We start from the raw sequence: 57,671 nt of genomic DNA, 5'->3' as shown, positions 1-57,671 counted from the left end.
GTCTTATTTTTTCTTAACTGAACGGTGACTTGCTCAGATATTTTTATATTTGGTGCGTGGCTCATATTTTTCTTTGAGTTTTATCAATAATTATTTTTATTTAATTTTATTGTTGTTTTTTATTGCATAATTCGTTTTCTTAGCGTGACGTGGTTTTTTATCGACACTCTCACCGTAGCGTAACCCATAGTGCGTTTTGCTTATATCTAGAGGAGATTTACACTGCCGCCTTTTGCCCAAAGAGACAGGCTCTAGGTTACTCGCCGGTAACACGGATCATCACCGCAAGGTCAAGGGGCCCTTGACTGACGGATTATCACTTCACTCATCAAGAAGCTCTTGGGATGTTCTTTGGGTTCAAAAATATCCGTTTCAAGCTAGTTTTAGCTGTTTTTACAACCTTGTGCGTTCAACGCGCCACCCTTCCTTTCAGTAAGGACTTCAAGAACTTCAAGGACTTTTATGCCGCGTTCAATCTTCTGCCCCTTTCCCTAAGAAAGACACGCCTCGTGTTTTTTGTTGGGCAAAAACCTACCTTTTGGCTATTATCTTCCTCACCAAAAAATATCCAACACCTAAACCCTTGAGCGTCTTTTTATTTCATATTAGTTACATAGTGTCTACTATATATTGTTCATTTTTGAAAACTTGTAGCATTTTTGAACTTTGTAAAGGATTTTTTCACCTTTATATATCCCCTAGGTGCATTTATGGGTACAAAATAATTCCAATTTTTTCCCAGTTCACTCTATAGAATAAAAAAAGTTTGCCCGTCCATAGGCAAACACTCGCATCACTCGCAAAACCACACCACTCAGTATCCACACTGAGAAAAACCTTTGCTGTCTACCCTTTTAGAGGCTTTAATGCATCGAGCACACAGAACACCTCTGCCTAGGCTAACGTCTAAGCAGCTCATGGGAGCGTCCCTCGTTCCTCTCCTTCTACTGACCGGATGTTCTGACGAACAGTCAGAGACAAAAAGCGCATCATCATCGCAACAGCAAGCTTCACCCGATAGCTCTGCTGCCGCTTCCGCATCTCAGGACCCTAAAAACACCCCCGCTCAGCACAACGAAGCGTCAGCAGATTCAACACAGAAACCTGCTAACACAGAGCAAAAACATAAGGAGCCTGAGCAAAAGCTAGAAGAAAACTATGCTGGAGCAGAGTCACTTCAACATTCCAAAGAAGTACAACCTTCAGAAGAACACGTTGCCGAAACAGAAAAGCTCTACACCTCTTACCAGCAGGTACTTTCTGATATTGGAACAGTCAAACCATCTGAACCAACAGAAGAAGACCCTGCACAAAGTGGAGAAGACAGTGCCCCAGCAACAACAGTAACTCTCGACCAAGCCACTGAAGAGAAAATTACCTCTGTTGCAACAGGAAGCGCCGCTGAAAGCTTCATCGCTGCTGCCGAAGAGTTCGCAAATAATCAATGGACTCAAGAGGGCACAGCAAAGGTCGTCGGCACTCCCAAAATAGCTGACGGTACATACAACGACCAGCCAGCAAAAATACTTCAGGTATGCCTTGACTCATCACAAGTTAAGGTCAAAAACGCTGTAGGAGACGTTATCAATAACACCTCAGCACCTGAACGTTCACTCAATATTTTTACTTTGATACAAGATAACGGTCAGTGGAAAATCGCATCTCACGATTTCCCGAACAACCCAGATTGCTAAAGGCTATGAAGAAGAAAACACTATCCCAAGCACTTTTAGCTTCTGCCGCAACCGCAGCTCTTGGGCTATCGTTCCTCACCACCACCTCGGCACAGGCGGAGAACACTAAAGATGGCTCATCCAGCGACAAAGCAGCAGCATCGTGCTACGAAATTAAACAAAATAACTCCCGTTCACGCTCCGGAACATACTGGCTTTATACCCCAGAGATGGACGCGCCAGAACAGTTCTACTGCGACCAAGAAACCAATGGTGGCGGATGGGTTCTCATCGGACGCGGACGTGAAGGCTGGACAGAACAATACGCTGGACAAGGAGACCCCCAAAAGCTAGCGACAAACCCTGACGGCACTGACGCCTTCTCCCCTATCCAACTTCCCTCACTAACTGTTGATGCGCTCCTTAACGGGCAGTCCCCCAGCGAACTATCAGATGGTGTACGATTCCGTCGTAGCACCAACGCTGAAGGAACCAAATGGCAGGAGCTTACTGCTCAACGAGCTCAAGCTAAAAACTGGACTTGGGCGCTCCAGGCAACTGCAAACTGGGAAAATATCAAGTTTGATAACCCTTCTTGGACCGATTGGAACCGGTTCTACCACCACTCTCTAGGACGCATCGGAACTTTTAACACCCGATACAATGTCCTTCGTTTCAGCACATCTAAAGAGTTCAACTGGAAACTTGGATTCCAGTTTGGTCCTCGCGTGTATGGAAACACCAGCCCTAACTCCTACCTATGGTCACCCAATGGGTCCTACGCAGTACCATTCACTCAGGTATATCTTCGCCCGAAACTTACTCAGGCTGACCTAAACCTCAACGCTATTGCTGATTCCGGTGCAGCGGCTTCCCAAAAAGTAGAACTACCTAATAGCTACTCATCTGCCATGAAATGGCGCACATCCGAAGCAACCGGAACTGGCACCAAATCAGAGATGAACACCTACGTTCAGGCCATCACACAGGTCGGTGACACAGTATTCACCGGTGGCGACTTTAAAAATGTTGTCAGTGCACGTGGAGAAACTGTCAACCAGTCCTTCATCGCTGGCTACAACGTTAAAACTGCTGAGCTCGTACGTTCTTTCACCCCCAAGCTCAACGGGCAGGTTAAAGCTGTAGAAGCTCTACCTAACGGAACTTTAGCTGTTGGTGGCGAGTTCACCGAAGTCAACGGTGAAAAGGTCGATGGCTTCGTCATCCTCAACCCCGTTACCGGAAAGATTGACCGCACCTACGATTGGCATATCCAAAACCGCCTTTCCTCCGGTGTAACCACGGTCAAGACCATCCACGCTAAAAACGGTTACCTCTACATCGGTGGTATCTTCACCCACGTTAAAGGCTCCGGATCTTCCGCATACGCATATTCCCGTAGCGCTGCACGCTTCGACCTCAACACCGGCTCCGTCGACTGGAAGTGGCGTCCAAACTTTAACGGCACTGTCAACGGCATCAGCGCAGCTGACGACAACTCTGCAGTCTATGCAGCAGGATACTTCTCAACCCTTGGTTCAGAACGTACCTGGAAACTCGCAGCCATCGATTACAACAACGGTACCCGTAAACAAGACTGGGATTGGCGCTTGTCATATAACAAAGGCAACCACAAGAACCAAGGTTTCCAGTTTGACGTCCAAGACGCTCATGACTCAGTATGGGCAGGCGGCGCAGAGCACCTCGTTGCGCAATACAACAAGAACGATCTTTCACGTCGTTCTGCAGCCATCACCAAATCTGGTGGCGATTTCCAAGACCTTCACAAGAGTGGCAACGTAGTGTACGCTGCATGCCACTGCGGTGACTGGATTTATGAAGGCGCACAGACACACGACCGCCCATGGGATGAATCTAGCAATATCCACATGGAACGCCTCGTCAACGCTTTTGACGCAAACACCGGAGCGGTTCTTCCAGAGTTCAACCCCATCATCAGCGGTGCTAGTGGATACGGTATCTGGGAGTCCTTCGTAGACTCCACCGGCGTTCTCTGGGTTGGTGGCGACATCAACCGAAGTGCTGGTGCTTCCGGCGTTCAACAAACTGTTGGTTTTGCTCGTTACGCACCCCGTGACGTCACTCCACCAGCAACACCTGCAAATCTTTCTGTAACGACTCGTAACGGTCAAGATATCCTCAACTGGGATAGCAAAACTAATGGCAAGACCACCTACCAAGTCCTTCGTGACGACCGCGTTATTGCAACCGTTGGTCTTGGCGTTACTACCTACGAGGTCGAGCACGCTGATAACGCTCGCTACTTTGTACGTTCTGTTGATGCAGCTGGAAACTACTCCGCATCAACCCCAGTGGCTATCGCAGGTCTCGGTAACGGTGTAGTTGACCCTGAGAAGCCAGAACCAGTTGGCCCTGAGAAACCAGAGCCAGTTGACCCTGAGAAGCCAGAGCCAGTTGACCCTGAGAAGCCAGAGCCAGTAGATCCTGAGAAGCCAGAACCAGTTGACCCTGAGAAGCCAGAGCCAGTTGACCCTGAGAAGCCAGAGCCAGTAGATCCTGAGAAGCCAGAACCAGTTGACCCTGAGAAACCAGAACCAGTTGACCCTGAGAAACCAGAGCCAGTTGACCCTGAGAAGCCAGAGCCAGTAGATCCTGAAAAACCAGAGCCTGTAGACCCTGTGGCACCTGTTACTGATAAGGTCCTTATCAACCGTGGCGAGCGCTGGAACGTTCTTCTAGACCCAGTCTGGGCGAATAATTCTTGGCGCGAGGTTGATACTGACGTTACCGGTTGGTACAACGCTACAGCTCCAATGGGTTGGAACAGTGCACAGCTAAGAACTGAGCTCAACTCAAATGTCTTCAAGCAGCCCACATCCATGTACACCCGCAAGGAAATCCAGATTGAGAATCCCTCGGATTACGTATCTTTGGAACTCAACATGCGTTTGGATGACGGCGCTATCGTGTACGTCAATGGTAAAGAGGTCAAACGCCACAATATGTCTTCTGGCTATGTTGATGCTTTGACTCGAGCTACTGCAGCTCCTGCTGACTGGTCTGCAATCAATAACCCAGTTATCATTCAGATTCCTGCCTCTGACCTCATTGAAGGCAAGAACGTTATTGCTGTAGAAACTCACGGATTCACCAACTGGTGGGCACGAGTCTCCTTCGACCTCTCCGCAACCTTGCGTGTTGGTTAGTCGAGACCATAAGTTGAGCTGAGGGTTCAACTCATGTGAGCTGGGGTGTGTTCTTTGAATGCTCAAAGAACACACCCCAGCTTTCTCAGCTTTAATACATCTCACAACAAGACCAAATATTTCGTGGCAACTCATCACCTAAACGATGTTTTCTCGGTACATATTGCCCCACAAACGTCGTTTTAGCTTGGTATCTCACAGTATTCTCAAGATTTTGAGGATACTATCTAGTGTCACCGAATACTTCTGCTCTAGCAGATGTAGCCGAAGTTTTTCTCCTCATACACCATGCATTCCACACCATGGTTTGCACTGACTTGATTGGTATGTTTTCGTTTTGAGTACTCAACACACAGCATCTTCTCCGCAAGGTTTCCGTGAGACTCTCGCGGCGTTAGAATCTGCCCAAAAACCTGGCCACGGAGTCCCTGCTTACACTCGTTGGGTGAATCGTCGCCTTGCACGGTATTTCGCGGCAGCAGCTGTCAAATATGGAATCAGCCCCAACCAAGTCACCGCAATTAGCGCTTTCTGGTCCTTCACAGGAATAATCCTCATAATTTTTGCTCCCCCCACCTTCGGAACAGCGTTGAGCATCAGTATCCTTTTCGCTCTCGGATACGCCCTCGATTCGGCAGACGGACAAGTCGCACGAGTCACCGGAGCATCCTCCCCCGCCGGAGAATGGCTAGATCACGTCGTTGATTCCATCCGAGTACCAGCTGTTCACCTTGCCGTACTGATTTCATTCATCCGTTGGCAAGATGACTGGCCAATACACGGATGGGCATTATGGTGGATTCCTATTGCGTTTACGTTACAAACTGTTGGGCACTTCATGAGCCAAATCCTTGCAGAACAGTTACGCAACAACCGTAAAACAGCAGCACCTCCTGCCGGCGGCGCACTCAGGTCTTTCATCAACTTACATATGGATGCTGGCACACTCTGCTGGATTTTCATTCTCTGGGGTTGGGCACCAGCATTTATCGCTGTTTATGCCCTCCTTTTCTGCGCAAACCTTGCCACTACCGCGCTTTCTATGAAACGTAAATTCCAGTCCCTGAACACACCAGCTGACGTATAAAAGAGGTCTGAGCATGTCATTTCCAACTATCTCCGCAGTTATCGCAACTATCGGTTCACGCCCTGAGCTTCTTCGCACAGCAGTGCGTTCTATTATGGAGCAAGATTATCCAGGAGATATCGAAGTCATTGTCGTCTTTGACCACGTAGAAATTGATACGCTCACCGATATTCATATTCCGCAAAATCGTTCCCTCAAAACTATTGTCAATGAGCGTCCACAAGGTTTAGCCGGCGGTCGTAATAGCGGTATATTAGCTGCTTCTGGAGAACTTATCGGGTTCTGCGATGATGACGATTACTGGTACAAAAACAAGATATCTCGCCAAGTTCAACTCTGGGAAGAGAATCCACAGGCTATCGCCATTTCTAGCGGTATTACAATCCGCACTGCCGGCGAAGATGTACAACGGCTAGCACCTGAGCGAGCAACCTTCACAGATTTTCTTCTCTCCCGTATTACCGAGATCCATCCCTCCGCCATGCTCTACCGTAGAGCAGACCTTGACGGCGGAAAAATTGGTCTTGTAGACGAACAACTTCCTAGTGCCTACGGCGAAGACTATGATTTGTTGCTAAGAGCTACCAAACATGCTGATGTGCTCAGCGTCCAAGACCCTCTCATTCTCGTCTTATGGGATAGGCCTTCATTCTTTGCCGGAAAATGGCAGTCTATGGTAGACGGTCTCACCTATCTTCTACAGAAGTTCCCTGAATTTGAACAGCAGCCTCGAGGACTTGCCCGTATCAGCGGTCAGGTAGCTTTTGCGTATGCTGCACTGGGGAACTCACAACAAGCACGACGCTGGGCACGAGCAACACTTTCACGTGACATCACTCAACTTCGAGCGTGGGCTGCGTATATTGTTTCCACCGGTCTAGTCAAAGCACATGTTCTATTAGACTTTGTACAAAAAACAGGTCGGGGGCTATAAAACATGGCGCTAGCACTTCTTAAATCTCGTGGTGGCACACGTTTCGAACATCAACCGGACCCCTACTCCACCCAAAGTTTTGCTCATCTTCCAGCCTGGCCTCTATATACACTCCTTTACGGTTTCCCTATCATCTGGGCGTTGGGCCTTTGGCAGTTCCTACCGACGGTTCTTGCCCTCATCATGGTTGCCTATATGATGATTCGCGGGAATATTCTTGTCTATAAGACACAATGGCTCTGGTTTGCACTCACAATTTGGTGTCTTGTATGTACTGTCTCTCTTCACGGCGGTAGCGATATCCTCGCGTGGGGGCTGAGATTCGTCAACATCTTTAACGTTGGTGTCTACGGCGTTTACTTTTTCAATGCCCGAGAAAAGATATCGGCTCAGGGAATGCTTGGTGGGCTTGTCACGGTATGGTACACCGTCGTCATTCTAGGGTGGTTTGCATTATTCTTCCCAGATTTTCGTCTTATCACACCCATGAGTTATCTCATGCCAGGCGGACTTTTGAATAATCCTCTCGTCCGTGATTATGTGCAACCACCATTGGCAGAAGTACAGCTTCCTTGGGGTGCCCCAGAACCTTATATTCGTCCGTCAGCGCCCTTCCCTTACGCAAATAGTTGGGGTCTAGCCTTTACCTTCTTAACCCCCGTTGTTTTGGCAGTGATTACTGCAGCAACCAAGAGGCGTACAAAAATTATTTTGAGCTTATCCGTTGCGGCAGGTCTTTTCCCTGCAATCGCTACCAGTAACCGTGGCATGTTCATTGGCTTAGCATTATGCGTCAGCTATGTTATTTTCCGCCATGTCCTTGAAGGAAACTTGAAAGTAGCTTTCTACGGGTTGGTTGCAGCCATCATCGCTCTTATTGCGTTAGTTGCTTCAGGAACATTAGCTCAGATTCTAGGACGTCAAGAGTACTCAGATTCAACCGGTGGGCGTGCAGCTCTTTATAAAGCAACGTGGGAAGCTGTTTTAGATTCACCACTCGTTGGCTATGGCACATCACGAATGAATGTCACCATTGGTGTTTCAATGGGCACTCAAGGCTACCTGTGGGCACTCATGTTCTGTTTCGGTTTGGTCGGGTTATTCCTCTTCATGGCCTTTATGCTCTATTCCATCGCAAGCACATGGGGTGTAAGTTCAGCTGCCGGTATTTGGATTCACTCTGTTCCGGTATGCGCTATCTGCGTTTTTATCTTCTACAGTTTTGACATCATGCAAATGACAGCAATGATGCTCTGCCTTGCTCTGATTATGCGTTCTATTGTGCATGAGGAGGGTCTATAGTTATGGCTTCTCTTGCTAAAAGTGGGGCAATTTCCTCTGTTTTTGTCATGTATGGTGCTGGCGCTGCGTTTGTTGCGACTCTCATCGTTTCTAATAGCTTAGGAACCTCTGGCGCTGGAGATTTTTTCCAGGTCATGGCACTTTTTGCTATTGGAACATCGTTATCGGTGTTTGGTTCTGATACTGGTTTAGTTCGTACGGTGTCAGCGCAGAAAGCAACGGGGCGTTATTCAGCAATCACGTCTCTTATTCGTTTTGCGGCTATTCCATCGGTAGCGATTTGTTTAGCTATCAGTTCTTTGACAATTGGCTATGCTTGGCTGATGCCTGAGCTCTCTGAATCTTACCGAATGATGCTCAGCGTGACCGCAGCTTTCCTACTTTGCGCAACTTTTATGACCATCTGTTTTGGTGTCTTACGAGGCCTAGGTCAGGTAGTTCTCTTTACCGGTTTGCAAAATGTTCTGCTTCCAACGCTACGTATTGTCGCGGTGTTCTTAGTAGTTACGGTAGCCGGTAATGCTCTTGCATTAGCGTTCTCTTGGGTGATCCCCGTAGTGGTTGTCGCTATCGTTGCATTTTTTGCTGTACGACGTTCACTTCCGACCGAAGAAGATTCGTTAGTTGAGAATCCTCTACCCGCAGAGACTTCTCGTTCTTTCTGGAGCTTTAGCTCGGCCCGTGGAGTTTCTGCTGTCGTTGAGTCTATTCTCGAATGGATTGACGTCCTTTGCGTAGCGGCTTTTGTCGGAGTTGGCGCTTCTGGTGTGTATGGTGCGGTTAACCGTATGGTGCGAGTTGGCGTCATGGTTGAACATACTGGTCGTATTGTGACGGGTCCTTCTATCAGCGCAGCTTTAGCCGTCAATGATTATCCGCGTGCACAAGAAATTTTCCTCGGCAATACTCGTGCACTGATCGCATTAAGCTGGCCGTTCTACCTCACGTTGGCGTTCTTTGGCCCTCTCTTATTGGAGATTTTTGGCCATGGTTTTTCTTCTGGCGCAGGTGTTCTCTGGGTGATTTGCCCGGCGATGATGGTCGCGATTGCCGCAGGAGGAGTTCAGTCCGTTCTTTTGATGAGCGGTAAGAGCCGCTGGCAACTTTATAACAAGCTTTCGTCCTTGGCCGTTTCACTTCTACTGAATTTCACCCTTGTTCCTGTATGGGGCTTATATGGTGCAGTCGTTGCGTGGTCGGCAGCTATTTTAGTTGATACTTTTCTTGCTTCGTATGAGGTCTTTTTCCTCGTTGGTATCCGTAGTTCCTTATCACAGCTTTTACCGGTGATGGGTATTGCTGGGGGTATACCCACAGCGGTAGCTCTATTAGTGGTCATTTGGCTGGGAGTTACGTGGTGGTCTCTGCTGGTGTATCTCAGTATAGCTATAGCACTATATTGCTCAGCTATTTTAGTTTTCAAAAAGTCTATGGGATTAGAAAAACTTTTCAATAAACGTCCACAACAAACTCGTGTTGGCAAACACTTTGCCCCTAAGAAAGAGGTCTAGAAACCTATGGCTAGAAATACTTCTCGTCGAGCAGTCGTCGATTCGCCCCGAGCTAATGCCCGTGCAATTCGTACAGTCTCATTATCAGCACAGCTGAAAAAGATGGTACGTCATCCTATGGTGATTGGTGTAACGGTTCTCGTCTGTGTCTTTATTGCAGGCGTATTCTCACTGATTGCAACACCAAAGTATGAGGCTTCAGCAACCGTTTTAGTCAATCCTCTATCAACAAACCCTAGCTCTTCAAGCCACGGTAATGTCTCTATCAATACTGAAGCTTCAGTTGCGAGCTCTCGTGAGGTAGCAGAGGCTGCAGCAAAGTCACTAAGCTCTTCACACGATGATTTAGTCTCTGAGCTACGTCAATCTATTGAAGTTTCTGCGCACTCTGGCACCGCTATTTTTGATGTCAAGGCAACAGCTTCTTCTGCACAAGACGCAGCAGAGTACGCAAATGCGGTAGCACAGGCCTACCTTGCGGTACGTTCTGATGCGTTGCAGGATTCTGTTAATACGGTTGCTGCCGGAATTGAAAAGCAGATTAACGCTCTTGGCAAAAATGGTAATGATGCTGCACGCACCGCATTAGAAGAACGTTTAGCTCAGGTACGCATTACCGACACTAATGCTGGACGTATTATTACTTCAGCAAAGGTTCCTCAAGACTCTACAAATCTAGGGTTCATTAAATGTATTTTTGTCGGCGCGGTATCGGGTCTTTTGTTAGGTGCCATCATTGCATGGGTATTAGATTCTCGTGCACGTACAGTGAACTATCGTGACCGCGCAGAAGATATTTTGGGAGAAGATGTCTTCGTCATTCGTGACACCCAAGATATCGAAGATACTCGCCGTGCTTTCCGCTCTATCGGCGTAATCAATGGTGATTTCCGCAAAGCCAATATTGCTGGTGCCGTATTGTATTCTTCGGTTCCACGTGCTTCTGACGATTTTGCGGCAACATTACGTCAAGCTTATGCGGATAAGGGCCTAACGTTTGTTGACTCCCCTGCTTCATTGCTTTCGCAGAAGAAACTGTCTCCCTCAGATACACCTAATGTACTAGTCACTGATCGTGGCACAGAACTTTCAGAAGTATTATCTGCAGCGGATGCTCTTGGCGCTTGCGTTGTAGTGCTTACTCCTGAAACTTCAGTCAATGATTTAGAAGAGTTCGTCAGTGTTGCTGAGCACATCACCGATGCACATTTCTTGTATGTCTTCTTGACCTCCTAAATTTTCCGTCCATTGTAAGGATTGACCATGAAAGTACTACTTGTAGCGAGCGCTGGAGGACATCTAGCACAGCTGATTGCTCTCGATAAGTTCTGGAAAGAGCATGAACGTACTTGGGCAACTTTTGAGTTGCCTGAGGTCAAGGCTGCTCTTGAAGGAGAGACGATTGATTGGGTGTATTTTCCGACAACCCGCAATATCCCCAATGCTATTCGTAATCTAAAAGTCGCATGGAAGACTTTGCGACGAGAAAAGCCGGATGTGGTGATTAGTACTGGTGCTGCGGTGTCGGTGTCATTTTTTGCAGTTGCAAAACTTTTAAAAATACGCACTGTTTTTATTGAAGCCTATGACCGTATTACGATGCCAACGATGAGTGCACGGTTATGTTATCCCATGAGCGATTTGTTTGTCGTTCAGTGGGAAGAACAGCAGAAAGCATTTCCAGAGTCAGTTAATATTGGGGCCATTATGTAATGATGCGCTGTTCCGTTAGCACAATGTTGTCACCATTTTTATTCGTTCCGTTTGTGAAAAGAGATGTACATGAGCGATTCTCAGAACATGAGTACCCCTTCACTTCAACAGCAAGGTTCTACTTCTGATGTGTCAGGTGAGTTGCAGAACCAGTCGGTCAGTTATGACCTTGTGGTGTCTTTAGGTACGGACTATCACAAGTTTGACCGGCTTGTTGAATGGGTTGAGTCGTATCTTCTCAATCATCCGACGGTTACTTGTTTGTTTCAGCATGGGTTTACTGAAGGTGCCGAACACGCAACAAAAAATATTGACAGAATGCCTCGTTCTGAACTGTTAAAGATTTATGAGGAGGCTAAGGTGGTTGTGGTTCAGGGTGGCCCAGGGTCTATCCTTGATGCGCGTGAAGTTGGTGTTATCCCTATTGCGGTGCCACGCCTTGCAGAATTTGATGAGGTTGTTGATAATCATCAGGTTCAGTTCTCACAGGTGATGGAAAATAATGGTGAAGCTTTTGTTGCTATAGATGCACGTGATCTTGCACAGAAGATTGATGAGGCGTTGAACAATCCGCAGAAGTATCTTGGCTCTCGCCGTGTTCCAGGAGCCGATCAGGCCTCAGAAAATCTCTCTGCGGGATTAGCTTCTTTGGCTCAGGTGCAGGCAGGTCATGATATGCGTAAGTTTATTCGCCGTTGGAGACAAGTTATTCGAGGTATTGTCCGTTCATAGGACGGGTAGAGTCATAGTCATTCTTTTATAGCGAAAACCTGTTAACGTAACCGTGCTGGGACGAGGTTTTCGGTTAGCTTTATAGTAAGAGTTTTTTATGATGCTACTGTCGTTATAGGAATATCTTTTTCAATTCGCTCTTTTAGGAAGGACAGTTCATGGCAATTCAAGAAACCACTACGGTTAATGCCCCTATCGACCGCGTGATTGAGGCATATGCTTCTGAAGACTTTGCGCGTTTTGTATGCGAAAAAATGGGTATTGGCTTTGAGGGTCTCGAAGTTTCGGGAGATACTGCAGGCGCGTTTTCTGCTGTGAGCAAGCGTTCTGTTGCAGCTGACCGTGTTCCTGATATTGCTCAGAAGTTTGTTTCTAAAGGCCTTCAGATGACCCAGTCTGACACCGTTTCTGCTCCAAGTGCTGATGGTAGCCGAACGATTAGCTCCGATATTAAGGTCTCGGGTATGCCCGTTTCAGCGCGAGCAACGCAGAAGCTTACTGCCTCAGGGGAAAAGACTGTTATTGAAGTATCTGGGCAGGTATCTTGTTCAATTCCTCTAGTAGGTAAGAAAATTGCTGCTGCCGCAGAACCTTATGTGGGTAAGGTTCTTTCAAAACTTGGTTCTCTTGTAGAACAGTGGGTTGCCCAAAACTAACACATTTGGTGTCCTTTTGAGGGCATGATTAAAAGAGTTGTGGGGCTAAGAACATCTGTTCTTAGCCCCACAAGTCTTTTTAAGTCTTAGAAGAAAACAGTTTAGCTTCGTGGTTCTGTTTCCATTAGTTTATCGAGGACTTGGCGTAGTTTTGTTGAGGAGGTATGAGCGGTATAGGGGAAGTACACAACCTCAACACCGACCTGAGCAAAACGTTGTTCTAAGTCAATACCGCGTGGTGTCCCTTTCCAGTCATCGCCTTTGAAGAAGGTGTTGTATCGGACCTCTTTCCAGGTCTCTAGCTTGTCTTCAAGGACTTCTGCATGAACACGGTCTACAAAATCAATGTGGGAGACAATTTCCATACGTTCAGCTAAAGGTATGACAGGCTTCCTACCTTTAGTAATTTCTAGAATTTCGTCTGAGACGACTCCTGCAATTAAGTAATCGCAGTGTTTCTTAGCTTCTCGTAAGATGTTCAAATGTCCTACGTGGAAAAGGTCAAATGCTCCAGCAGCATACCCGATGTTCATAGGTCCCCTAAATACTCTTGTCATAGATGTTTTGACTTTTCAAGAGTACGTCAGGCGCGCAAAGAAACGCCTATTATTCTTAGGCATAGTTTTAGGGACAACAGCCCACAAAAACTACTTTTTTAGGCTCTGACCAGTAAAAACTATATGATTAGGGTAGCTTTCTCATAACAGTTGTTAGAACTGTCATCTTATGAGTTCTGCAACTGAGCTTCTTTTGCCGCCTCTTCGGCAGCAACCCACGAAAGCATCGCACATTTAACACGTGCAACAAATCGAGAAACACCTGCAAAAGCTGCCGCATCCCCTAGGAGTTCTTCATCTGGTTCAATCGTCCCACGAGAACGTAATAGCTGACGGAATTGTTCCACCATCTCGTTGAACTCTTCAATGCTTAAGCCTTGAGCCATCTCAGATAGCACTGATGCTGAAGCCATAGAAATAGAGCAGCCGTCACCTTCCCAAGAAATATTCTCAATGTGTTGCTTGTTCTCGCTGAGACGGACTCTCAAGTTAATTTCGTCTCCGCAAGTGGGGTTATATTGGTGGTTATCTGCACTAGGGTGTCCCTGATTGTCGTTAAGCCCCTCCCCCAAACGTTGTTTAGAATGGTCAAGAATTATTTGCTGGTATAAAGAATCTAGTGAACTCATAAGGCTATCTTTCTTAGCGAAGGTTTAGTATCCAAAGTAGCTGCGTACTTGTGCAAGCTCTTCAAGGAAAATATCAATATCTTCAGTTGTATTGTAAATATAGCTTGACGCGCGGGTAGAAGCAGTAAGGCCCAAAGCACGGTGCAATGGTTGAGCACAATGATGTCCAACACGCACCGCGATACCTTGCATATCAAGTAGCTGTCCAACATCGTGAGGGTGCACTCCCTCTACATCAAAAGCAACTAGTCCAGCTCGTGTCTGCCCTGCTTCAGGACCTAAAGAACGAACTCCGTCAAGGTTGTTGATTCCGCGCACTAAACGCTGCCCTAACTCATGCTCCCAAGCATAGACCTGATCCATCCCAATATTTTGAAGGTAACGCACCGCCTCAGCTAGAGCAATAGCTTGAGAGATCTTTTGAGTGCCTGCTTCAAATTTTGTGGGAGCTTCCATAAATTTAGCTTCTGTCATGGTGACTTTTGTAATCATCGAACCACCCGTCAAAAAAGGAGGCATATTGGCAAGAAGCTCTGCTTTTGCATAAAGCACCCCAATACCGGTAGGGGCAAGCATTTTGTGCCCAGAGAACGCTGCAAAATCAACATCCAGTTCATGAAAATTCACCGGCATATGTGGAACCGACTGGCAGGCGTCAAGAACAACGAATGCGCCTACCTGACGTGCTAATGACACCAAAGTATCTACCGGATTAATACACCCAAGAACGTTCGAAACATGAGTAAAAGACAGAACCTTCGTTCTCTCCGTGATAAGGCGTTCAGCCTCCTCTAAATTGAGAGTCCCATCTGCATTAAGCGGTATCCAACGCAACGTTGCACCAGTTTTTTGAGCAAGTATCTGCCACGGAATCAAGTTTGCGTGATGTTCTTGTTCAGTAAGAACAATCTCGTCTCCCTCAGACAACGCGAAAGGTTGTGATGCGGGTGCGCCGATACCAGATGAAGCATTCGCAAAAGAATATGTGATGAGGTTTAACGCTTCTGTAGCATTAGCCGTCCATACTATTTCGTTCTCTTGTGCACCAACAAAACCGGCAACAACCATACGAGCCTGCTCAAAGAGTTCTGTCGATTCCACAGCAAGAGTATGTGCACCACGATGGACCGCAGAATTAGTCTGCTGATAGAAAGACTGTTCAGTCTGTATCACCTGATAGGGATTCTGGCTTGTCGCACCAGAGTCCAAATACACTAGCCGTTTCCCGTTAACTTCAGTATTGAGCAGAGGAAAGTCCTCGCGTAGCTGTTGTACCGTCTGGTCGTTCAAGACAGTTCCTGAAGCTAATGCATAAGGGTGCGTCACGAGTTTTCTCCTCTAGGGGTCTGCCAACGGATAGTCAATAATAGTTATGATGCGCCGTGTAGCACATCATAACACCATGTTTTGATAGCTTATTCTTCAGTGACAAAAAATGATAGTCACAGCATGGTAAGAAGCCCGAGCCTCAGACTTCACCATAACTTTTTGTGCAGCATCTTAGGAAGATTCCGATGCCGTATGAAACTTCTGCTGTGCAGCAATAAGACCGTCTGATAACAACATATGTACTGCCTGCGCTGACTGATCAATAAGGAACGGCAAGGATTGCACTTCATCTGAACTAAAAGGTTTAAGAACAAAATCCGAAACACTCATCCGCCCAGGAGGACGCCCAATACCCGTGCGCACACGGTAATAATCTTTAGTCCCGAGTACCTTAGTAATATCTCGTAACCCGTTGTGCCCGCCTTCACCACCACCGCGTTTGAGCTTGATAGTGTCAAAAGGAATATCTAGTTCGTCATGAACCACCACAATATTTTCCGCAGACACACCATAAAATTGGGCCAACTGTCCTACAGGCGCACCAGAAACATTCATATATGTCAAAGGTTTAGCAAGAACAGCACGTGGACCACCAATACCTAAACGCCCTTCAAGAACCATTGCTCGTGCTTTACTGTGACGTTTAAAATTTCCGCCTACGCTCTGAGCAAGCTCGTCAAGGACCATCTGCCCAATATTATGACGGGTACGTTCATACTCTGCCCCAGGATTACCTAGCCCAACAACCAACCACACGTCACTCATAATTTTCCTTTGATTCGATACTCCACGTCTTCAACCAGATAGATAAGTCTCTCAAACAACAACGACCCGCACACCATCATAGTATGCGGGTCGTCGCCACCTTCATCAGGTCAGAAGATGAAAAAGATTATTCTGCGTCTTCAGCAGGTGCTTCTTCAGCAGCTTCTTCTGCAGTCTCAGGCTCAGGAACGTCGAGTTCTTCAGGCTCAGAAACGTTAACAACAAGCAGTTCAGCGTCTGCAACGAGGGTTACATCAGCAGGAAGCTTGATGTCGCCTGCAAGAACGTGGTTTCCAGCTTCGCGACCTTCGATATCAACGATGATAGCGTCAGGAGACTTCAAAGCGTCTGCCTCAACCAAGAGAACGGTTTCTTCGAGGTTAGCTACAGCGCCCTGTGCAACTTCGCCTTCAACCTGTACAGGAACCTCGATTTCGACGCGCTCGCCGCGCTTAACGATGAGGAGGTCCATGTGCTGAAGTTCAGGACGAATAGGGTGACGCTGGATGTCTTTAATCATGGCAAGAACTTCTTCGCCTTCAATGTCAAGAGCAAGAATAGCGTTTGCCTGACGTGCAGCAAGAGTAGTTGCGTGACCAGGAAGAACAACGTGCTTGGGATCTTCACCGTGTCCGTAGATTACACCGGGAATGTCGCCTGCCATACGGATACGACGTGCGTATCCTTTGCCGAAGCCTTCGCGAAGAGTTGCGGAAATTTTGATGGTATCTGACATAAGAGATACTCCTTTCAACTGGATATATTGCGCCATACAGTGTACTGACGCCAGAATATTATTCCAGTTCAGCCACCGTCGGGTTCGGACCTACCTACAGATGTTCTGTAGATATTCCACCGCCTTGGCTTTCTCAAGTGGCGTTGTTTCTTATATCTGAAGAGACAACCGTTCAATTATGCCTGATTAATAATACTCAGGCAAGGGGACGTTTGGGGTATCTCAAGTCATAGATACCCCAAACGTCTATATTTTTAATCCTGTAAACCCTCAAGGTACTTTGTGAGCGCTTCTTGATGGTCGCGAGGGGTAAACCCAGTAGCAATGATTTTTGACAGGTTCATTGCAGAGTTCATAGGACGTGGTGAGTAGTTCTCAGCTTCTGCAAAATATTCTGCGGTAGTTGTTTCACTCACACGTTGAGGGTCATGTCCGCACGCTTCGTAGACGTTTTGAGCTAGTTGCGCCCAGCTAATAACTTCTCCAGTGTTCGATACATGGTAAGTACCATAGGGTGCTTTGGTCTCAAGCAGATGTAAGAGTGCACCAGCAAGGTCTTCAGTGAAGGTTGGTCTGCCGTATTGGTCAGCAACAACAGCGGGATCGATACCACGCTCTGCAAGTGAACGCATAGTGAGCACAAAGTTTTTACCTTCACCAATAACCCAGCTGGTTCGCACCAAATAATGTGCGTCGAGGGCATTAACTGCGCATTCTCCAGCGGCTTTGGATTGCCCGTAGACTCCAAGAGGTGCTACTGGCGCATCTTCAGAGTATTCTTCTGGGCGTTCAAGGCTACCGTCAAAGACGTAGTCCGTTGATACATGTACCAATGGGATGTTTGCTTCACGCGCAATCTGAGCTAATGCGCTCACACCAGTGGCGTTAACCGCCCATGCGTCAGTGCGTCCTTGCCCCACCTGCGCGTTATCAACAGCAGTATAGGCTGAAGCGTTGATGATGGCGCGTAATGAACGCCAACGATAGGCTTTCTCCCAGCTTTTAGGTTCAGTCATATCTATTTCATCGCGAGTTGCTGCGATATATGGGATATGACGTTCGGTGAGCTGTCGTACGAGTTCTTTACCGAGTTGCCCTTGAGCTCCAATCACAAGAATAGGAGCTTCTTGGACAGGTTCTACAGCGTCTAAGCGTGGATGATTTTTGTCTTTATCAGAAAGTTCTGCCTGTTCGAGAGGAATAGGCCAGTCGATAGCAACAGTTTCATCGGCAAGGTTCAAGAAAGAGTATTCACCTTGTGCTTGAGCGGACCAATGGTCGTTGACGACGTAGGTGTATGCGGTGTTATCTTCAAGTGTTTGGAAAGAGTTTCCGACGCCACGAGGAACGAACACCGCCTTATCTGGTCCGAGTTCAACGGTAACGACTTTTCCGAAAGATTCTCCGGCGCGTAAGTCTACCCATGCACCGAAGATTTTTCCGGTAGCTACTGAAACAAATTTATCCCATGGTTCAGCGTGAATGCCACGAGTTGTTCCGACGCTTGCGTTGAAGGAGATGTTGTTCTGTACTGGCCCGAAGTCAGGTAGTCCAAGCGCCACCATTTTTTCGCGTTGCCAGTTTTCTTTGAACCAACCTCTGTTATCTCCGTGAACAGGCAGGTCAATCACGAGAAGCCCCGGAATATCAGTGGTGTGCACGGCAAGATCATGAGTCATCTTTTACTGCCCTGCTTTCGCGTATTTTGCTTCAACTTCAGCTTTGAGAGGTTCCCACCAGTCTCGGTTGTCTTCATACCAGCGGATGGTATCTGCAAGTCCTGATTCAAAATCAGTAAAGCGAGGTTCCCAGCCGAGTTCTTCACGCAGACGAGTGCCGTCGATAGCGTAACGCAGGTCGTGTCCGGGACGATCTACGACGTGTTCAAAGGCGTCTTCTGGCTTACCCATCAAACGCAAGATTGTACGTAGCACGGTGATGTTATTTTCTTCGCCGTTCGCCCCGATAAGATAGGTCTCTCCGATTTTTCCTTTGTTAAGAATGGTCAGCACAGCAGAGGAGTGATCTGAGGCATGAATCCAGTCGCGCACGTTCAGGCCTTCTCCGTAGAGTTTTGGTTTGATTCCGGAGAGAACGTTGGTGATTTGTCGTGGAATAAATTTTTCGATGTGTTGATAAGGCCCGTAGTTGTTGGAGCAGTTAGAAATGGTTGCTTCAATACCAAATGAACGAACCCATGCGCGCACAAGAAGGTCTGATCCAGCTTTTGTGGAAGAGTACGGCGAGGAGGGGTTATAGGGGGTGCGTTCTGTAAATTTTTGAGGGTCGTCGAGTTCGAGGTCACCGAACACTTCGTCAGTAGAAATATGGTGGTAACGGGTTTTGTGTTCACGAACCGCCTCAAGGAGGGTATACGTACCAATGAGGTTAGTGTGGATAAAAGGTGAAGGGTCGTTCAATGAATTATCGTTATGTGATTCTGCTGCATAGTGAACGACAGCATCTGCCTGTTGCACAAGTGGATCTACCACGTCGCGGTCTGCAATATCGCCTTTGACAAGCTCAAAACGCGATGAGTCTAGACCTGCTAAAGATTTCTCGTTAGCAGCGTAGCTCATAATATCGAGCACAGTTACATGATGATCGGTGTTCTCTAAAAGGTGGTGTACGAAGTTTGAACCGATAAAGCCGGCTCCGCCGGTGACAAGAATTTTTCCCATAGTTACATGGTACGGGAAGTATTATTCGTAGCGTTTGCACAAATAACAAATATTTCATTGATTTTCATGACACAATAAAGCGTATGAAGGGAATTATTTTAGCGGGGGGAACCGGTAGTCGACTCCACCCCATCACACTCGGCATCAGTAAGCAGCTCACTCCTGTTTACGACAAACCAATGATTTATTATCCGCTCTCAACTTTAATGTTGGCGGGTATCCAAGATATCCTCATTATTACAACACCAGAGGATAGTGAACAATTCCAGCGTCTACTTGGGGACGGATCGCAATTTGGAGTTTCATTCACGTACAAGGTGCAGCCCTCTCCAGATGGCCTAGCACAAGCGTTCTTATTGGGAGAAGAACACATCGGCAACGATAGTGTGGCGCTCGTACTAGGTGACAATATCTTCTACGGCCCGGGCCTAGGCAATCAGCTCCGTAAATATAGCAACATCGAAGGAGCCGCAGTCTTCGGTTACCGTGTTGCTGACCCAAGAGCTTATGGCGTCGTTGAATTTGACGAAGATTTCAAAGCTCTCTCAATTGAAGAGAAGCCAGAGAACCCTAAGAGCGATTACGCTATTCCAGGGTTATATTTCTACGACAACCACGTTGTCGAACACGCTAAAAGCATTAAGCCTTCTGCCCGCGGAGAGCTAGAAATCACCGATTTGAACAGGGTCTACCTTGAGCAAGGAAAATTGCAGGTAGAGGTCCTTCCTCGTGGAACTGCATGGCTAGACACCGGAACTTTTGATTCTTTAGCAGATGCAACGAGCTTCATTCGCACTGTTCAAGCACGTCAAGGTCTATCTATTGGTTGCCCTGAAGAAATTGCTTGGCGTATGGGATACCTCAGCGACGAGCAACTAGCTCAGCGGGCACAGCCGTTAGTAAAGAGTGGATACGGACAATATCTTCTCAATCTCTTGAAGTAGTTCTCAAAGCACTTACGTCATTGGGCACTCGATGTTTCGTGAAAGCAATTACTTTTGAGAGTTTTCTATCACTCACTGAAGTAGACAAAGCGACCAGTGTTAGAATGACCAAGACTTAAACTATCTTTATCTCCACCATCATTCCGCCTTTTGAAGGTTTTACAATATGACAATTCTTGATTTTGCGCGTCTGCTCAGGGTTAACCTGAAACTCTTAGTCATCGGCGCACTCATCGGAGCCCTCTTAGGGCTGGGGTATTCACTCCTCCAACCTAAAATCTATGCTTCATCTGCCACCGGCTACGTCACTGTTGGGCAGTCTGAGGGTATCGGCGATGTAATTTCCGGTAGCTCAGCAGCAAAAGATAAAGCGCGCTCTTACCTAGCATTAGTATCTTCCGGCCCTGTTGCAAAACAGATTCTTGCAGAGAACCCTGACCTCAAACTCTCTGAAGGTCAGATTCGTGGAAGTTTACGGGCTTCTCTCGAAGGTGAGTCTGCTCTTATCCGAGTTCGTGCAACAGCAACTAGCCCCGAAGGCGCTCAGGTGCTAGCAAACTCTTCTTTAGAAGCGACAGCAAAAGTTGTTAATGAGCTAGAAGGATCCACTACTGTTCGTGTTGTCCCTCTTGATGACGCAACACTCCCTGGCGCTCCTATCAGCCCTGACACGAAAAAGAATGTTGGCATTGCTGCACTCATTGGCTTGGTTGCTGTCTTTGCTGTCATCTTCCTACGCCGTGCACTAGACGTCAAAGTTCGTACTCGTAACGATGTCATTAAAGCTACTGATGCTGGCATTTTGGGCATGCTCCCAGAGACTGAGAGCCTTTCTGAAGATCAAGTCACCACGAACAAAGACGACCATGCTTCTCAAGAAGCAGTTCGTCAGCTACGTACAAACCTCCGCTTCGTCAACGTTGATAAACCACCGCGTTCTATTATTGTGACATCTTCTGAACCTGGCGAAGGTAAGTCCACTGTGGCAACTTCTTTGGCTCGTTCTTTGGCTGAAGCTGGCGAGCCAACCATCATTATCGATGCTGACTTGCGTCGTCCAACCATCGCAAAGAAGTTTAAGATTGACTCTAAGCTTGGTTTGAGCCAGCTCCTTGCCGGTCAGATTACGCTTCAGGAAGCGACCCGCCCATACAATGGCAGCCCAAACCTTCACATCTTGCCAGCAGGACATACTCCCCCGAATCCTTCTGAACTGCTTGGTTCAGAGAAAATGAGTCAGCTTATTGATGATCTTACGAAAGAGTTTAAGGTCATCATTGACGTTCCTCCGCTTCTTCCTGTAACCGATGCTTCGCTCTTGGCTCCATCAGTAGATGGCGTACTCCTCGTAGCAACAGTGGGAAAGACTCGTAAGGAACATCTTGAAGAGTCCTCGAAGATGATTAGAAAAGTTGGGGCTAACCTCTTTGGTGCGGTCATCAACCGTACACCGCTTAGCGGCCTCGGAAATTCTTACTACGGCTTTGGCTATGCAGGAACCTACGGAGGATACACCTCCTACTATGGTTCTGATAAAGATAAAGCCAAAAAAGCAAAAACCAAACGTAAAAAATAGCATCTAGCTATCAGGGGTGGTGTGGTACTTCGTAGATACCGCACCACCCCTTTCGTCTGGTATGGTGTAAGACCCTCCCAGCATACCTCCAGAGATTTTTAGAGATACAATGGTATTAACGCATAGATTCAAGGGACATAGATTTTGAGCAATCATCTTCAAAGCAATAGCTCTACTACAGAGCAACAGGTTTCTTTGCCTGTACGTATTCGCCTATCTCATGCTTATTTTCAGCATCTAGCTGATCTCAACGGTATCGATATCCTACATATTAAAGGTTATGCTTTCGAAAAAGAAGCATACCGCCCAGGTAGAACAAGTACCGATGTCGATGTACTCGTACGGCCTGCCCATGTAGAACGTTTTATCTACATCCTCAATCAAGCTGGTTGGCAGACCCTAGCTCATTTTGAAACAGGTTCCATTTTCGAGCATGCACAAACTCTTTATCACCCATCGTGGGGGTTAACAGACATTCACCGTTATTTCCCAGGCCTTGGGTATGAAAACCCTACACGAGCTTTTGACCAGTTATGGGAAAGGCGTCGTGTGAAAGAAATAGCGCATTACCCATGTATGGTTCCGTCTCTCATAGATATGCAACTCATCGTCGTTTTGCATGGTGCACGAGCTTCTGCAAAAGTTAAACCTGATATAACGTTCTTAGATTCTTCTCTTGAGGCTTCTGACTGGGATAATTTACGTACTCGAGCAGAAGAGCTAGATTCTTTATTAGCTTTTGATACGGCTCTAGGGAATATTGAAGCGCATAAAGATAGCCGTCACTATCTCCTCTGGAAATCTGTTTCGGAAGACTCAACGCCAGCCATTCAATGGACAGCTCGTCTACGAAGGGCCAAAACATTAGGCGATAAATGGAGAGTTATTAAATCCATCGTTGCAGTCAACGAAGACCATCTAGCGATGACCTTAGGTAGAAAACCAACCCGTCAAGAACTTCGAGAAAAATTCTTCGAACGATTTACAGCTATCAGGAGAAAACGATGAGCACCCCACAATACACTCATTCTTCTTCTTGCGCGTTCGTTCTGAACCATGAGGTTGAAACACATCAAGAATTCTATGCAGTCTATCTTGCTGACTTACGCACATCAGAAATCATGATTCTTGAAGGCTCTAGCGCCGCAATCTGGGTACTTTTAGAAGCCCCCATGACCTTAGAAGAACTGATCAACGAAATCAGTGAAATCTATCAGGTGCCCGTTGAGGATATTAAAGATGAGGTAACAGATTTTATCCAGTCTTTTGTTTCTAAAGGGTATCTCAAAGAAAACAGCTAAAAGAAAAGAGTGGTACGAGAATTTCTCTCGTACCACTCTTTTATCTCAATACATTCTTGAGGCGTCACAATGATTAGTTCTAGAGGGAAGCTAATTTCTGACGAAGTTGTCGAACGAATTGCTTTTCAGAAAACTTTTGAATATATTCACGAATATGCTGAGCGTCCCATTGTTCAGGGTTGAAAGTGTCTACAGCATGATAAATATTTTCTTGTGTCGGTTTCTCAATAAAACACCCATTCACGTTCTCTTGAATGGTGTCTAGATAACCACCCGCTCGTAAGGCAATCGTTGGTTTTCCATAAGAGCCAGCTTCTAGGGGCGTCAGCCCAAAATCCTCGTAAGAGACCGCTAATAAAGCACGACAATGAGCATATGCCCCACTTAGCTGTGCATCAGAAACATTATGAGCAAAACGGATATTATCCGCCGCCATTTTTTTCAATTCCTGAGCCATTGGCCCAGAACCAATAATAAGAAGTTTCTGACCTAACCGGTTAAACGCTTGCACAACATCTGCCACATTTTTATACGGCAAAAGACGAGAAACCACGAGAAAATAATCGCCGTCAGCCATAAACTCTTCTAATCCGGCAATAGGTTCGGTTACGTCCGTTGAACTCGTAGAATACGGCGGGAAGATAATCTCAGCATTCTTTCCGTATACGTCGAAGATACGTTGACGAATCACCGTAGAGTTACCGACATAAGGGCCCGCTTTCTGTGCAGCACGTTTATCCCAATGGATTAATGCAGGGCGAAGAACTTTCAATGCGACACCAATTAATGGGTGAGTAGAATTCCCTAAATACTCATCGCTCAGGTATAGCCATCGTGCCGGAGAGTGGCAGTAAATGAGTGATGCACCAGAAAAGTTAAAGCCATGCGCCCACCCTGTGCTGGAGACAAGAGTCTTCCGTGCTGGTACGCGAAGGAAAGAGCTTGCAAGCGGAAGGACGGGTAGAGCCAAACGATGATTCTTGCGGAAAACTCCTATTTTGTTTAAAGGAGAGACAACCACTTTTGCGTCTTTAAATTCTGGGTACGTATTCTCAGGATCATATAACGTAGTGTAAATCGTAGCTTCCGGAAAAGCTTTATGCATAGCAAGCACAACGCGTTCTGCACCACCACGTTGTGTGAGGTAGTCATGAGCAATAGCGAACTCTTCTGTTATGGGTGCGGTGCGAGAGAATTTGCGAAGGAAGTTCTTGAACTGGGGGAAAAGAACCATGGAGTTTAGAAGACCTTTCGGGCGCGTTGAGGATATGTAATTCCGGCATATCCAGCAGACTCTACAACAAGTGAAATAAGTTTTTCTGAAACTTTACGAGGAAGCCTATCAGCCACAGAATCAATAGCTGATCCAAAGATATTAATGGTTTTCTCGGTGGTTAGAGCGGCAACAGCTTTGACAGCAGTTCCCCACAAACCATGGAGTTTAATGTCCCCTAAAACTTCATCACCATGTTTATCAATAAAGATTGCCCGTGCAGCGCCAGAGTGTAAAGCTCTGGTTGCTCGTCCTGCAGTTGTTGTTGCCGCGATATAGTGACGAGATTCCAGCTCTGGTGCAAGAATAATGGTTGCTCCAGCTTGATGGAGCATATACCCCATATCAACGTCTTCCCAACCGTAAAGTCGGTATCGTTCGTCATAGCCACCAACTTTTTCGTACATGTGACGGCTCAGCGAAGCATTTGCATTCCAAAAGTTCCATCGACGATCAGGAGAAACTCGATATGCGTCTTCTCGGAACTTTATATCGCGATGGTATCCATAAGCTCGTGCATAAGCATTATCAGGATACACATTGTGGACTAAACCAATCACTCCAGTCTCACCATCGCCCTGATGTAGGCGGATATGTTCCGCAATAAAATCTTCGCCCGGTTCAAGATCATCATCACAACGAATCAGAATCTCTGCATCAGCAGCCTGATGCCCTGCGTTAAGAGCTTTAGAACGTCCACGATTTTCCGGAAAAACGATAGCCTCAATGTTGAGAATACCGCGCTGTTGGTAGGTCTTTACGACGCTCTCAGATCCGTCAATATCACCATCGCAGACAACAATAACTTGAAAATCTTTTTCGGTCTGTTGTTCTAGAGCATCTAAAGGATAGTGAAGTTTAGATGCTCCTCCCCTAGTGGGGATAATAACTGCTGCTTTATACATTTAAAGGTGCTCTCCCATGAGTGAATTACGTACTCTTCTAACGCAAAGAGTCTAAAGGTTGTTAACAATATCTTTTGAGGAGTTCTTCCACACGGGCTTTTCCTGCTTCTGGAGAAAAGTATTCAAACCAACGCCAGTAGAGGTTTTCTACCGTATGTTGTAATTCTTCTGGACTTTGCAATAGCTCCTTGCCCATACGACGAATCATCCTTGCCAAATCTGAAGCACAAGATTTTGCGGATACCCAAGGATAACCTTCACCAAGTATTTCAGGCAGTGCTCCCGCGTCAGAGATGATAAGAGGAACCTTGGCACTCATCGTTTCAGCCGCGACAAGACCAAAAACCTCGTTACAGATTGAAGGAACAACCAATATATCGACATTCTTCATCAAAGTTGCTGGTTCAACCCATCCAAGAAGTTCAAGGTTCTGTCCTAACGCTGATAATGCATACTGTATTTTTTCCTGACTGCGTTTGTCGACAAAGTGAGGTTCACCAGCAAGTACCAATGAATAGTTTTCTTCAGGGAATTCTTGATTCAATTCTTGTATGGCATAAGCGAGGACATCTGTTCCTTTAATTTCAGATGGGCGACCAAGAAAACCTACTTTAATGTTTCTCGGTGAGCATGTTCTTCGTTCTAAAGGCATAGGTACTTCGTTAACCCAGTTATAGAACGTCTCAGTTCCAGATATTTGGTCACTTACAAAATTACTGGGGACTAGCGTAACTAGAGCTTTTCTTCGAGCAATGGGAACAAGATATTTCAGTTTTCCTTCGGGAAATTGGTGCAAGTGAACGATACGGTTGGGATGCCCTGCAGTAGCGAATGAGGGAACTAACCCGTTACACCACAACACGCCTTCGCGATACTTTTTATCCCATGCACGAAGCTGAGCAATATAGTGTTTACGTGTCGTTGCCGGTAATACGATGGTGTCAAATCCCTCATCTTGTGTAGCTTCGACCAGCGTAGATGGTTCGGCAGGTCCGACAACGGTGACGTGGTGGCCCAAGCTTCGAGCAACGCGGGCAATATTCAGGAGCATGACTTCTCCCCCGCCGATATCACCATTATTTGTGGCGATCGTTAGTTTTTTCATGCGTTTTTCCTCTGAGCTCCGAATTTTTCTAAAAGATAGTTTTTTACACGTCCACTAATTGTTGTCTCAACAAAACGATATAAGAATGATGCCCATAATACTACGATAGCAAAAACAACTATTCGATTAATCCATCCTGCCCCAAGATAAGGCGTTAACAAATATATAAGTATAAATCCCATAACATTATGATTTAGATATGCAGAATAAGATATCTTTCCCATGAAGTATATTGGACCTCTGTCAAGAAAAGGACATGTCTGAAAATGAACGACAGTAAAAAATATAACAGTTACTATAAAAACTGAAACCCCATACGTTATATTATGTTGAATATACGCATTATAAGCAGCAATAAACATCAATAACGGCATATACCATTTAAATTTACGATCATAACTATAGAAGAACATGATCATACCAAAAGAAAAGAGAGGAGCATGCTCTGCTAAAAATAACCATATAATCATTTTTGGTATACCAGTTGGTTTAATAAAAATATTGCAAAGAATAAAACCTAAAATAGACCAAAAAATAGCAAAGCCAATAATAAATTTCTTATTTAACTTACCTTTATTCAGCACAAGGTAAGTTAACATCAGAATATAGAACTGCATCTCTGTTGCAAGAGTCCAGTACACCGTATCGACGTTGGGGACCATCAAGAAACGCTGAAACATCGTAATATTTACAACAGCATCTTTAATGGTAATAGCATGATTTTCAGCTCCTACTACGAGCAGGAGAAAAGTAGAAACTAAAAGTGCTACCCAATAGGAAGGATACAACCGTGAGAAACGGGATATAACAAAGTTCTTTGCCGTTTTCCCTCGAATGGCTGTTAATAAAATAACAAAACCACTAATCATAAAAAATAGTTGAACGCCAAGAGCCCCAAAAGAAAAATCATAGGGAGATTTGGGCTGAGATGGGAAAAACTCGTTATAAGGAGACCCAAAATGTCCTATAATAACACCAAGAATCGCTAGACCGCGAAGCCCGTCTAAAGCATAGAAACGACCATTCTTATAGTCCTGAGGATTAAGATATTCAGGAAGTTTTTTATGCTTCATAAGTCGTCCTTGTATTTTCTGCCTAATTTTATTAAGTATCGCATTTACTATCTACTACTGATATAAGTCATTATTCAAAGAGTGATTCTCGTGTAGTTTTCCACATGGAGAATCACTCTTTGATAGTTGTACTATACCGATTTATATTTTTGTTGTTCCTCTTGCTGCTGATAATATCCAATAGCATCTTTAGGTTTCAACAAGTAGGAAAGACCAAGACCTACCGTAATTGCCCAAGGAATAGTCAGAATAACTTCACCAAGACGCCAGCTGCAGATAGCGAGAAGAACGATAGCCGCCTCAGCAACGATAATACGTTCTTTACCTTTCTGGTATTGCTGTTTCCAGAAGAATATTGCCAAAAGAGTAATGAGTAAAACCGCGAACATCCAAATCCACCCACCTTCAACGAAGAGAGTATAAAAAGAGTTATGGAATAGCCACCGGCGGTCATCCCCGCCGGGTAAGAATATGTACGCTTGCCCAAGTCCTTGACCGTGCCATGGAGTCTGAGCAACTTTTTCCAACGTCGCGGCGTCGATACGTGCACGCAATAAATCGCTACCATCACGGTTTGCAAAAACACCAGCTTGAGCGTAGTTTTCTGTTAGGTAGTCCACTGCCCACACAATGAATATAGCTAAAACAAATTTTGCGAAAAGACCGATTCTCTTACCAAAGGTCAACCATAGAAGTGCAAACATGTAACCGGCGAGAGAAGTGCGCGAACCAGTTTCCCAAAGCAGAACGCTAAAGAATATAAAAGCTAATAGCTTTTTCTTTTTATCATCAAGGTACGTAAAAAAGAGCAAACCAATAAAAGCGTACCAAAGCCCGGAAACGTTCTTATCACCAAGCCATCCCGTCAAAAATCCAGTATAGGCGTCCGGCGCGATACCAGCATAATATGCAGCGGCGTTGAACATCATGCCGGTTGCAATACCAAAAATTAAAGATCGTGCGTCAATTCTTTTATCTCCGATAAAAAGGGCTAGAAGAATCACTACAGAGATGCGGAATGCCCTTCTTACAGTCTCGTCAACGGTAGAAATTCCAAAAGTGACAGAACTTATCGAAGCATAAGCAAGTGCCAAAACAGCAATAACAATAAACAAATTAAGCCGAGAATCATCATAATGTGATTTCCGTGTGGACGCATGAGCTACAAGAAGAACAGACACTATAGTGCCTAGAGGGAGCCCAAAGAATGTTGTTCCCAAAACAAACATAAACATACCAAAGATAAAGTCAATCAGGACAATCCTGCCAACGCTCTCTTTGAGATGTTTTGCTTCGGCAGTAAGAGCACCGTTCATACGTTCAGAGAGGGAAGCTGCACTCATGAGGAACTCACTTTCTGATAGATGTTCACGATATTAGCTGTCATTTCTTCTGCACTAACCCACTGCTGTTGGGACGGTTTTTCAGCGTGTGCTTTTTGAGTAAGTTTTTGGGCAACGAACTTAATGACGTCTTCACGGTTATCTTTAGTAATAGCAGGAACAAGATCTTCAGGAGCAACAATCTCGCGGTTTCCGCCAACATCGGTGGCGATAGTCTTCATTCCAGCAAGGTGAGCGTCAATGAGCGTGTATGAAAGATTTTCCCATACTGATAGCTGAACTAGAATATCGTGTTCTGCCATGGCTTGGACAGAATCCACGAACCCTGGGAAATGGACTTTTGTCTCAATGCCAAGGCTTCGTGCCTGGTCTTCTAATACCTCACGTAATGGGCCGCTACCCGCAATAGTTAAAGAAGCATCAGGGTTATGTTCAGAAAAATGAGCAAACGCTTCAAGAAGTACGTCAAGACCTTTCTCTGGAGAAAGACGAGAAAGAGAAAGCACTTTTATATTTTGAGATGTTCGCTCCGTACGATAGCTTTCTAACTGTTTCAAAAGATCAGTACCGTGAACACCGTTCAGAACGACGTTCACACTAGAGGCACCCCATTTACGGCGCATCTGTTCAGCCGTCGAACGGGACACCGCAATCGCAGCATCTGTACCAGCCAAGCGGACACGATGGATTCCTGCCATTAAACGAGAACGCCACGAGCTCCCATGATATACCTCATCGTTACCAGCAATACCGTGTTCGGTTGTCACTAAAGACGGTACACGAATGCTTTTCTTCACCAAAGATTGCAATTTAAGACTCTGAGTCACAGCACATGCCACAACATCAGAGTATGCAAGATGTGAGTGAAGGATACGAGGCTGAACCTGTTTTATTGCTGCTAACAAAGATTTAAAAGAGGTAGCAAAACCGTAGTCAGGGCCATACTGCGCGGTAATAACCTCAGTTCCTTGCTCTTGAAGCTGACGGGTGAGTTCACCTTCAGGTGCGAGGACAATCAGCTGATAGCCGGGTAGCCCGGCACGTGCAGAATCTACAACGTGCCGGGCTACTCCACCAAATTCAGGAACCGGAATTGCCCAGAGAGCAACCGGCAACTGGGATGTGTCTTTTAGAGCCACTTTTCAAGCCGATCTAGAGCGGTAAAGAATCCTTCACCGTTGTTGATATGGCCCTGCCAAATTTCTGGAATAAAGGATGACTGAGGAGTCAGCTCACGAAGCTGTTTACCGAGAGCTGCCCAGTCGACATCGCCTTCACCCACTTGAACACCTTCACCGTCGACACCTTTGCCATCTACCAAATGCAGGTGGATAGAGCGTGGTGCCAATAGTTCTACTGCTTCAGATAGCGGAATCTTCAAGAAGTTTGCAGCCAACATGGTGTGTGAGATATCGAGGCATAGCGCGGTGTTATAGGTATCTGAGAACTCTGCGGTGTCTTGAGGGTCAAGGAAGAGGTTATGGTATTGCTGACCGCCCATCAACCAAGGATAAGGCGGCAGAGTTTGCGCCGCGATACGGACCCCAGAAGTATCTAGTTTGCCAAGAGCCTCACCAATACGCTCATACTTATCAGCACGTGCAGAAGCAGGGATATGTCCGTCTTTGGTGAAACCACCCATGGTCACGACCATGACAGGGTCATCATCTACGGTGAAGTAACGGGTAAGGTCACGAGTAATGTCGATGGTGCGTTGAACCTCAGCGATGGAACGCTCCCAAATATCTTGGTCACGGGAGGCGAGGTCTACTAAGAAATCACCAGCAAAGAGGTCTGGCAAGTGAGTTGTAAAGCTCATGGGAAGCTTCTGGTCAAAGACATCGTCGATGTTAATTTCGAGATCTTTATACGAGAAATGGAACTCAAGAAAATCAGGCTTTGAGTCTTCGATGAGGGGTTTGTAGTCGTGGTAACGGACAGGAAGACCCCAAGGACGGTCAAAGGTGAAGTCTCGACGAGTCACAAGGTCATCTTTGAGGTCCCCTTCAAAGAAGAAGGAACCTGCTTCAACGTCACGTTGCATGGTACGTCCGACAAGTTGCGGCAAGCAGTTCGGCTGGAGTCCACGGCCAGGAGATTTAACAGCAACGTCAGCTTCTGAAACGATCTCGCCTTTAGCAATATTGCGAGTTGCAACCAATGATTTTGCCAAGTTTACGCGGTTCATAAGCTCACCAGTAGACACTTCACGAGGAGCTGCTGTTCCGATAGCTTCTTCTACTTCACGGATTTGAGTCACCATTGCGGTGAATTCTTCTGGAAGCAACGAGACGGTGTGGTCGTTGCCTTCAAGAGTTTTATCGATAGTGAAGTGCTTTTCAATAATTTTTGCTCCGCGTGCTACAGCAGCGACCGGAACGTGATATCCGCGTTCGTGTCCGGAGTAGCCGACAAGGCACTGACCAATTTCAGCAAGACGATCCATGTATGCAAGGTTGACGTCTTTGAACGGTGCCGGGTACGCAGATTGGCATTGTAAGAGAGCGTACGAAGCTCCACGATTCTGTAGGAGTTTGACCGACTCACGGATTTCTTCTTCACGGCTCATACCGGTAGAAACCAGCATGGGTAGACCACGAGAGGCAACGTCTTCAAGAAGTTCGTGGTTTGTGAGGTCGGCAGAAGCAATCTTCATGCCTTGGATGCCGTAATCGACAAGAGCCTGAACAGAAGGTGCGTCCCAAGGGGTGCACATAATGTCCATATTGTGTTCTTTGACGTGGTCAAAGACTTCGTACATCTGGTCAACAGACAATGAGAAACGTGAGAGCAGGTCAAGGGTATATTGTACGCCGAGGTCTTCACCTGCAGATTGAGAACCTGTTTGACGGTATAGCGCATCCATATCACGTAGCTGGAACTTCACAGCGTCTGCGCCGGTTTCTACTGCAAGGTCAACAAGACGCTTTGCTAAATCGACATCACCTTGGTGGTTGTTTCCAATTTCTGCGATGATGAATGCTGGGCTGTCTTGGGTAATCTCATGTTTACCGATACGAAGAACATCCTGTTCGTTCATAGCAATAGCGATAAGGTGTCCTCGCTCATCGACGAGTGGAAGATGGGAGATACCTTTAGCGAATTCTGCTTTGAGAGCTGCCGTATCCGTGCCAAAAGGCATACTGTGAACGTTCTTATTCGCAACCTCAAGGGCAGAAGTTTCCAAAGATTCGGTGGGGTGAGCGATCAACCAGCGACGGAAATCTCCATCAGACAGAGCGCCTTGAAGCACACCGGACTCGTTTACAAGAAAGATGATGCGCTGTTGGTTTGCAGAAATTTTTTGTAGAGCGGTGAGAACGGGATCCTCAGAAAACACTACATAGGGGGTGGTATTACGTTCGATAATCATGAGGAGCTACTTTCGTTATGGGTCTTAAGAATCTCGTTGAGCTGGTGTTCGGCTACAGCAAAGTCAATAGGTGCGTCAATGTCAACGCCTTCTACCTCGTCGAGTAAGAAAAGCTCAATATTCTCGGCAAGACGGTTATGGTACTTTTCGTAAATTTCGGTGGCCGTGATATACATTGAGCCGTTTTCACGGTAACGGTAGGTTTCGCGGGTCAGTTCTTGACGGCGGGGACGAGCCATCACCTCATATTGAGCTTGCGGTGGTTCTGTAGCAGTCCAGATGAAAGGACCGATAGGAATGACTCCCACCATAGAGTCAGAATCAGAGCTAGCAAATTGACGGACGGCACGTTCAAGAGTGCCAGGTAAACGAACGGGGCTTGTTGCTTGTAAAAGCATCACAGCGTCAGGGCGTCGTCCCTGCTCTTCGACAAACTCAATAGCGTGCTCGATAACAGGCTCAGTAGCTGTAGTATCTTCCGCTAAATGAGCAGGACGCATAAAAGGAACTTCAGCCCCATATTCACGAGCGATATCTGCGAGTTCGTGGTCGTCTGTTGAAACGATGACGTCCATAATGTGTTCTGGTGCCAGAGCCTCTTGTGCTTCAAGAGCTTGTTCAATAGTCCATGCAACCAGAGGTTTACCTGCGATGAGTTTGAGGTTTTTCCGGGGGATTCCCTTAGAACCTCCGCGCACAGGAATAACGCATAGAATGCGCATTATTTCTCCAATTTTTCTGCGATGATGCGAGCGATAGTATCAGCGGGTGCGGTACATGGTTGAACCGGAGGTTCAGTGGGAGAATCGCCCCAACGATTCATGCCGTACCGTTCCCAAAACTCAATAAGCCATGGTTCTGGTTTAGGGTGATACACCCAAGAAGGAATACCTCGAATAGCAGCTTCTAAGACTCCCGTCGAGAAGATTGAAACGACTGGATGAGTCATCTCATTAAGAGGGATTGCGGACGTGTCCACAGTTATTCCTCGTTGTCCCCATAATTTATGAGTTATTAAAGACAGTTTATCCTTTTCCGAAGGATGTGGTCGATAGATTGCACCGTGATTTAGACAGAATTTATACCCAGCCAGAGCAAAAGATAAACGCGGTAGCTCAGCGCCATGCATCTGCCCTAAAAACACCGGAGTAGAATCAATACTCTCAATATCAACTTTGGGTTTCTGCGCCGCTTCATAAAATAGTTGAGAGCCTACTGTATGAACAGTAATATTTTCTCTTCCCGAGCGCCAAAAATCACCATCAGCATCACTAAAAGCTAATAAAGTTGAGTTTTCTGGAAGTGGAGGGGCAAAAGGTGTCATCAATCCGTGCTGAACAACGATAAACTCCCAGCCCATCTTCTGAGCATTACGATATATGGCAGCACCTAGGGGAAGGTAATGCCCTGCCGCTAAAACAACCTTAACGCCACGTTGTTGTGTGAGAGCATCAGTATCTAGTTCGTGAACCCGCCACGAGCCAGATGGAAGGAACTCTTCAACGTTCATAGGAGCTATCACTGCTACACGAGGATTCTTCAGATATTCCACAGGGCGCAGCAAAGAAACAACCGAGGTAGGAGAAGTCGATTCAAGAACAATCAAGAGCTCAGGTTCAGGATGATTCATATGCAGAACACCTGAAACAGCGCAGGATACGATGTTTTGTTCTTGACGTCCCTTCAGCTTACGAAGTAGGTTTTTTACTCGTTGTTCTGGTTTAGAGTTAGCTTGCCATTGTTGCCAAGCAGACAAATCGCGAGGAAATTTTAAAGCCATAAAGTCTCCAAGACTTTGACGCGCTCATCAAATGTATGTTCTGCTAACGTACGGCGTTTCCCTGCCTCACGAATTTTCTGAGCCCACTGTGGGTCAGCAACGATACGTCGGCATAACTCAATGAGCTCCGCGGTAGAAGAATACGTCAACACTTCAGTCCCTGGCTCATAGTATCGAGTCACATCGTCACGATCAATAATTTGTAGACCCCCAACACCAGAAGCCTCAAAGGTGCGCATCGTAAAGCCGTCTTGGTCTCCATGAATGTTGAGTGTTCCGGGTGACGCCGCCATCACACCGTATGCCTGAGAACGATCTAAATCGCGACCAGTCGGCAAACCGGGGTCTTTAAACTGACGAGTTCGTGCTACATCCCACCAGTGACGTGACCATTGTTTGCCATAAGCTCGAACTGGAATACCTGCCTGATGAAGAGCCTTAAGCATACGTTCACGCCCCTCATAGCGAGCACCGACAAAACTAATATGTGTTTCCTTTGAAGGCGCAATCTTCATGTTTGAGTCATAAGCTAAAGGAACATCAATAGCATCAAAACCACGAGATTTTAGGTCTTGTACGTCGGCAGGACTATAACTTGCGATAGGACCGATGTGGTAAAGCAACTCGTCGGTATAGCGCATACGACGAAGCTCATCGTACATCCACGTACCATAACGAACCCCTGAACGTTCAAGGGTCTCCCACCAACGGTGGCCAAGCTGGTCACCTTTGACAACCAAGACAATATCTGGTTTTTGCTCCGAGAAAACAGCAATAGCTTTCTCCGTAACCTGATGCTCTAGATTCTCTGGACGAAAACGTTCAGGAAGATCATGCAAGATTTTATTCGTAATACGTTCTTGAATATTTCCAGGAGCATCATAAACGTGGGCGACAACTTCATAGCCTAGGCGGACGATAGAATCTCGAATCGTCATCCAATAACCATGGAACCCAGGAGAAACTAAGAGTAATTTCGGTTTAGTCATTATGCTCTGCAAGGCCCCGCTCAGTGAGTTCTTCTAGAGCAGTCTCCCAGGCAGAACTATCTGCACCAGGAGCTTTCCAAGACTTCTGAATAAAGTCAGCGATTGCTTCACGTGCACTCCAACGCGCCTGAGGTGCGCCCAAAGAATACGCATAAGACATATCAGCAAGAGCATGATCAATATCGCCAGCTCGTTTGATATCTACGTGTTCGATTATCGCTTCAGAACCACCAGGAACAGCGTCAATAGAATACTGAGCTAGTTGGTCTAAGGTAATACGCTCACCTGAACCAGCGTTAATAATACGGGGAGATTCGTCCAGTTCAGGGAGGTTTGTTAACGCCCAAATCAGAATATCTGCGACATCTTCTACGTGGATGAAGTCACGGGTTTGAGTACCATCCCCATACACAGAAAGGTTCTTACCCTCACGAAGGCGTGCAAGAAAAGCCGCCAATACGCCGGTATAGGGGTTATGGAGGGCCTGTCCCGGACCGATAACGTTCTGTGGGCGGACGATAGTTGCCGGCACTTTGCCAGCAACTACCTCACGGACGATATCTTCACCCTCAGATTTAGTTTCACCATATACAGATAATGGTTTGTGAGGATCTGACTCTTTAGTTGCATGCTCGGCAGAACCTTCTCCATAAACAGCTCGTGAGCTCAGTGAGACAAGAGGAGCATTCCATTTAACAGCATATTCTGCTGCATATCGAGTACCGTCAACGTTCACGCTACGGTAACGCTCAGTTTCGTACATAGACTGGGCTGTTCCGGTCTCAGCCGCAAGGTGAATAATGGCATCAGCACCTTCGAGGTTCTCCCATGTTTCGGGAAGCGCCACGTCGCCAACAATAATTTTTCCGGGGAACTGCGCTTTTTCTGATTCAATATCTTGATGCACTTGCTCTAACAAGCTATCGAGCGCAACAACTTCATGTCCTTGTTCAACAAGTTTTTTTGCGGTTTTCAGACCGATAAAGCCGACCCCGCCAGTTAGTAGAATTTTCATGTTTCCCTAAATTTTATATAGATAAGATACGAGTATTTTTAATTAGTTTAGAGGTTTAGCAGGAACACCGGCAACCACTGCCCCAGCAGGGACATCTTTTGTCACAACAGCACCAGCACCGATAATGGCACCATCACCAATCGTGACGCCAGCTAGCACTACCGCGTTCTGTCCGATAAAGACTTGATTTCCAACCCTAATTTCACCACGAGAGACAATGTGAGATAGATCCTCACGGCTGTGTTCTCCAGAGTTAATCATGACGTTATCGGCGATAACGCATTTTTCACCAATCGATACTGGTTTAACAGCATGAAGGTGCGTTCGATGCCCGATATATGTTCCTGAGCCGATGGATAAAGTCCCACCAGATTCGGCTTGCAACCAGCTGCCCTCATAGATAGTGACGTTTTCGCCAATACAAATGGAATCAACACCACGCATTTTTAGAGGTGAGACAATAGTGCTGCCATGACCAAATTCTTTGAATCCTTTGGCGTAAAGAGTCTTTGAAAGAACAGCAGATATATGCCAGCGAACAGAGGGGACAGACTCAATAATCTTTTGAGCAATATTCATTTTCTAATGGCCTTTCAGATAACTGAGTTCTTTAGAAAGAATACTTTGCGCATGAACATCCTTATTTCGTAAAGAACGTACAACGTTGACGAGAAAATTAGCGTAGCTAACAGCAGTTAGGGAACGGTGAAGTTGTTTTTTGAAGCCCCATTTTTCTGCGTATATAAATCGAGAGTCAACCAGCCAACCAATACGTTTATCGTCAGCAGAAGATCCACCGCCGACATGTTCAACGCTCACTTCTCCGGCAAAAATAGATGGTACGCCATTCTCGGTTAAACGTTTCTGTAAATCGACTTCTTCACTATTCATATAAAAACGAGGGTCGAATCCCCCGATAGCACGGAATGGTTCAACAGGCAGGAGCATGCACGCACCCACTACCCAATCAGTGTGAACAGTCTTTCCGGTAACGCACCGAGTATCGTGCCCTACCAAGCGATGCCACCAGGTAGTCCCCTTAAAACGGGCAAGAGGTGTAAACCATTCACAAGCATGATGGAAAGCAGTCGGGAATTTTCGTCCTACCCACTGACCTTTCCCGTCGTGGTCAACAACCTGAGGGCTATATACACCTACCCCATGGCGTTCCTTTTGGCTGAGCATATCTGCAATAAAAGTTGGCCCAATCGTTAAATCACTGTTGAGAACAAAAACCCAATCAGATTGGGCAACCTCGATACCAGAATTGACAGCTTTGCCAAAACCGCCGTTGAGTTTACGACGAACGACGGTAACGCCCTCTAAATCAGGAAATGGTGTAGGGGAACAATCATCTGAAACAATAATTTCTAAAGGAATAGAAAGCTCTTGAGACTGTAGCTGCTCGATAAGAGGCATCGTATCTGCGGGATTACCGTAGAACGGAATAACTACTGATATTGAGGTAGTTTTATTCACGTATTTCCTCGTTCTAACTATTTCATTTCTTTCTTAGTTCATACTAGCCTAGAAAAGAAGCACGACAGTCTATCCTCTAACGAGAAATTCCTCATGAATTCTGACGTATCATACGACATCGCATATTTTGTTGAGTTCACGTTTTATCATCTAACAGCACCACCGCAATAGAAAAATCTCGTTATGATTTCTATAGAGACTTCCACTCCGTTGAGTTTGAAGATCAACCTCTACCACACTCGTCATTTCCAAACATATAGGGGTTTCTTTTGTCTACAGAAGAAGAGAATGAACGTATTAGTTCCTACACAAAGCGCAACACTGGTTTAGCAAAAGCTCAAAACGTTGTGAAGTATCGTACACGACAAGTAATAGCTAAATGCATTAGCGTCGTGCGAACTGGGCCAGAAAAGGTGTATTTAATACCCCGTATTGCGCGTGGAGGGAATTGGCTCTACGAATGGATGAAAGCCCATGCTGAACATCACGAAACAGGCAACGACGTATATGTTGCACAGATGCCCGGCATGGATGTTTGGTTAGAAGAGTTCCCCCTCCTTAAAGATTTCACTCTTGATGCTCAAAAAATACGTTTTCGTTCACTTCGTGAGATAGGAATGCATCAACGCATCCGCGAACAATTTACCGAGGAACAGATACAACGTTTTGTTCACGAAGTTCTCTTGTCCTCTGAGCATTTTCAACAAAAAATTGCTCATGCGCAAAAATTTGTAGGAGAAGACACTCTCGTTATTAATGTTCGTAGAGGAGATTACTACTCGCACGCTCATATTCATAAAAACTTTGGGATTGATACCGTTGCCTATCTTCGTGAAGCAACACAGCACATGCTCAAAGTTCATGCACCAAGCAATATTCTTGTGACCAGTGATGACACTCAATGGTGTGCCGAACATCTTGGGTTCCTTGAAGATATTGCACCAACACAGTTTGAAAAAATAGGTTATGGAATGTTCGGCGATTTTGCCGCATTAGCGGTATCTCGCCACATTATCCTAACGAATACGACCTTTGGCTATTGGGGCGCTTATGTCGCTACAGTACGGCAGAATGCTCAGGTGTGGGCACCAAATGTACATGAGCTAGAGCAGAAGATTGACCATCGAACTTCTCAAGCGCCTTTTCAACACCTGCAATCATGGACTGCAGTTACCCCCACCGACGGGTATCATAGTTGGTTAGAAAGTGAAAGATAAATACGTGTCTCATATTAAACATCTCTTACAGCAACTCAAACACCGTGCTTTTTTAGTTCGTACTGACGTTCAAAAAATTCATCAGGCACGTCGTTTAAGACAAGACCCAGAGTTTGCACAACAATTACAGAACGTTCAAGAGCACTTTGAGTTACCTGCACTCCCCCATGTTTCTGGTATATGGGCAGTAGCTATGGTTAAAAATGAACAAGACGTTATTATTGATTCGATTGAGCACCTCTATGCACAAGGAATCGATCAAATACTTGTTGTCGACAATCTGTCTACTGACTCTACCTACGCGATGCTTCAAGACTTGTCTCAAAAGTACCCTCTTATAGTTGGTAAAGACCATGAACCAGCGTATTACCAATCAGCAAAGATGACCATTCTCAGCGACCTTGCTTTGGCTCATGGTGCCCAGTGGGTTGTTCCTTTTGATGCAGATGAGTTCTGGTATGGCACAGACGGATCTTTATCACAGGTGTTAAAAGAGAATTCTTCTGGATCAAGAATACTACAAGCAAGCATCTATAATCAGTTTCCTCAACCTGATGGTACTTGGCTTATCGATACACAAGCACACCATGATGTTAAGGTTGCTTTTAAACCCACAAAACATAGTATCGTTCAGATGGGTAATCATGCTGTCCTTCGTTCAGGCGTTCCAGAACTCGAAAAACTCATGATTATTCATCGTCCGTGGCGTTCTTTAGAACAGTTTATTCGCAAGATTCGTCAGGGTGCTCGTAGTTTAGAACTAACTAACCTGCCTCAAGAACTTGGCTACCATTGGCGAGTTCTCGGAGAATCTAGTGATGCCGAGCTAGAAGAATTATGGAATAAGTTAGTAACAGGCCAAGAAGTCCCTGAAGTCGTTGCGTGGAGACCTAAAGGCAAGTTGACAACTTTAGCTACCAAAACCCCACAGAGCTGGTCAGAAGTATCAGAAGTACTTAGCTGATATATCAAACGGTGGGTGGAGAAAACTTAAAAGTTTTCTCCACCCACCGTTTTTATCTGTTCTTTACGGGGTGGTATTACCCTAACTGCCCCAATTCTACGAGGTTAGCGAACTCGGGGTTACTAGCTTGAACTTGTTCAAATGTACCGATACTCTTCACCTCGCCTTGAGATAAGAACACCAGCTGATTGACGTTTCTTACCGTTGAAAGACGGTGAGCTACGATGATGACGGTAATTTCTTGTGCAATTCGGTTAATAGTTTGAGTGATACGATGTTCAGTCTCATTGTCTAAAGCCGAGGTCGCTTCATCAAGTACAAGTAGAGAAGGACGGCGGTACATAGCACGTGCAATGCCTAGACGCTGTCGTTGTCCTCCAGAAAGACGTGCTCCGTGCTCACCAATCATTTGGTCAATGCCGTGCTCCATGGAGTTAATGACGTCTTCTAACTCTGCGATACGGATACATTCCCAGACACGCTCAAGGTCAATTTCTTCTTCTCGTAGACCGAAAGCGATAGCTTCTTTGATGGTTGAGTCACCTAAAAATACGCTCTGGGGAACATACCCTACTCGAGAGAACCATTCTTCAGGATTTTCACGAGTAGATTTTCCGTTGCATAAAACGTCACCTTGATTGGGTTCGATGAGCCCGAGAATAATATCAACAAGGGTTGTTTTACCAGATCCAGAGCCTCCGACAAAGGCGATAGAGGTTCCTTGAGGAACGCTGAGGTTGATATTGTTCAGAACGTTTTGATGTCCGTCAGGATATTTGAAGCTAAGGTTCTTAACCTCTAAAGCAACAGGAATGGTTGATTCATTCACTTTCGCAAAACAACCGATAGGCGGATCTTGTCGAATGAGAGAAAGTTCCCCATTCTTTGAAATTGTCTCTAAATCTTTTTCGATGATTTCAATAGCTTTCGATCCGACTCGGACGTTTCCAATAGATGCGACGAGTCGGGTAAAGCTAGGTAGCACACGAACACAAGCACCAGCAAAAAGTATTAAGAACGCGGCGGAGGAAGAACCATTTTGGCTCGTCAAAATACCAAGTAATAGGGCAATACCGACAATGAAGATAACCTCTAACATGTATTTGGGGAGGTCTTGGTAGAAAGTTCCTCGACGAGAGGCCTCTACCGCAATCAGACGCTTGTCTTGGTAACGGTGTACATAGCGTGCGGTTACCCCGTGCATACGGTTTTCGCGGAAGCCAACGATTGATTCTAGGGCCGCATTCATAGCGCTCACCGAGGATTCCATGATTTTAATACCTTGTTCAGTGTTTTTCTTCTTCAAGAAATATTGCAAGATAAAGGCGAAGAACCCAAAGTAGGCGAATGCGATGAGGGCTGTTCCTGGCATCACCGCAAGTAGCAGAAGCATGAGGACCAAGATAGTGAACAGCTCGCCTAACGCCGCCAGAATACCACCAGAATATATTGCGTATGCTTGACCGGTAGCGTCATTGATAGTGCGCAGAATTTCGGCGGTTGTTCGGTGGCGGTTCACAAGATACGGTTCGTTCATGTATCGGTGTAAGAGACTTACCGAAGCGGCAGTTTGTTGATGTGCAATAAATCCGGAGCTCCACCATTTGATGGCCAGTGATGCTACACCTTTAAAGATAAAAGAGAAGACAAGAATAATACTCAGATAGACAATAAGTTGAGTACGTCCGGGGTTTCCTAAAATATCTGAAATGATTGCTAGATATCCGGTAATTTCGCTTCCTGTTGCAAGCTGAATAATCGGCATAATTGCAGCGATGCCAACCATATCAAAAAGCGCGACGAGGAATAGTCCTAGAACGTTGAGCATGAGGAAAATAAATTTCTTCCCAGGGAAGAGTATTCTCATACGTTGGTATATTTTTTTCATGAAAAGTATCTTCCTCTAGTCCGCGTTGTCATAGATGGGATGAAAGGTGTCTCTGCTAAATAATGCGTCAAAATCGCAATTAGAGTAGATGTAACCAAAGTTCTCAAGAGTAGAGTTAAACCGCGCAATATGAGCACAGGATGAGTCTGATACTTGCACTTTTATACTGGTATGCATAACGAAACCGGTGCGATACGTCATGTATGGTTGTCCCTACCCCTATATTTTGTAGATGTTCTCAAATAGAACAGTCAAAGATAAAATTTTAGCCTGTGAAAGGTTTCCCCTTCCAAAAGTTTCCCTACTTATATATGGCTATACTCAGTATAAATGGGCTATCGACATTACAGGAACGCTCAGACTGTAAAGTTAGCCACGAAATAAGGGCTTACCCAAATTTCTGCATTCTAAAACAAATAACAGGGTAAAAGAGTCTGAGCTCCCCTACCCTGTTATTGGTTACGTTTGAAACAAATATTTAGTTTGAGCGTCCGTTGAAAAGACTGGTTACTGATCCTTCATCAAATACTTCTTTAATTGCTCGAGCAAGAAGTGGAGCAATAGAAAGTACTGTGAGGTTCTCGAATTGGTGGTCTTCTCCCACGGGGAGGGTATTAGTCACGACCACTTCAGAAGCACCTGATTGCGAGAGACGCTCAACTGCTGGATCAGAGAATACGGGATGAGTTGCCGCAATAATTACATCTTTTGCGCCGTTATCGGTAAGCACCTTAACTGCGCCAGAAATTGTTCCGCCGGTGTCAATCATGTCGTCAATTAGAACACAGGTACGGCCTTCAACATTACCCACAACTGTTTTTGATACAGCTTTATTAGGAACATTGATGTCACGAGTTTTGTGGACGAAGGCCAGGGGCGCACCGCCGAGTAGCTCTGCCCACTGCTCAGCGACTCGAACTCGTCCAGTATCAGGAGATACCACAGTGATATTGCTGATGTCTTCAACCTGATCTCGTACGTGCTCCGCCAACAGTGGAATGGCCATGAGGTGGTCAACGGGGCCGTCAAAGAATCCTTGAATCTGCGCGGTGTGTAAATCAACGCTCATGAGACGATCTGCACCAGCAGTTTTGTATAGGTCTGCAACAAGACGAGCAGAAATAGGTTCACGTCCCTTATGCTTCTTATCCTGACGAGCGTAAGGGTAGAAAGGTGAAACGACCGTAATAGAACGGGCAGACGCACGTTTGAGAGAATCAATCATGATGAGTTGCTCCATCACCCACTCATTAATAGGAGCAGGGTGAGACTGAATCACAAAAGCATCTGCACCACGAACAGATTCCTCGTAGCGCACGTATGTTTCACCGTTCGCAAAAGTATATGCGGAAGTAGGAAGAACCTCACATCCGAGTTCTTGAGCAATTTCTTTGGCGAGTTCGGGGTGGGCTCGTCCTGAAACAAGAACCATCTTCTTTTCGCCAGGATTAGTAATTGCAGTCATTTTATTTTTTGCTCTCCTCGGAAGAGTTTTTCGCTTCTGCACCCGCAGCTTCAGCAGCTTCAGCTGCCTCCGTACCTGCGCGGTTTTTGACAACCCAGCCTTCGATATTACGCTGGGGAGCTACGTTAACAGCTAGCGCACCGGCAGGAACATCCTGTCGAATAACTGTTCCGGCGCCGGAATACGCGCCGTCGCCGACATTAACCGGAGCAACATACATGTTATCTGAGCCCATGCGAACATATGAGCCGATAGTTGATCGGTGTTTATTGACTCCGTCGTAATTGACAAAAATAGAGGCAGCACCGATATTGGAGTGGTCTCCGATGGTAACGTCACCGGCATATGAGAGGTGAGGAAGTTTTGAACCTTTACCGATGGTTGCATTCTTTGTTTCGACGAATGTGCCGATTTTACCAGATTCGCCGAGAACAGTTCCGGGACGAAGGTATGCGAAAGGCCCAACAGTAGCATCATCGCCGATGGTTGCTTCTGAGCCATGAGTGCGTGACACTTGAGCACGCTGACCGACAGTAACATCTGTCAGGGTGGAATCAGGTCCGATAATGGACCCAGTTCCGATACGCGTTGTACCGTGTAGCTGTGTGCCAGGAAGAATAGTAACGTCTGGGTCAATTTCTACAGTGGAGTCAATCCATGTATTTTGTGTATCTACGATGGTGACGCCGTTACGCATATGCAGTTCTAGGGTACGGTCGTTAAGTTTTCGTCCAAGCTGAGCTAGCTGTACACGGTCATTTGCCCCTTCAACTTCCCAGCGATCGTCAATCGCAAGGGCGGCGGTGCGATGTCCTGCTTCACGAGCGATGTGAAGAACATCTGTAATATATTTTTCGCCTTGTGCGTTATCAGTTGTTACCTGCGCAAGAGATTCACGAAGAACTTTAGCGTCAAAAGCGTAAATACCCGAGTTAATTTCGGTGATGGCCAGTTGTTCGGGGGTAGCGTCCTTCGCTTCGACAATGGCGGTGACTTCACCAGCCTGATTACGGACGATACGCCCATAAGCACCAGGCTCATCAAGGTGTGCTGTCAGCACAGTGACTGCGTTATGGTCTTTTTCGTGGAAAGCAATTAGCTCTTGCAGTGTCTGAGCACGCAAAAGGGGAACGTCTCCGTAAGTAACTACAACAGTTCCAGAAACTTCCCCTTGTTCATCAAGACCAAGTAAACCAACTTCAACAGCACGACCTGTACCGGGAATGTCATCTTGATCCACAATATGCACGTCACTGTCGAACGCTACGACGTGTTCAGCGACGCGATCTCGTTGATGTCGAACAACAACAGCTAATTTTTTAGGATTGAGTTCACGAGCCGCAGCAATTGCGTGCTCTACCATTGAACGCCCTCCGACGCTATGCATGACTTTTGGCATCTCAGATTTCATGCGAGTCCCAGCCCCAGCGGCTAGAACAATAACAGCGGACGGGGCGAGTTTTTCTGCGATATTCACAGTTTAGGACTCCTCGAGGGTGGGAAACGGTTACTTCAATGTAGTTATCTATATAGCTGAAGTTAACCTTGCTCCGCCACTAGGACTCGAACCTAGAATAACGGCTCCAAAGGCCGCTGTGTTGCCTATTACACCATGGCGGATTGTCAGTATTTTCTCGGTTTGTAGACCTTGAATCAACCAGACGATTCACTATCATACCAAAGCTAGGCGAATATCAAAATTCCCGCGCTTTGATTTATCCCACTTTTATTATTCTTAGTGTCCTAGCCACGCAATAATCACGTTGAGAGATTCTTCAATTTCTTTCACAGCTTTCTGTGCAGCCTTAGCACCACGCCGATAAGGGTCAGCGATATCGTCTTTAGCGAGGGGTTCACTATCGTGCTGTTTCATATACGAAATAGGGTCTGAACGACGTCCAGCACCCTCACGCAGGCGAGACATCTCACGCAACAAACGCACCTTAGAACGGTATTGCGGCCATTCCTGCACAATCCAGTCAAGATGGGCACGCTCCATCACCAATACTAATTCCGACTCAGCTAAGAGTCGGGTATTAATCTGCTTCGCTTGATGCCCAAGATACGGCACTCCACGACGCTCCAGCTCCTTATCAATGTGTGAAGCCACCGGACTGCCAACAACAGCACCAGTTCCTGCACTATCAAAAATCCACGGCGAATCAGAAGGCACCATAGATTGCGCAAGGTACTGGGCAGAAGCACTACGCGCAATATTTCCGGTACAGACAAAAAGAATCTTTTTCGCACCCTCAGGTATTTTTCGTGACACAGGTGCAGCAGGAGTAATCGAAACTACAGGAGATTCCTTTGCAACGATAGAAGTCTTCCCTGTGGGCGGGGTAACGACAGCAGCCTGCCCTGTGGATGGGTTAGGAGCTTTAGGTGTGGCGGGTGAAGAAACCTCGTGTTTACGCTGTTTGTTTCCTCCAAGAAGGTTCTTTAACGCCCCTAGGCCAAATCTCGCCATGCTCCTCTTTCCTTAGATACGTTTTGTGCCAATAAGATATTTTGACTCAAAGTCTAATTTTAGCAAGACTTCCTTAACGCAACCGACTAATTATCAGCTGTCCCCTAAACAGGGTATTACTCCTCGTTTAGAAAATACTCACACTAAAACACTCTACCGCTCTAGCCCAAAGCACCACATAAACACACCAAGCTATGTAGGCTATACATGTGGCACATTTACTTGGCGGAGAATCACTCCATTTAGAGTTTCCTACACGCACTATCTTTGAAGGCATCACCGTAGGTGTTAACGAAGGACACCGTATCGGCATCGTCGGTAAAAACGGTGACGGAAAATCAACGCTCCTTTCCTTGCTTGCAGGACGATTACAACCAGACAGCGGAAAAGTAACCGTCCGTTCTGGAACACGCATTGGATTCCTCACCCAAGCCGACACTCTCAACAATGAGCACACCGTCAGTGAAGCAATTGTTGGTAACACACCAGAATACGAATGGGCATCAAACCCCAAAATTCGTGATGTTATCAACGGTCTTGTACAAGACCTTGATTGGGATGCCAGCGTCTCTTCCCTCTCAGGAGGTCAACGCCGACGTGTCGCACTAGCAGCACTATTAGCTGGAGACTGGGACGTTCTCATGCTCGACGAGCCCACAAACCACCTCGACGTAGAAGCTATTACATGGCTAGCAAACCACCTCAAAAATCGGTGGTCCAAAAATGCTGGTGGATTACTCACCGTCACACACGACCGGTGGTTCCTTGACGAAGTCTGTACTGACACATGGGAAGTGCATGACGGAATCGTCGAACCATTTGAAGGTGGTTACGCAGCTTATATCCTGCAACGCGTCGAAAGAGATCGGCAAGCAGCAGTGGCCGAAGCAAAACGTCAGAACCTCATGCGCAAAGAACTTGCATGGTTGAGACGAGGTGCACCAGCACGCACCTCAAAACCAAAGTTCCGTATTGAAGCCGCCAACGAACTCATTGCAGATGTCCCTCCCCCACGCAACACCATCGAACTATCGCGGATGGCAGTTTCACGTTTAGGGAAAGACGTTGTCGATATTGAAAATGTTTCTGTCAGCTACCCTGATCCAGAAAACCCGCAACAGTCAAAAGAAGTCCTCAAAAATATCACTTGGCATATTGCTCCAGGAGAACGCACGGGGATACTTGGCGTTAACGGTGCTGGAAAATCAACGCTTCTAGGACTAGTTACGGGTGCCGTTACACCGGTTAGCGGAAAAGTAAAGCACGGAAAGACCGTCAAAATTGCGACGCTTACTCAGCAACTAGAGGGACTCAAAGAAGTTGAACATGACAGAGTTTCAGAAGTAATCTCTCGCAAAAAAACCTCATATGTTGCCGACGGCAAAGAAATGACACCTGGACAGCTCCTTGAACGTTTAGGGTTTACAACAGCACAGTTATCTACCCCTGTTAAAGATTTATCAGGTGGGCAGAAAAGACGTTTACAACTTTTACTCATTCTTTTAGACGAGCCAAACGTCCTCATCCTCGATGAACCGTCTAACGACCTTGATACAGACATGCTCGCAGCCATGGAAGACCTACTAGATACCTGGCCAGGAACACTACTTGTTGTCTCACACGACAGATATCTGATGGAACGTGTAACCGACCAGCAATACGCCATTATTGATGGAAACTTCCGCCATCTACCCGGCGGGGTTGAAGAATACGTGAATCTTTCTGCTATGGGAAAGGGCGGAAGCTCTGCAGGAAACGGCTCTGGAGCATACGCACTCCACAAAAATTCTGCAGAAGATGACGCTCAGCCCAAAGTTTCTGGGGCAGAACTTCGCGCAGCTCAAAAAGAAATGAATCAGATAGATCGAAAGATGTCTAAACTCAGTTCAGAAAAAGAACGCATTTCTTCCATCATGGCAGAACACGACCCTACCGATTTTGCGGGGTTAGGAAAACTACAGCAAGATATCAGTGAACTTGACGCTTCTATCGAAGAACTAGAGCTACGTTGGCTCGAACTCTCCGAAATTCTTGAGTAGTTTATACTCAGTACGTCCGCATTTGATACGAACTTTAATCACCATTTACCAAGGGGAAAATCATGAAAAAAATTCTCAGCACATTGCGCACTGAGTTAGGGCAAATAAGTTACTCCTTTAAACAGCGTAATAGCAAAGACAAAATAAAAGCTCAATATAAAGCTATTAAAGGAATGCAGCTTCATTCGACGTTGCCCCCAAGAACCCTCAAACGAGATGAGTTATGGGCAGTAAGCGTCGTTAAAAATGAGATAGATGTACTTCCTCTAGTTATTGACCATTTTCTTGCGCAAGGAATAGATAAACTCCTTATCGCCGATAATCTTTCGAGTGACGGCACTTGGGAATATCTCCAAGAAAAAGCAGCAAATGACCCTCGAATACTTATTTCTCGAGATACCGTTATTGAACATACCCAATCAGAGAAAATGACATGGCTATCTCATATTGCGTGGCAACGTGGTGCGCGCTGGATTATTCCATTTGACGCTGACGAGTTTTGGTATGCACCCTCCACAACCCTCAAATCATTCCTTAAAAACACAGATTCTTCCGTTATATATGCTCGTTTCCATCACACAGTACCTGTTATTGATTCGCCACAAGATCTCAAAAATACAGAACTTATCATGGATACCGCAAATTCTTTCCCTGGAAAAGTTGCTTTTAAAACGCACCCATTAGCCATTATCTGGCCTGGCAACCATAATGTTGCCCGTTTAGGAAAACAATCCTGTGACTTAGATATTGTCCATGTCCAATATCGAGGCGTACAACAGATTGCACGCAAAGTTCGCCAAGGAACAGAAAGCAGTAAGCTTACAGGTGAAGACCTCTCATGGTTTGCCCCGCACTGGGAAGCTGGTAGCAAGCTTAGCGATGAGCAGATTCAACAGGTCTGGGAAAATATTTCTTCAGGAAAACCTGATGAAAGAATTAAGTTTGCGGCTGAGGGTCCGATGAAACGCGGTAAATTCTTGCAATGGACTTCATGGAATCAACAAAAGTTAGATAGTATTCGTCCCCTTAACTAGATATTTTTATTTTGCTTTATCCATCACCGTTTTCTTCAGAGGAATTATGTCCCACGCACAACCGGTATCTTCTGCACAGATATCAAAAAAACCCCAAACAACACGAGCACAATGGATTGATACAACACGAGGAATAGCTGTATTTTTCGTGATATACCATCACGTCCTTCTATTTATTCAACATAATATAGGCTTATCTGTGCCTCGTTGGCTTCTTCTCTTTGATGATTTTCTTATTCTTTTCAGGATGCCTGCTCTGTGTCTTGTCTCAGGCATATTTCTTTATAAGAAAGTCTACGAACCAGCTGATAAATATTGGGTTAACCGAGTAGCACGTTTAGGATATCTCTACATTGTATGGAGTCTCTTTTACGCTCTTATGCAGGTCGTTCTTGTCTCGGTTAGAGCAGAAACCAATCTCACAACCGCACTTCTTCATTGGGCTAAAGTAACGTTAATGCTTCATTCAGAATTGTGGTACTTCTTCGCGCTGATGCTCTTCTACGCGTACTGGCGTCTTACCCTCAAAATACCCAAATCTATACAGTTCCCAGTACTGCTGACGATTTATTTCCTCTACGCGACTGACATCATCAAAACTAGTTCGTGGGGTTGGGACCACTGCCTCCATTACCTCATCTATTTCATGATTGGTGCGTGGTATGGAACGAAAATACTCAACGTTGTTCCTAAAGTTTCTGTATTCCAGGGAATAACGTTAACTGCCGTTTTCTTCGCCTCATTTATAGTTTATGCAATCTGGGGTTTCCGTACCTATTTCCCATGGGCTGAAGCCTTTGTAGGCCCTATAGCACTGGCGTGGTTCATTTGGCTCTGCGACCAAATCGACAAAATCAACGGCATTAACAAACTCACACGTTACTTAGGTTTCAGAACTTTACCCGTTTATGCCTTACATATGGTTATCCTCGATTTCGTGACAAGAGCTACACTGGTAGTCTTTGGTCTACAATTCTCCAAACTAGAATATCTTCTCTTGCCTTGGGGAATTTCTATTATGGTGACTCTTATCTGTCTTTTCATTTGGAAGATGACATATAAAGTGGCCCCTTTCATGTATGACCTGCCTCGCAGGTTCTACCGGTAAGAACCTAAAAGAGGGTGTGCGAAACTAAAAATTTTCGCACACCCCATTTTAATGTTATTGAATGTATGCAGCGATAGCGTAACCGCCGCGTCTTCGCAAAGACGATGCAAGTTTTTGAGCTTCTTCTGCCGAGTCCATCAGCAAAACAATGGTGGGGCCAGAGCCTGATACAAAACTTGCAATAAGTCCTTCGGAATCGATCCCTAATACCTTCGTTAGTTCTGGAGCTAAGGTACAGGCAGGTGCCCCTAAATCGTTACGGATATACCGTGAAATTTCATAGAGACGAGCAATAGGTGCGGTATCGGCGACCAAAGCTTCTAAAAGACCGTCGGGAACCGCCAAAACATCTTCTGCAGGTGGATAATCTCCGTGCATACGGCCCCTGTCCAACTCATGAAAGACGGTTGGTGTAGAAAGCCCTTGGGCTGAAGAAACCAGCACAACAGGTAAAGGCTCCACGGTAGAAGGTAGTTCTAGAAGCTGAAGTTGATCTCCTACCCCACTGCCAATAGCGACACCCGTGTGAAGGGCAAAAGGAACGTCAGCGCCTAAAGATGCTGCAATACGGTGGTATACGCTATCAGGTAGTAATGATGTTGTCATAGAACTTTTGAGGAGGAACTCATCTACGGCGCGAATTGTTGCTGCAGCATCAGCTGAACCGCCACCCATACCACCAGCAACAGGAACAGCTTTCACCAAGTGAATACGGAATGCAACGTCATGTGTTCCTAGCCCGTGTTCGTACAGAACAGCCTCAGCAGCACGATATGCAAGGTTACGAGAGTCTAAAGGAACAACAGATAGGTCGAACACTCCGTCTTGTTGCATTTGGTCTAGTAATGAATCAGAAGCAACTTCTGCACTGAGCGTTATACCAGTATTTTTAGTGCTATGAATACTAATAGTTTCTTTTAATGAAGTTGAAGCGTACAAGCTGGCAACAGGATGATAGCCGTTAGCTTCGGGGGCACCTACCGCAAAATACATATTAACTTTGCCGTATCCGTAAGCAACAACTGATGGTTGGGAAGCACTCATAGGTTCTAACCTCTTCTACCCTTTAGTGAGCTTGTCCGCGAGTCATTGAGCCGTGGTCATAGCCAAGATCGCGAGCTGATTCAGCGATACAAACAAAATCATGAATGGAAAGCTTCTCCCCACGCAATGATGAATCAATCCCAGCATGGTTGAGAATCTCTTCAGCTTGAGCCGGCGAACCGGCCCAAACACCCAAGGCAGCGCGTAGAGTCTTACGACGTTGAGCAAATGCCGCATCGATGATAGAAAAAACTAGTTCTTGACGAACATCCGATAAAGGTTGCTCACGTCGGGTAAAAGATACTAACCCAGAATTGATTTTAGGGGCAGGCCAAAAGACATTCTTACCGATAATTCCAGCCTGAGAGACTTCACAGAACCAGCTGGCTTTGAGCGAGGGCACACCATAAATTTTTGAGCCGGGAACTGCTGCAAGACGTTGAGCAACTTCTTCTTGAACCATGACCAAAGCATGATGTAAGGAAGAAATATGGGTGAACAAGTGAATCAAGATGGGAACAGCAACGTTATAGGGAAGATTTGCAACCAGCGCAGTAGGGTTTTGTTCAAGCTGGTATACCTTCATGGCATCACTGTGAATAACGCTAAGGTTTTCCGCCCGTTCTGGTCTGAGACGTTCTATTGTGTGTGGAAGTTGTTGTGCCAGTGGAGGGTCTATCTCAACTGCAACAACAGCAGCAGCAGCGTCTAAGAGTCCAAGGGTCAAAGAACCAAGCCCAGGCCCAACTTCAAGGACAGTTTCATGAGGATCAATATGTGCTGCCGCCACGATACGACGAATCGTATTCGGGTCAATCACAAAGTTCTGTCCCAAAGTTTTCGTGGGCCGAATACCAAGAGAATCTGCAAGTTCACGAATCTCTTGAGGGCCTAATAGTTGCTGTTCGTTCACACCGTTCATCTTAGCAATCTACCCCAAGAAGAGCATAATACTGGCAAGAATCCACATCACTTATAGCAGGGTTCATCTCATTCTTTCTGCCCACGAGCCGTAAACGGTGTGTGAGTTTTGGGTCAGTAATTCGCAGAACTGTTCAAGCTCAGATTCTCTGCGTTCTGCCATAAAACGTACCGTATAGTTCGTCATATAAGAGGCGTTAGGTCGCCCACGATAAGGGTGAGGTGTCAAAAATGGGGCGTCTGTTTCGACCAGAATAAGAGATGGGTCTGCTATTTCTAGTGCTTTTTGGATGCCATGAGAGTTTTTGAAAGTGACGGTTCCTGAAAAACTCATATACCATCCTTGTTCCATGCAGATTTTAGCTAGGTGTTCGTCACCTGAAAAACAATGAAAAACAGTTCTCTCGGGTGCACCTTCTTCTAGGAGGATACGTACGACGTCTTCGTGAGCGTCCCTGTCGTGTATTTGCAGTGCTTTACCGTATTTTTTAGCAATACGAATATGTTCACGAAAACTTTTGTGTTGTGGAGAGCGGCCTTCTTCGTCCGTTCGAAAATAATCTAGGCCAGTCTCTCCGATAGCGCAGACTCGTGTCTGTTGAGCTAAACGGTCGATGATGGCTAAAGATTCTTCTAGTTTTCCGCGCTGATGCAGGCGTGGTGCTTCGTTAGGGTGCAAGGCGACAGCGGCTAACACTCGTGTATCCATATTCGCTACAGCTAATGAGTAGAGAGAAGACTCAACGTCACAGCCCACCTGAACAACATGTGAGATGCCGAGGGCCTCCCCCGTGTCTAAGGCGTCGCGCACGCTAATGTTGACGTTTCCATCGAGTAGATCCATATGTGTGTGGTTGTCGATAACGGGTGCTGGTAAGGGTTCTGGCGCTGGAGGGAAGACAAGGTTGCGAGTGCTTCCGTTCGTTCCGGTGTTTGATCGGCGTCCGGTGCCTTCTCCTGTTTCGGTGTTGTGGAGGTTGTAATGTGAGCTTTCGTAAGCTGGTGGTGTTTGCCCTGTTGTTGGGTGTGGTGTGTTGGTGAAGATACTTTGTTGGGTTTCTTCGGTGGGAAGATGGATACCGAGTTTTTGGGCGTAGTGTGTGAGTTCTTCGGTGGTGAAGTCTCTATCGTTAGGTTGATTTTTTGAGGTGCACATTGGGGTCTCTTTTCAACAGTAGATAGGGTTATGTGGTGTGGGGTGTTAGTTTCGTGAGGCGAGAGTGGCGTTGTATAGCTCTTTTGTGGAGACCCCGTGCTGTTTTCCGATGTGTGCGCAGGCTTGTTTGAGTCGCATACCTTGGTCGACGAGTGTGTGGACTTGGTCGACGAGGCTTTCAGGTTCTGGTGTTTCTGGTGTTTCTGCGCCTGCTACGACGAGTGCGATTTCTCCGCGGATGGTAGTGTTTTGAGCCCATGTTGTCAGTTCTGCGAGGGAGTTGCGGAGTATTTCTTCGTGGAGTTTGGTGAGTTCTCTGCAGACGACGGCTTGCCGGTCTGGGCCGAAGGTTTGGCTCATATCTTGTAGTGTTTTTGCAAGGCGGTGTGGGGATTCGTAGAAGATCATGGTTCGTTCTTCGGTGGCTAGGGAATTGAGGCGTTTGGTGCGTTCGCTTCCTTTACGGGCGAGGAATCCTTCAAAGGTGAATCGCCCGCTGGGAAGACCAGAGACTGCTAGAGCGCTGAGTACTGCAGAGGGGCCAGGCGCGACTGATACGGGGAGTCCTTCGGCTGCTACGGCTTGTGCGGCAATATATCCGGGGTCTGAGATGGTGGGCATGCCTGCGTCGGATAGGAGGAGGACCGTTTCTCCAGAGCGTACAGCGTGGATGATTTCTTCAGTTTTTTGTGTTTCGTTGTGGTCGTGGTTAGTGATAATTTTTGCGTGGGTTTGGAGTCCTAGCCCGCTGAGTAGTCGGCGGAGGGTTCTGGTGTCTTCTACGGCGATGAGGTCTGCTGTTTGTAGGTAGTGTTTGAGTCGGTCTGTCGTGTCGGAGAGGTTTCCGATGGGTGTGCCTCCAAGGATGAGCACTCCGGCAGATTCTGGTGTTGTGGTGTGTTGCAGGGTATTGGTTTCTGTGTTGTGTGTCATCGGGGTGTTGCTCTTATCTTCAATGGTGGTGAGGGTTGTTTGTTTATATCCAGCGGTTGAACCACATTCGCCAGCGCCAGTGTTCATAAGGAATCATTTCGGCTGTCCATATAGGCAGGTAGAAGATGGTGATAAGTAGTGCGGTGATGATGAAAAGGCCCACGATGATGAGGCCTTTTTTCTTGCGTTGTGGAGTGTCGTTGGGGCGTCCTAGTGCTAGTCCTAGCGTTCCTGCAAGTAGAAGTATGGCGTAGGGTTCAAAAGATAGTGCGTAGAAGAAGAACATGGTTCGTTCTGGGTAGGCGAACCATGGAAAGTAGCCGATAGCGAAGATGGCCCAGAGAGTGGCAAATCTCCAGTCACGTTTGAGGATGACGATGAATAGTGTCAGTGCCATGGTGACGATGAAAGCCCACCAGATGAGTGGATTTCCGACGTTAAGGATTGCTTCTGAGCATTTTGCGACGGGGCATCCGTTTTCTCCGAGGTGGAGGGATTCGTAGTAGTAGGAGGTAGGGCGTCCAAGGATGAGCCATTGCCATGCTGGTGACTGGTAGGTGTGAGGGCTGTCTAGGTGGGTGTGGAAAGAGTACGCGGAGACATGGTATTCCCAGAGGGAGCGTAGCGCTGGGGGTAGCCAGAGCAGTCCTTCTGTTGGGTGTTTTTCTGCCCAGTGTCGGTGGTAGGCGTTATCGGAGAGGAACCACCCTGACCAGGTGCTGATATAGGTAAGGAGTCCAATACCGATGATGGAGAGGAAGGCTCGTATCCCGTCGTCGAAGATACCGCGTATCCACCATTTTTTGATACCGAGTAGTTGGCGTGCACGGTTGTCCCAAAGGACGGTAATAACACCATATATTGCGATGAAGAATAGTGCGTTCCATTTTGTGCCAACGGCTAGTCCGGCGCAGATTCCGGCGAGGATACGCCATGGACGGATACCTATTTTAGGTCCGTATTGCAGTAGTTTACTGGTGGGTTCTCCCCCATTGTGTTGGGCGTTGTGGTGCAAGGCTTGAGCGAATTTTCTACGTGCTTGTTCTCTGTCGAGAAGGAGGCAGACGAAGGTGGCAAGGAGCCAAAACATGAGGAAGATATCGAGTAGGGCAAGTCTTGATTGAACGATAGCTAACCCGTCGACACCTAGTAGTAGTGCGCTGAGGCTTGCGACGGTAACAGATCGGAAGATAAGCCATCCGGCGAGGGCGATAAGACCAACGCTGAGTGTTCCGGTGAGTGCTGCTGCAAAACGCCATCCGAAGGGGTTGTTGTCTCCGAAGAGTGCCATTCCGAAGGCAATCATCCATTTTCCAACGGGTGGGTGAACGACGTATTCTGCGGTGTCTCGTATTCCGGTAGGTGTTCCGGCGACGAATGTTTCGTTAGCGTGTTCTGACCAGTTTCTTTCGTATCCGTAATGGAGGAGGGAGTAGCCGTCTTTGACGTAGTAGGTTTCATCAAAGACGATGGCGTTGGGGTGGGCAAGGTTCCAGAATCGTAGTGCTCCGGCAAGGAGGACGATGAGGGCGGGGGCAATCCAGCCATAGCGTGGTAGTGCAATGTATTCGACGTGGAGTCGGGTATACAGTTCTTCTAGCTTCCAGCCTTTTGTTAAAGCTATGGGTGTTTGTGGGGCTGTCACTCTTGCTCCCTGAGATTCTGGTTCATGAGGTGTTGTTTATCCAGCTAGTTTTTGGCGGAGTTCTTGGCGTTCTTGTTTGCGTTTTTCTTCTTGTATTTTGCGGTATGTGGTGGGCCAGGTTATGGCTGCTAGAACGGCGATAGTACTCAGGCATAGGGTGCAGAATACGAGTGCTGCGTCAACCCAGAATTGTGGTGGATAGAGTCGGATGAGGGTGTCTGATTCTCTAAATTGCCAGTTTCCTTGGGGGAAGAAGATGTGGTGGAATTGGGTGAAGAAGGTGTCCCATCCGGTGATGGCGATAATGGCTAGTACGGCAAGGATGAGTGCAGTGGCAAGGTTTCCGTACCAGATGCTACGACGGATGATTCCTGGTGCTCGCAGGCTTAGGGTTCGTGCGCAAAGTAGTGCGCTGATGATGCTCATGATGGCAAGAACGGTGAGTGTGAGCATGAGGTGCTTGACGTCCGTCATGTGTTGTACTTCGCTATCGAGGAAGAGTTTTTTCCCTTCGAGGTTTTTGATACTGCTGAGGTAGCTAGCTGGTGCGAGGTTGAAGATGTAGTCTAGCCCGTAGTTGCCGTAGGTGAGGCGGTCTTGTGTGTCGAACCCGTAGCGGTCTTTGGGGAATGCGGCGCGGTGGTATTCGATCCAGAGAAAAGTTGAGGAGGCTACGAGTTTGAGGCTGAGGAAGAAGGTGAGTAGTGGTACGCTCAGCCCGATAAGTGTTGCTCGCAGTCCAAGTAGTTTGGGTTTGTCTTCGACTGCGGTTTCTCGTGTGCTGAGGCGTTTTTGTTGTTGTTCGGGGTTTTCTTCTGCACGTGCTGCACGTCGTGTGCTGTGTTGTTCTTCTTGGGTAGCTAACGGTTGTTCTGGGGTGGTAGCAGTTTCTTCTGCGGCACTTGTGGTTGGTACTGTGTGCTGTTCCTGTTGGTTGTGGGATTCAGGCGTTGTATTGGTGTGAAGCACGGGTGAAGGCTGCTTTTGTGATGCCCAAGGGGTGGTGCCGTTATGCACAGTACCTGTATTTGAGGGGTTAGAAGTTTTATCTTTTTCTTGGGTTTCTTGTCTGCGAGCGGAGAGTAGTTCGTCGGCGTTAGCTACCTTATGGGAGATAGCTGGGGACAGTTTTGCCCATTCGTTCCGTCGTTGCGGAGGGGTTGTCATTTTATAGCTCCTGCTCGTGCGCGCTTATTTTTGCTGTACTTGCAATAAGTATAGGTCAGCTCAGATAGTATCAAGTCCCTCACCGGTGTGGGGTGAGGGACTTGAGGTATAGATTATTTTTACCAGTTGCCGACGTATGATTCGTCGTCGTAGTGTTCGAAGGGGATGTTCCAGTCTCCGTAACCGTCATCGGGGTCGGCGTTGGGGTATCCGGTGTTGATGGTTTCGAGGATGTCGCCGACGCGGAATGAGTCGAAGAAGTATTTTGCGTCTGCTGGTAATAATCCGATACAGCCGTGGGAGACGTTGGCGTTTCCTACGTAGGGGTATGCGCTAGGTAGTGCTTGGTGTACGAAGGCTCCCCCTGCGGTGATGCGTGAGGCGTTTGTAGCCCAGAAGGGTTCGTAGTAGTGTGGGTCTCCTTTTTTGAGTCCGAGTGAGCCGGAGTCAAAGAAGTAGGTGCTTGCTTGTTCCATGATGACAAGTTGCCCAGTCACAGAAGGCCATTCGGGGTCTCCTAGGGTGATAGGAGCTTGGTAGACTTGTTCGTCATTGACGTACATGGTGAGTAGTTTAGTGTTGTTATCAGCTAATGCGTAGTGTTTATTGCCAGTGTGGAAAGTTCGTTTGATATTTGCGTTACCGATCATTCCTTGTCCGAAATCTAGTCCAAGGATGTCGATATTGACTGTGACGGTGGAGTTAGGTGCCCAGTAGTTTTCGGGGCGGTAGCGCACCATGTGGTCGGAGTACCAGCGGAATTTTCCAGGTTGTGCTTTGTCGGTGGTGATGGTAATGGCTTTTTCCATGGATGCTTTGTCGATGACCGGTTCTGAGAAGCGGATTTCGATGGGCATTCCAACACCGTAGGTGGCTTCGTTAATGATGTTAGTGTTCGCGTCAGCTTCATATGCGGCGGAGACAGTGGAGAAGGTTGACGTTCCGTTGGTTTTTCCGCCGTCTGGGTCTTC

At 46.5% G+C, this 57,671-nt stretch carries 50 protein-coding genes and 1 tRNA gene (1 of these 51 only partly in view); 19 read left to right on the top strand and 32 right to left on the bottom strand.

The window, feature by feature from the left end; translation table 11 throughout:
- Window positions 1-917: 917 nt before the first annotated feature.
- The 10 genes from ACN08W_RS07155 to ACN08W_RS07110 all read left to right on the top strand — a co-directional run bounded on the left by ACN08W_RS07155 (window position 918) and on the right by ACN08W_RS07110 (window position 12,796).
- Complete coding sequence (locus ACN08W_RS07155) at window positions 918-1,694, top strand: hypothetical protein (RefSeq protein WP_419109132.1); 777 nt, start codon at window positions 918-920, stop codon at window positions 1,692-1,694.
- 5 nt (window positions 1,695-1,699) lie between these two features.
- Entirely contained in the window at window positions 1,700-4,861 is a 3,162-nt protein-coding gene (locus ACN08W_RS07150; protein ID WP_419109131.1) for a fibrinogen-like YCDxxxxGGGW domain-containing protein, read from the top strand.
- A 337-nt stretch (window positions 4,862-5,198) separates the two neighbouring features.
- On the top strand, window positions 5,199-5,948 hold the full coding sequence (locus ACN08W_RS07145; RefSeq protein WP_419103982.1) for a CDP-alcohol phosphatidyltransferase family protein: 750 nt from the start codon (window positions 5,199-5,201) through the stop codon (window positions 5,946-5,948).
- 13 nt (window positions 5,949-5,961) lie between these two features.
- Window positions 5,962-6,882, top strand: a complete 921-nt coding sequence (locus tag ACN08W_RS07140; RefSeq protein WP_419103983.1) for a glycosyltransferase family 2 protein — start codon at window positions 5,962-5,964, stop codon at window positions 6,880-6,882.
- A gap of 3 nt (window positions 6,883-6,885) precedes the next feature.
- Entirely contained in the window at window positions 6,886-8,184 is a 1,299-nt protein-coding gene (locus ACN08W_RS07135; RefSeq protein WP_419109130.1) for an O-antigen ligase family protein, read from the top strand.
- A gap of 2 nt (window positions 8,185-8,186) precedes the next feature.
- Window positions 8,187-9,695: a lipopolysaccharide biosynthesis protein gene (locus ACN08W_RS07130; protein ID WP_419103985.1), complete on the top strand. Its 1,509-nt coding sequence runs from the start codon at window positions 8,187-8,189 to the stop codon at window positions 9,693-9,695.
- Between the two features lie 6 nt (window positions 9,696-9,701).
- Window positions 9,702-10,931 (top strand): Wzz/FepE/Etk N-terminal domain-containing protein, encoded by a 1,230-nt coding sequence (locus tag ACN08W_RS07125; RefSeq protein WP_419103986.1) that lies wholly within the window; start codon window positions 9,702-9,704, stop codon window positions 10,929-10,931.
- Window positions 10,932-10,958: 27 nt separating this feature from the next.
- Window positions 10,959-11,408: a PssD/Cps14F family polysaccharide biosynthesis glycosyltransferase gene (gene pssD / locus ACN08W_RS07120; protein ID WP_419102093.1), complete on the top strand. Its 450-nt coding sequence runs from the start codon at window positions 10,959-10,961 to the stop codon at window positions 11,406-11,408.
- A 69-nt stretch (window positions 11,409-11,477) separates the two neighbouring features.
- Window positions 11,478-12,140, top strand: coding sequence for a glycosyltransferase (locus tag ACN08W_RS07115; protein WP_419109129.1), 663 nt, complete (start codon window positions 11,478-11,480; stop codon window positions 12,138-12,140).
- Between the two features lie 158 nt (window positions 12,141-12,298).
- Complete coding sequence (locus tag ACN08W_RS07110) at window positions 12,299-12,796, top strand: DUF2505 domain-containing protein (RefSeq protein WP_419107169.1); 498 nt, start codon at window positions 12,299-12,301, stop codon at window positions 12,794-12,796.
- Between the two features lie 101 nt (window positions 12,797-12,897).
- Here the strand turns inward: ACN08W_RS07110 and ACN08W_RS07105 are convergent, their stop codons facing one another.
- From ACN08W_RS07105 to rfbB, 7 genes are all read right to left on the bottom strand, one after another.
- Window positions 12,898-13,329, bottom strand: a complete 432-nt coding sequence (locus ACN08W_RS07105; protein ID WP_419107170.1) for an adenylyltransferase/cytidyltransferase family protein — start codon at window positions 13,327-13,329, stop codon at window positions 12,898-12,900.
- A gap of 191 nt (window positions 13,330-13,520) precedes the next feature.
- Window positions 13,521-13,982 carry a Fe-S cluster assembly sulfur transfer protein SufU gene (sufU, locus tag ACN08W_RS07100; RefSeq protein ID WP_419103322.1) on the bottom strand — a complete coding sequence of 154 codons (462 nt, stop codon included), beginning with the start codon at window positions 13,980-13,982 and terminating at the stop codon, window positions 13,521-13,523.
- Between the two features lie 24 nt (window positions 13,983-14,006).
- Entirely contained in the window at window positions 14,007-15,308 is a 1,302-nt protein-coding gene (locus ACN08W_RS07095) for a cysteine desulfurase (protein ID WP_419109128.1), read from the bottom strand.
- Window positions 15,309-15,482: 174 nt separating this feature from the next.
- The gene (pth, locus tag ACN08W_RS07090) at window positions 15,483-16,076 is read right to left on the bottom strand and encodes an aminoacyl-tRNA hydrolase (protein WP_419107172.1); all 594 of its coding nucleotides are present in this window, start codon (window positions 16,074-16,076) and stop codon (window positions 15,483-15,485) included.
- Window positions 16,077-16,203: 127 nt separating this feature from the next.
- Window positions 16,204-16,812 (bottom strand): 50S ribosomal protein L25/general stress protein Ctc, encoded by a 609-nt coding sequence (locus ACN08W_RS07085; protein WP_419102086.1) that lies wholly within the window; start codon window positions 16,810-16,812, stop codon window positions 16,204-16,206.
- 254 nt (window positions 16,813-17,066) lie between these two features.
- Complete coding sequence (rfbD, locus tag ACN08W_RS07080) at window positions 17,067-18,491, bottom strand: dTDP-4-dehydrorhamnose reductase (RefSeq protein WP_419109127.1); 1,425 nt, start codon at window positions 18,489-18,491, stop codon at window positions 17,067-17,069.
- 3 nt (window positions 18,492-18,494) lie between these two features.
- Entirely contained in the window at window positions 18,495-19,493 is a 999-nt protein-coding gene (rfbB, locus tag ACN08W_RS07075; protein ID WP_419103326.1) for a dTDP-glucose 4,6-dehydratase, read from the bottom strand.
- A gap of 83 nt (window positions 19,494-19,576) precedes the next feature.
- Here rfbB and rfbA point away from each other — a divergent pair, with 83 nt between their 5' ends.
- The 4 genes from rfbA (at window position 19,577) to ACN08W_RS07055 (ending at window position 23,314) form a co-directional block, all read left to right on the top strand.
- Window positions 19,577-20,437, top strand: a complete 861-nt coding sequence (gene rfbA, locus ACN08W_RS07070; protein ID WP_419103327.1) for a glucose-1-phosphate thymidylyltransferase RfbA — start codon at window positions 19,577-19,579, stop codon at window positions 20,435-20,437.
- 166 nt (window positions 20,438-20,603) lie between these two features.
- Window positions 20,604-22,013, top strand: a complete 1,410-nt coding sequence (locus ACN08W_RS07065; RefSeq protein ID WP_419103328.1) for a polysaccharide biosynthesis tyrosine autokinase — start codon at window positions 20,604-20,606, stop codon at window positions 22,011-22,013.
- 144 nt (window positions 22,014-22,157) lie between these two features.
- Window positions 22,158-23,021, top strand: a complete 864-nt coding sequence (locus tag ACN08W_RS07060) for a nucleotidyltransferase family protein (RefSeq protein WP_419109126.1) — start codon at window positions 22,158-22,160, stop codon at window positions 23,019-23,021.
- Window positions 23,018-23,314: a PqqD family protein gene (locus tag ACN08W_RS07055; RefSeq protein WP_419107175.1), complete on the top strand. Its 297-nt coding sequence runs from the start codon at window positions 23,018-23,020 to the stop codon at window positions 23,312-23,314. The genes ACN08W_RS07060 and ACN08W_RS07055 overlap by 4 nt, the downstream gene beginning before the upstream one ends.
- 79 nt (window positions 23,315-23,393) lie before the next feature.
- Here ACN08W_RS07055 and ACN08W_RS07050 read toward each other — a convergent pair whose 3' ends face one another.
- The 13 genes from ACN08W_RS07050 to ACN08W_RS06990 form a co-directional block, all read right to left on the bottom strand.
- The gene (locus ACN08W_RS07050) at window positions 23,394-24,548 is read right to left on the bottom strand and encodes a glycosyltransferase (protein ID WP_419109125.1); all 1,155 of its coding nucleotides are present in this window, start codon (window positions 24,546-24,548) and stop codon (window positions 23,394-23,396) included.
- 5 nt (window positions 24,549-24,553) lie between these two features.
- A complete protein-coding gene (locus ACN08W_RS07045; protein WP_419107177.1) occupies window positions 24,554-25,492 on the bottom strand; it encodes a glycosyltransferase family 2 protein in 939 nt (312 codons plus the stop codon).
- Window positions 25,493-25,553: 61 nt separating this feature from the next.
- A complete protein-coding gene (locus ACN08W_RS07040) occupies window positions 25,554-26,597 on the bottom strand; it encodes a glycosyltransferase family 4 protein (protein ID WP_419107178.1) in 1,044 nt (347 codons plus the stop codon).
- The gene (locus ACN08W_RS07035; RefSeq protein WP_419107179.1) at window positions 26,594-27,670 is read right to left on the bottom strand and encodes an acyltransferase family protein; all 1,077 of its coding nucleotides are present in this window, start codon (window positions 27,668-27,670) and stop codon (window positions 26,594-26,596) included. The genes ACN08W_RS07040 and ACN08W_RS07035 overlap by 4 nt, the downstream gene beginning before the upstream one ends.
- Window positions 27,671-27,801: 131 nt before the next feature.
- Complete coding sequence (locus tag ACN08W_RS07030; RefSeq protein WP_419109124.1) at window positions 27,802-29,013, bottom strand: zinc ABC transporter permease; 1,212 nt, start codon at window positions 29,011-29,013, stop codon at window positions 27,802-27,804.
- Window positions 29,010-30,152 (bottom strand): glycosyltransferase, encoded by a 1,143-nt coding sequence (locus ACN08W_RS07025; RefSeq protein WP_419109123.1) that lies wholly within the window; start codon window positions 30,150-30,152, stop codon window positions 29,010-29,012. The genes ACN08W_RS07030 and ACN08W_RS07025 overlap by 4 nt, the downstream gene beginning before the upstream one ends.
- Window positions 30,143-32,386 (bottom strand): N-acetylneuraminate synthase family protein, encoded by a 2,244-nt coding sequence (locus ACN08W_RS07020; RefSeq protein WP_419109122.1) that lies wholly within the window; start codon window positions 32,384-32,386, stop codon window positions 30,143-30,145. Before ACN08W_RS07020 ends, ACN08W_RS07025 begins: the two co-directional genes overlap by 10 nt.
- Window positions 32,383-33,108 carry a cytidylyltransferase domain-containing protein gene (locus ACN08W_RS07015; RefSeq protein WP_419103338.1) on the bottom strand — a complete coding sequence of 242 codons (726 nt, stop codon included), beginning with the start codon at window positions 33,106-33,108 and terminating at the stop codon, window positions 32,383-32,385. Before ACN08W_RS07015 ends, ACN08W_RS07020 begins: the two co-directional genes overlap by 4 nt.
- A complete protein-coding gene (locus ACN08W_RS07010) occupies window positions 33,108-34,166 on the bottom strand; it encodes an RNA-binding protein (protein ID WP_419109121.1) in 1,059 nt (352 codons plus the stop codon). The genes ACN08W_RS07015 and ACN08W_RS07010 overlap by 1 nt, the downstream gene beginning before the upstream one ends.
- Window positions 34,157-35,155, bottom strand: coding sequence for a CgeB family protein (locus ACN08W_RS07005; RefSeq protein WP_419109120.1), 999 nt, complete (start codon window positions 35,153-35,155; stop codon window positions 34,157-34,159). Before ACN08W_RS07005 ends, ACN08W_RS07010 begins: the two co-directional genes overlap by 10 nt.
- The gene (locus tag ACN08W_RS07000; protein ID WP_419107186.1) at window positions 35,148-36,170 is read right to left on the bottom strand and encodes an NAD-dependent epimerase/dehydratase family protein; all 1,023 of its coding nucleotides are present in this window, start codon (window positions 36,168-36,170) and stop codon (window positions 35,148-35,150) included. Before ACN08W_RS07000 ends, ACN08W_RS07005 begins: the two co-directional genes overlap by 8 nt.
- 42 nt (window positions 36,171-36,212) lie before the next feature.
- Complete coding sequence (locus ACN08W_RS06995; RefSeq protein WP_419109119.1) at window positions 36,213-36,749, bottom strand: acyltransferase; 537 nt, start codon at window positions 36,747-36,749, stop codon at window positions 36,213-36,215.
- A 3-nt stretch (window positions 36,750-36,752) separates the two neighbouring features.
- A complete protein-coding gene (locus ACN08W_RS06990; RefSeq protein WP_419107188.1) occupies window positions 36,753-37,649 on the bottom strand; it encodes a glycosyltransferase family 2 protein in 897 nt (298 codons plus the stop codon).
- A gap of 269 nt (window positions 37,650-37,918) precedes the next feature.
- Between ACN08W_RS06990 and ACN08W_RS06985 the strand changes: the two genes are divergently transcribed.
- Both ACN08W_RS06985 and ACN08W_RS06980 read left to right on the top strand, forming a co-directional pair.
- Window positions 37,919-38,866 (top strand): alpha-1,2-fucosyltransferase, encoded by a 948-nt coding sequence (locus ACN08W_RS06985; RefSeq protein ID WP_419109118.1) that lies wholly within the window; start codon window positions 37,919-37,921, stop codon window positions 38,864-38,866.
- Window positions 38,867-38,870: 4 nt separating this feature from the next.
- Entirely contained in the window at window positions 38,871-39,830 is a 960-nt protein-coding gene (locus ACN08W_RS06980) for a glycosyltransferase family 2 protein (protein ID WP_419109117.1), read from the top strand.
- A gap of 76 nt (window positions 39,831-39,906) precedes the next feature.
- On the opposite strand, the gene ACN08W_RS06975 is transcribed toward ACN08W_RS06980, so the two are convergent.
- From ACN08W_RS06975 to ACN08W_RS06955, 5 genes are all read right to left on the bottom strand, one after another.
- Window positions 39,907-41,718, bottom strand: a complete 1,812-nt coding sequence (locus ACN08W_RS06975) for an ABC transporter ATP-binding protein (protein ID WP_419109116.1) — start codon at window positions 41,716-41,718, stop codon at window positions 39,907-39,909.
- Window positions 41,719-42,196: 478 nt separating this feature from the next.
- Window positions 42,197-43,183, bottom strand: coding sequence for a ribose-phosphate diphosphokinase (locus ACN08W_RS06970; RefSeq protein WP_419107192.1), 987 nt, complete (start codon window positions 43,181-43,183; stop codon window positions 42,197-42,199).
- A 1-nt stretch (window position 43,184) separates the two neighbouring features.
- Window positions 43,185-44,654, bottom strand: a complete 1,470-nt coding sequence (gene glmU / locus ACN08W_RS06965) for a bifunctional UDP-N-acetylglucosamine diphosphorylase/glucosamine-1-phosphate N-acetyltransferase GlmU (RefSeq protein WP_419109138.1) — start codon at window positions 44,652-44,654, stop codon at window positions 43,185-43,187.
- Between the two features lie 77 nt (window positions 44,655-44,731).
- Window positions 44,732-44,803: transfer RNA gene (locus ACN08W_RS06960), tRNA-Gln, on the bottom strand.
- Between the two features lie 115 nt (window positions 44,804-44,918).
- Window positions 44,919-45,653: a hypothetical protein gene (locus ACN08W_RS06955; RefSeq protein WP_419109115.1), complete on the bottom strand. Its 735-nt coding sequence runs from the start codon at window positions 45,651-45,653 to the stop codon at window positions 44,919-44,921.
- A gap of 209 nt (window positions 45,654-45,862) precedes the next feature.
- Here ACN08W_RS06955 and ACN08W_RS06950 point away from each other — a divergent pair, with 209 nt between their 5' ends.
- The 3 genes from ACN08W_RS06950 to ACN08W_RS06940 all read left to right on the top strand — a co-directional run bounded on the left by ACN08W_RS06950 (window position 45,863) and on the right by ACN08W_RS06940 (window position 49,834).
- Window positions 45,863-47,692 (top strand): ABC-F family ATP-binding cassette domain-containing protein, encoded by a 1,830-nt coding sequence (locus tag ACN08W_RS06950; RefSeq protein ID WP_419109114.1) that lies wholly within the window; start codon window positions 45,863-45,865, stop codon window positions 47,690-47,692.
- Window positions 47,693-47,754: 62 nt separating this feature from the next.
- On the top strand, window positions 47,755-48,726 hold the full coding sequence (locus ACN08W_RS06945) for a glycosyltransferase family 2 protein (protein ID WP_419109113.1): 972 nt from the start codon (window positions 47,755-47,757) through the stop codon (window positions 48,724-48,726).
- A gap of 46 nt (window positions 48,727-48,772) precedes the next feature.
- Entirely contained in the window at window positions 48,773-49,834 is a 1,062-nt protein-coding gene (locus ACN08W_RS06940; RefSeq protein ID WP_419109112.1) for an acyltransferase family protein, read from the top strand.
- A 54-nt stretch (window positions 49,835-49,888) separates the two neighbouring features.
- Here the strand turns inward: ACN08W_RS06940 and ACN08W_RS06935 are convergent, their stop codons facing one another.
- The 7 genes from ACN08W_RS06935 to ACN08W_RS06905 all read right to left on the bottom strand — a co-directional run.
- On the bottom strand, window positions 49,889-50,878 hold the full coding sequence (locus ACN08W_RS06935; protein ID WP_419109111.1) for a 4-(cytidine 5'-diphospho)-2-C-methyl-D-erythritol kinase: 990 nt from the start codon (window positions 50,876-50,878) through the stop codon (window positions 49,889-49,891).
- Window positions 50,879-50,900: 22 nt separating this feature from the next.
- On the bottom strand, window positions 50,901-51,800 hold the full coding sequence (rsmA, locus tag ACN08W_RS06930) for a 16S rRNA (adenine(1518)-N(6)/adenine(1519)-N(6))-dimethyltransferase RsmA (RefSeq protein WP_419109110.1): 900 nt from the start codon (window positions 51,798-51,800) through the stop codon (window positions 50,901-50,903).
- Between the two features lie 63 nt (window positions 51,801-51,863).
- On the bottom strand, window positions 51,864-52,955 hold the full coding sequence (locus tag ACN08W_RS06925) for a TatD family hydrolase (protein WP_419109109.1): 1,092 nt from the start codon (window positions 52,953-52,955) through the stop codon (window positions 51,864-51,866).
- Between the two features lie 45 nt (window positions 52,956-53,000).
- A complete protein-coding gene (rsmI, locus tag ACN08W_RS06920) occupies window positions 53,001-53,975 on the bottom strand; it encodes a 16S rRNA (cytidine(1402)-2'-O)-methyltransferase (RefSeq protein ID WP_419109108.1) in 975 nt (324 codons plus the stop codon).
- Window positions 53,932-55,533, bottom strand: coding sequence for a dolichyl-phosphate-mannose--protein mannosyltransferase (locus ACN08W_RS06915; protein WP_419109107.1), 1,602 nt, complete (start codon window positions 55,531-55,533; stop codon window positions 53,932-53,934). The genes rsmI and ACN08W_RS06915 overlap by 44 nt, the downstream gene beginning before the upstream one ends.
- A 36-nt stretch (window positions 55,534-55,569) precedes the next feature.
- The gene (locus tag ACN08W_RS06910) at window positions 55,570-56,700 is read right to left on the bottom strand and encodes a TIGR01906 family membrane protein (protein ID WP_419109106.1); all 1,131 of its coding nucleotides are present in this window, start codon (window positions 56,698-56,700) and stop codon (window positions 55,570-55,572) included.
- Window positions 56,701-56,819: 119 nt separating this feature from the next.
- Window positions 56,820-57,671, bottom strand: partial view of an Ig-like domain-containing protein gene (locus ACN08W_RS06905; RefSeq protein WP_419103356.1) — the 3' portion only. It continues 396 nt past the right edge of the window; only the last 852 of its 1,248 coding nucleotides appear in the window; its start codon lies off the right edge, out of view; it ends in the stop codon at window positions 56,820-56,822.

The sequence above is a fragment of the Rothia sp. CCM 9419 genome, assembly GCF_048512815.1.
GTDB lineage: Bacteria > Actinomycetota > Actinomycetes > Actinomycetales > Micrococcaceae > Rothia.
The sequence above is the reverse complement of the archived record's forward strand: the minus strand, read 5'-3'. Positions and strand labels throughout refer to the sequence as shown.

Coding starts and splice junctions, on each gene's coding strand:
- ACN08W_RS07040 (WP_419107178.1), bottom strand. CDS start 26,597: ATGAAAAAACTAACGATCGCCACAAATAATGGTGATATCGGCGGGGGA.
- pth (WP_419107172.1), bottom strand. CDS start 16,076: ATGAGTGACGTGTGGTTGGTTGTTGGGCTAGGTAATCCTGGGGCAGAG.
- ACN08W_RS07045 (WP_419107177.1), bottom strand. CDS start 25,492: ATGTATAAAGCAGCAGTTATTATCCCCACTAGGGGAGGAGCATCTAAA.
- ACN08W_RS07125 (WP_419103986.1), top strand. CDS start 9,702: ATGGCTAGAAATACTTCTCGTCGAGCAGTCGTCGATTCGCCCCGAGCT.
- sufU (WP_419103322.1), bottom strand. CDS start 13,982: ATGAGTTCACTAGATTCTTTATACCAGCAAATAATTCTTGACCATTCT.
- ACN08W_RS06975 (WP_419109116.1), bottom strand. CDS start 41,718: ATGAAAAAAATATACCAACGTATGAGAATACTCTTCCCTGGGAAGAAA.
- ACN08W_RS07005 (WP_419109120.1), bottom strand. CDS start 35,155: ATGACTAAACCGAAATTACTCTTAGTTTCTCCTGGGTTCCATGGTTAT.
- ACN08W_RS07030 (WP_419109124.1), bottom strand. CDS start 29,013: ATGAGTGCAGCTTCCCTCTCTGAACGTATGAACGGTGCTCTTACTGCC.
- ACN08W_RS06935 (WP_419109111.1), bottom strand. CDS start 50,878: ATGAGTGCTTCCCAACCATCAGTTGTTGCTTACGGATACGGCAAAGTT.
- ACN08W_RS07010 (WP_419109121.1), bottom strand. CDS start 34,166: ATGGCTTTAAAATTTCCTCGCGATTTGTCTGCTTGGCAACAATGGCAA.
- ACN08W_RS07135 (WP_419109130.1), top strand. CDS start 6,886: ATGGCGCTAGCACTTCTTAAATCTCGTGGTGGCACACGTTTCGAACAT.
- rsmI (WP_419109108.1), bottom strand. CDS start 53,975: ATGAACACTGGCGCTGGCGAATGTGGTTCAACCGCTGGATATAAACAA.
- ACN08W_RS07140 (WP_419103983.1), top strand. CDS start 5,962: ATGTCATTTCCAACTATCTCCGCAGTTATCGCAACTATCGGTTCACGC.
- ACN08W_RS06945 (WP_419109113.1), top strand. CDS start 47,755: ATGAAAAAAATTCTCAGCACATTGCGCACTGAGTTAGGGCAAATAAGT.
- ACN08W_RS06940 (WP_419109112.1), top strand. CDS start 48,773: ATGTCCCACGCACAACCGGTATCTTCTGCACAGATATCAAAAAAACCC.
- ACN08W_RS07035 (WP_419107179.1), bottom strand. CDS start 27,670: ATGAAGCATAAAAAACTTCCTGAATATCTTAATCCTCAGGACTATAAG.
- ACN08W_RS07050 (WP_419109125.1), bottom strand. CDS start 24,548: ATGGTTCTTTTCCCCCAGTTCAAGAACTTCCTTCGCAAATTCTCTCGC.
- ACN08W_RS07150 (WP_419109131.1), top strand. CDS start 1,700: ATGAAGAAGAAAACACTATCCCAAGCACTTTTAGCTTCTGCCGCAACC.
- ACN08W_RS07110 (WP_419107169.1), top strand. CDS start 12,299: ATGGCAATTCAAGAAACCACTACGGTTAATGCCCCTATCGACCGCGTG.
- ACN08W_RS07105 (WP_419107170.1), bottom strand. CDS start 13,329: ATGAACATCGGGTATGCTGCTGGAGCATTTGACCTTTTCCACGTAGGA.
- ACN08W_RS07020 (WP_419109122.1), bottom strand. CDS start 32,386: ATGATTATCGAACGTAATACCACCCCCTATGTAGTGTTTTCTGAGGAT.
- ACN08W_RS07055 (WP_419107175.1), top strand. CDS start 23,018: ATGAGCACCCCACAATACACTCATTCTTCTTCTTGCGCGTTCGTTCTG.
- ACN08W_RS07000 (WP_419107186.1), bottom strand. CDS start 36,170: ATGAAAATTCTACTAACTGGCGGGGTCGGCTTTATCGGTCTGAAAACC.
- ACN08W_RS06955 (WP_419109115.1), bottom strand. CDS start 45,653: ATGGCGAGATTTGGCCTAGGGGCGTTAAAGAACCTTCTTGGAGGAAAC.
- ACN08W_RS06925 (WP_419109109.1), bottom strand. CDS start 52,955: ATGTGCACCTCAAAAAATCAACCTAACGATAGAGACTTCACCACCGAA.
- ACN08W_RS07065 (WP_419103328.1), top strand. CDS start 20,604: ATGACAATTCTTGATTTTGCGCGTCTGCTCAGGGTTAACCTGAAACTC.
- ACN08W_RS07130 (WP_419103985.1), top strand. CDS start 8,187: ATGGCTTCTCTTGCTAAAAGTGGGGCAATTTCCTCTGTTTTTGTCATG.
- pssD (WP_419102093.1), top strand. CDS start 10,959: ATGAAAGTACTACTTGTAGCGAGCGCTGGAGGACATCTAGCACAGCTG.
- ACN08W_RS07085 (WP_419102086.1), bottom strand. CDS start 16,812: ATGTCAGATACCATCAAAATTTCCGCAACTCTTCGCGAAGGCTTCGGC.
- ACN08W_RS06970 (WP_419107192.1), bottom strand. CDS start 43,183: ATGACTGCAATTACTAATCCTGGCGAAAAGAAGATGGTTCTTGTTTCA.
- ACN08W_RS06910 (WP_419109106.1), bottom strand. CDS start 56,700: ATGACAACCCCTCCGCAACGACGGAACGAATGGGCAAAACTGTCCCCA.
- ACN08W_RS06995 (WP_419109119.1), bottom strand. CDS start 36,749: ATGAATATTGCTCAAAAGATTATTGAGTCTGTCCCCTCTGTTCGCTGG.
- ACN08W_RS07015 (WP_419103338.1), bottom strand. CDS start 33,108: ATGCGCATTCTATGCGTTATTCCTGTGCGCGGAGGTTCTAAGGGAATC.
- ACN08W_RS07155 (WP_419109132.1), top strand. CDS start 918: ATGGGAGCGTCCCTCGTTCCTCTCCTTCTACTGACCGGATGTTCTGAC.
- rfbA (WP_419103327.1), top strand. CDS start 19,577: ATGAAGGGAATTATTTTAGCGGGGGGAACCGGTAGTCGACTCCACCCC.
- ACN08W_RS07115 (WP_419109129.1), top strand. CDS start 11,478: ATGAGCGATTCTCAGAACATGAGTACCCCTTCACTTCAACAGCAAGGT.
- rfbB (WP_419103326.1), bottom strand. CDS start 19,493: ATGGGAAAAATTCTTGTCACCGGCGGAGCCGGCTTTATCGGTTCAAAC.
- rsmA (WP_419109110.1), bottom strand. CDS start 51,800: ATGAACGGTGTGAACGAACAGCAACTATTAGGCCCTCAAGAGATTCGT.
- rfbD (WP_419109127.1), bottom strand. CDS start 18,491: ATGACTCATGATCTTGCCGTGCACACCACTGATATTCCGGGGCTTCTC.